Here is a 57671-nt window from a genome sequence, read left to right as displayed (position 1 = left end):
CTCCTGGTCGGTGCCGGGGAGGAAGCCGGGGACGTCCACGAACGTCAGCACCGGGACGTTGAAGGCGTCGCAGGTCCGGACGAACCGCGCCGCCTTCTCCGAGGCGTCGATGTCGAGCGTCCCGGCGAACTGCATCGGCTGGTTCGCGACGACGCCGACCGAGTGGCCCTCGACCCGTCCGAAGCCGGTGATGATGTTCGGCGCGTACAGCTCCTGGACCTCCAGGAACTCGCCGTCGTCCAGGACGCGCTCGATCGCGACGTGCATGTCGTACGGCTGGTTCGGCGAGTCGGGGATGAGGGTGTCGAGCTCCTCGTCCAGTTCGGAGGGGTCGACCTCCGCCGGGAGGACGGGTGCGTCCGACAGGTTGTTGGACGGCAGGTAGGACAGGAGCGCCTTGACGTACTCGATCGCGTCGTCCTCGTCCGAGCCCTGGTAGTGCGCCACGCCGGACTTGGAGTTGTGCGAGTGCGCGCCGCCGAGCTCCTCCATCGTCACCTCCTCGCCGGTGACGGTCTTGATCACGTCCGGCCCGGTGATGAACATGTGGGACGTCTGGTCGACCATGACGATGAAGTCGGTGATCGCGGGCGAGTACACAGCGCCGCCCGCGCACGGCCCCATGACCAGCGAGATCTGCGGGATGACGCCGGACGCGTGCACGTTCCGCTTGAAGATCTCCGCGTACAGGCCGAGCGCGACCACGCCCTCCTGGATCCGCGCGCCGCCGGAGTCGTTGATCCCGATCACCGGGCAGCCGGTGGTGACCGCGTGGTCCATGACCTTGCAGATCTTCTCGCCGAAGACCTCGCCGAGGGAGCCGCCGGAGACGGTGAAGTCCTGGCTGAACACGGCGACGGGACGTCCGTCCACGGTGCCGTGCCCGGTGACGACGCCGTCGCCGTAGGGCCGGTTCCTCTCCATCCCGAAGTTCGTGGACCGGTGCCGCGCCAGCTCGTCGAACTCGACGAACGAGCCCGGGTCGAGCAGGGCGTCGATCCGCTCGCGGGCCGTCATCTTGCCCTTGGCGTGCTGCTTCTCGACGGCGCGGGCCGATCCGGCGTGCACCGCCTCGTACCGGCGGCGCGCCAGGTCCGCGATCTTTCCCGCCGTGGTGTGGACGTCGTACTCAGCGGGGGGTTCAGGGGCTTCCATCGCCATGCGGGCCAGCGTAACCGGACGCCGTTCGGGTCCGGGCGCGCGGGGGCCGCCGACCGCTGACCGGGCCGAACGCGGCGGGACGCGGCTCGTTACGCTGGCCGGGTGGCTACGAAGACGCGCGACACCTTCCGGCAGGACCTGCCCGAGCCGCTCCGCCGCGACGTCCGCCTGCTCGGCGCGATGCTCGGCGACGGCCTGGTCGAGTACGGCGGCCCCGGCCTCCTGGACGACGTCGAGCGGCTGCGGCGCGCGGTGATCGCGGCCCGCCGCGGCGAGGCGTCCGGGGCGGAGGCCGCGTCCCTCGTCGCCGGGTGGACGCTGGAACGCGCCGAGCAGGTCGCCCGCGCGTTCACCGTGTACTTCCACCTGACGAACCTCGCCGAGGAGCACCACCGCATCCGGACGCTGCGGGAACGTGACACCGGCGACACCGTCCCCGGGTCGGTGGCGGCGGCCGTGGAGGAGATCCGCGCGACCGGCGAGGACCGGCTCGACGCGCTGGTCGAGGGCCTTGAGTTCCGGCCCGTCTTCACCGCGCACCCGACCGAGGCGCGCCGCCGCGCCGTCGTCACCGCCATCCAGCGGATCAGCGACCTGATGACGCGGCTCGACGCCGGGCCCGGCTGGACGGAGCGCGAGGAGATCGAGCGCGCCCTCCGCGAGGAGATCGACCTCCTCTGGCGGACGGCCCTGCGCCGCGAGGCGCAGATGGACCCGCTCGACGAGGTCCGCACCGCGATGGCCGCGTTCGACGAGACGATCTTCCGCGTGGTGCCGCACGTCTACCGGACGCTCGACCGCGCGCTCGACGGCGGCGACACCGGCGCCCGCCCGCCGAAGGCCCGCCCGTACCTGCGGTTCGGGAGCTGGATCGGCGGCGACCGGGACGGCAACCCCTACGTCACCGCGCAGGTCACCCGGGACGCCGTCATGATCCAGGCCGACCACGTGCTGCGCGCCCTGGAGGCGGCGTGCGGGCGGATCGGGCGGGAGCTGACCGTCAACGAGGGCACCACGCCCGCGTCGCCGGAGCTGCTGGGCGCCCTCGCCGCCGCCCGCACCGCGCATCCGGAGCGCCTCCGCGAGATCGCCAAGCGGTCGCCGGGCGAGCCGCACCGCCAGCTCCTGCTGCACGCCGCGTCCCGGATCGCCGCGACCCGGGAACGGGACGCCGACCTCGCCTACCCGTCCCCGGACGAGCTGCTCGCCGACCTGCGGACCGTACAGGGGTCGCTGGCCGGGGCGGGCGCGCCGCGGCAGGCGTACGGGCGCGTCCAGCACCTGATCTGGCAGGTCGAGACGTTCGGCTTCCACCTCGCCGAGCTGGAGATCCGGCAGCACTCCGAGCTGCATGAGAAGGCGCTGGAGGAGGTCCGCGCGGGCGGCGAGCGGTCGGAGATGACCGAGGAGATCCTGGAGACGCTCCGCGTCGTCGCCTGGATTCAGCGGCGGTTCGGCGTCCGCGCCTGCCACCGGTACATCGTGTCGTTCACCCGCTCGGCCGCCGACATCGCGAACGTGCACGAGCTGGCCGCCTCGCTCGGCGACGGCGCGCCCGTCCTGGACGTGATCCCGCTGTTCGAGACCGGCGAGGACCTGGAGCGCGCCCCGTCCGTCCTGGACGGGATGCTGGAGATCCCCGCCGTCCGGCGCCGCCTGGACGACACCGGCCGCCGCCTTGAGGTCATGCTCGGCTACTCCGACTCGGCCAAGCAGCTCGGCCCGGCGAGCGCGACCCTGCGCCTCTACGACACGCAGGAGGCGCTCGCCGCGTGGGCCGCGCGCAACGACGTCACGCTCACGCTGTTCCACGGCCGGGGCGGCTCGCTCGGCCGCGGCGGCGGGCCCGCGAACCGGGCGATCCTCGCGCAGGCGCCCGGCTCGGTCGCGGGCCGCTTCAAGGTCACCGAGCAGGGCGAGGTGATCTTCGCCAGGTACGGGCACGGCGAGATCGCGAAGCGCCACGTCGAGCAGGTGACCAGCGCCGTCCTGCTGGCCTCGACGGACGCCGTGCAGGAGCACGCCCGCGCGGCCGCCGACCGCTTCCGCCCGCTCGCCGACCGGCTCGGCGAGGCGGCGCGGGCCGCGTTCCGGGCGCTGATCGAGACCGACGGGTTCGCCGCCTGGTTCGCCCGCGTCAGCCCGCTGGAGGAGATCGCCGAGCTGCGCATCGGGTCGCGTCCGGCGCGCCGCAAGGCCGCCCGCGGCCTGGAGGACCTGCGCGCCATCCCGTGGGTGTTCGCCTGGACGCAGACCCGCGTCAACCTCCCCGGCTGGTACGGCCTCGGCAGCGGCCTCGCCGCCGTCTCCGCCGACGGCGCCGACCTCGCCGGGCTCCGCGACGCCTACGAGACGTGGCCGCTGTTCAACACCCTGCTCGACAACGCCGAGATGAGCCTCGCCAAGTCCGACCGCGCGATCGCCGAACGCTACCTGGCCCTCGGCGAGCGTCCCGAGCTGACCGAGACCGTCCTCGCCGAGTACGACCGCACCCGCCGACTCGTCCTCGCGGTGACGGGCCACGAACGGCTGCTGGAGAACCGGCGCGTCCTGTCCCGCGCCGTGGAGCTGCGCAACCCGTACGTGGACGCCCTCTCCCACCTCCAGCTCCGCGCCCTACAGGCCCTCCGCGCGGGCGTCGCCAACGACGACGAGCGCGCCCACCTGGAGAACCTGCTCCTCCTCTCCGTCAACGGCGTGGCCGCGGGCCTCCAGAACACGGGATGACGCTGATGGCCTCCCCCCGGATCAGACCCGCCACGCAGGACGACCGCGCCCGGATCGAGGAGATCGTCGAGGCCGCCTACACGCCCTGGGCCGAGCTCATCGGGGCCCGTCCCCTCCCCATGGACGCCGACTACACGGCCCTGATCGACGCGGGCCATGTGTTCGTGACCGGCGACGGGCCGCACGGCGTGATCGTGCTCATCCCCGAGGACGGCGCCCTCCTTGTGGAGAACGTCGCCGTCGCCCCCGACCGCCACGGCCGGGGCCTCGGCGGCGCCCTCCTCGCCTTCGCCGAAGACCACGCCCGCGCACTGGGCCTACCTGGCCTGCGGCTTTACACGAACGAGCTGATGACGTCCAACATCGCCCGCTACGAACGACTCGGCTACCGCGAGACCGGCCGCCAGGACATAGGCGGCCGCTACGTCATCCACATGTCCAAGCCTCTCGGCTAGGACGGCCAGTTCGGGGTGCGCTTCTCGTTGAAGGCGGCTATGCCCTCGCGGCGGTCGGGGGAGAAGGCGGCGGTGCGCCAGGCGTTGTCCTCAAGGTCGAGGCCCGCTTCCAGGGCGGAGCCGATGCCGAGGCGGAGGGCGCGCTTCGCGGCGCGGACGGCGACCGGCGAGTTGCCCGCGATCACGCGGGCGATGGAGAGGGCCTCCTCGCGGGCCGCGCCCGCGGCGACCTCGCGGTCGGCGAGGCCGTAGGCGACGGCCTCGCCCGCGCGCAGGCGGCGGCCGGTGAGGACCAGCTCGGCGGCCCTGCCGGGGCCGAGCCGGTGCAGCGCGAGCTGCGTCCCGCCGCCGCCCGGGACGAGTCCCACGGTCACCTCGGGCAGCCCGAACACGGCGGTCTCGTCCGCGACGATCATGTCGGTGGAGAGGGCGAACTCGCAGCCGCCGCCGAGCGCGTAGCCGTGCACGGCCGCGATCACGGGCTGCGGCAGGTTCAGCACGCCGCCGAACGCCGCCCGGAAGATCGGCCGCTGCGCGAGGATCTCCTCGTCCGTCATCGCGTTGCGCTCCTTGAGGTCGGCGCCCACGCAGAACGCCTTCTCCCCGGCCGCGCTCAGCACCACGGCGCGGACGGACGCGTCCGCCGCCACCTCGGCGCACACCGCGGCGAGCCGCCGCGCCATCGCCGTGGACAGGGCGTTCAGGGCCTCGGGCCGGTCGAGCACGATCTCCGCGACGTGACCGTCGCGCCGCAGCGTCACACCATCCATGGGAGGCACCCTAACCACGGCCCTCCGACCACGGGCGTCCGGGACACTCGACGCCTGCCCTCATGATCGGGCCGCGCGTGATGTTGGATGGACGCGTGAGCGACTCACCGTACGGAGACCTCGACCGGCCGCCGCTGCACGAGGCGGCGCTGCACCGCGCGCTCGTCCGGGACGGCGGGCTCTGGCGGGAGGTGCGGGTCGTCCCGGAGACGGGGTCGACCAACGCCGACCTCGCCGAACGGTCCCGGGACGGCGCCCCGGAGGGCACCGTGCTGATCACCGAGGTGCAGACCGCCGGGCGCGGGCGGCTCGGCCGGACGTGGACCGCCCCCGCGCGGTCGGCCCTGACGTTCTCGATGCTGCTGCGCCCGAAGGTGCCGGTGCGGACGCTCGGCTGGGCGTCGCTGCTGACCGGCGTCGCGGTCGCGATGACCGTCCGCCGGATGACGGCGTGGTCGGAGGCCGGGGAGGGGTTCCTCGGCGCGGACGCGGGCCCGGCGGGCGACGCGGCCGTGGACGCCCGCCTCAAGTGGCCGAACGACCTGCTCGTCGGCGACCGCAAGCTCGCCGGGATCCTCGTCGAGAAGGTCGACGACGGGATCGTCGTCGGCGTCGGCCTGAACGTCGGCCTGCGCGAGGACGAGCTGCCCGTCCCGACCGCGACGTCCCTCGCCATCGAGGGCGCGCCGCTGAGCGACCGGGCGCCGCTGCTCCGCGCGATCCTCCGCGAGTTCTCCACCTGGTACCGGGAGTGGACGGCCCTCGACGGCGACCCTGAAACCAGCGGCCTGCGCACCGCGTACAAGGAGCTGTGCGTGACGCTGGGCCGCCAGGTGCGGGTGGAGTTGCCGGGCGGGGAGTTCCTGCCCGGGACGGCGACGGACGTCGACGAGGCCGGGCGCCTCGTGGTCGCCGGTCCGGGCGGGGAGCGCGCGATCAGCGCGGGCGACGTCGTGCACGTCCGATGAGGGGTGCAGGTCCGATGACGGATGGACGTCCGAAGAGGGGTGCACGTCCGATGAACGGATGGCGTCCGGTCCGGGTCCCGGCGGTGAAAGCGCGGTTGATCTGCAACGATATGTCCCGATACCGAGTCGGGACGCCGCCGCCACGGCCGTGGGCGGCGGACTGAGGGGCGGAGGATGAAGGCCGGCATGCCGGACCCGAAGGAGATCGAAGAGCTGCTGCTCGGCGGCGAGCTGCGGTACAACCGCGTCGACGCCGTGCGGCTCGCCGGCGTCTCCCGCGAGTTCTCCGGCCGGGTGTGGCGCGCGTTCGGCTACCCCTCGATGCCGGACGACGCGGTCGCCTACACCGAGGGCGACGTCGCCGCGCTGGACCGCATGCGCCGCCTGGTGGACGACGGCGTCCTCGACGAGGACGGCGTGATCCGGCTGGTCAGGGCGTTCGGCCAGACCATGACCCGGCTCGCCGAATGGCAGGTCAGCCTGCTGCGCGACATGCTCGCCCAGGAGGCCCGCGACGCCGCGTCCCCCGAGGCCGTGCAGACGATCGTGGACGTCGCGGAGAAGCACATCGGCGAGTTCGAGCCGCTCGTCGTGCACGCCTGGCGGCGCCAGCTCGCCGCCGCCGGGACGCGCGCCCTCGCCGCCGCCGCGACCCGCGAGAACGGCGACCCGGCGGGCCGCCCGCTCACCACCGTCGGGTTCGCGGACATGGTGTCGTTCACCCAGGTCAGCCGCGAGCTGGAGGAGATCGAACTCGCCCGGATCGTGGAGTGGTTCGAGGAGACCGCCGCGGACATCATCGCGTCCTGCGGCGGCCGCCTCGTGAAGACGCTCGGCGACGAGGTGCTGTTCAGCGCGGAGACGCCGGAGATCGGCGCGGAGATCGCGCTGACCGTGGCGGCGGCCATCCAGGACGAGACGGAGGTCCCGGACGTGCGGGTCGGCGTCGCGCACGGGCCGGTCCTGCCGCTGATGGGCGACCTGTTCGGGACCACGGTGAACCTCGCGGCCCGGCTGACGTCGCTGGCCCGGCCCGGCTCGGTCGTGATCGACGGGGAGCTGGCCGGGGCGCTGGAGGCGAGCACCGAGTTCGAGGTGACGCGGATCGTGCGGCGCCCGGTCCGCGGGCTCGGCATCATCCAGCCGTACGTGCTGCGCCGCCGCCGTCCGGGCGCGGCCGCCGTGGCCCCGGCGCCCGCGGAACCGGAGGCGTCATGACCGGAGCGAAGCGAGGATCATGACGCCGACCCTTCGGGGGTCTGGGGGTCGCCCCCCAGAAAGGCAGGGCGTCGTGACCGTCGTCAGACGGGCTTGATGCTGTCCTCGCCGGGAGCGTCGGTGAGGCGCTGGAGGTAGTTCTGCTCGCCGAGCGCCTGGACGAGGCTCAGCTCGGTCTCCAGGTAGTCGATGTGCTCCTCCTCGTCGGCGAGGATGTCCTCGAAGATCCGCGCGGACGTGATGTCGCCGCGCGAGCGCATCAGCTCGATGCCGGGACGCAGCCGGGCAACGGCCTCCATCTCGACCGCGAGGTCCGCTTCGAGCTGCTCGAAGACGGTCTGGCCGATCCGCAGCGTGCCGAGCTTCTGGTAGTTCGGCAGCCCCTCCAGGAACAGGATCCGGTCGGTGAGCCGCTCCGCGTGCTTCATCTCGTCGAACGACTCGTCGCGGGTGTGCTCGGCGATGCGCGTGTATCCCCAGTTCGCCTGCATCTTGGAGTGCAGGAAGTACTGGTTGATCGCGGTGAGCTCCGCGGTGAGCTGGTCGTTCAGCAGCGCGATGATGTCCTTGTCGCCTTCCATGGCCCCCATGCTTCCACGGCGGGCTGGTTCGGGACAGCACTAACCCCCGCAGGAGCGTGTCCGCCCTGGTGGCGGGCCGCTGCGGGGGCGGAGGCTCAGGCGGCGGTCGGCGGGGCGGCTCCTTCTCCGGCGGCCTCGGCGAGCACCGGCTCGGCGGCGACCGGCTCGCCGATCGCGGGCTCGGAGATCGCGGGTTCGGAGAGGCCGGGCTCCGGGACGGCGGTGAGCGCGGCGGGCCCGCCGGTGAGGGCGTCGGCCAGTTCGCTCGCCGTCCTGTACTCGCTGACCATGCGGTAGATGCGCTTGGTGCAGGATCCGCATCCGGGCTTGAAGCCGCAGGCCGCCTTGACCTCCCTGGCGGAGGCGCAACCGCTGGCCATGCAGCCGTTGACGTCGTCCTCCGTGATGGCGTTGCAGATGCAGACGTACATCGGCAGGCGGACCTTCCGTGCGGCTCGTGTCCCGGACAAATGCCCCACCAGGGGTTCTTAGGTGACCCTCATTAAGGTAAGGCTCCCCTAAGGTAGCTCAGAGATGTCCGTTCTGACCAGAGGGCTCCCAATCGGTGTGATCCACCCCTCAGCGGGAAGGGCTTTCACCGCGTGCGCGCCCCGCGTGTCGCAGCGACGAGAGGCGGGACATTGGCTCAGGTCTGGCCGGGCGACGCATACCCCCTCGGCGCCCGGTTCGACGGCGCGGGCACGAACTTCGCCGTGTTCTCCGAGGCCGCCGAACACGTGGAGCTGTGCCTCTTCGACGGCCCGGCGGGCGACGGCGCCGAGACCCGGATCCCGCTCCCGGAGGTGGACGCGTTCGTCTGGCACGCCTACCTGCCGGGGATCATGCCGGGTCACCGCTACGGGTTCCGGGTGCACGGCCCCTACGACCTGCGCCGGGGGCAGCGCTGCAACCCGGCGAAACTGCTGCTCGACCCGTACGCGCAGGCCGTCGAGGGGGCCATGGACTGGGACGAGTCCTGCTTCGGCTACCGGTTCGGCGACCCGTGGTCGCGCAACGACGCCGACTCGGCGTCCCACACGATGCGGTCGGTGGTGGTCAGCCCCTACTTCGACTGGGGGGACGACCGTCCGCCGCGCATCCCGTACCACGAGACGGTGATCTACGAGGCGCACGTCCGGGGCCTCACCGCGCGGCATCCGGACGTCCCGCGCGCGCTGCGCGGCACCTACGCGGGCCTCGGCCACCCGGCGGTCATCGATCATCTGCGCTCGCTCGGGGTGACGGCGGTGGAGCTGATGCCCGTCCACCAGTTCGTCCAGGACGACATCCTGGAGCGGCGCGGGCTGCGCAACTACTGGGGCTACAACACCATCGGGTTCTTCGCGCCGCACAACGAGTACTCGTCGTCCGGGCAGCGGGGCGAGCAGGTGCTGGAGTTCAAGGCGATGGTGAAGGCGCTGCACGAGGCCGGGATCGAGGTGATCCTGGACGTCGTCTACAACCACACCGCCGAAGGCGACCACCGCGGTCCGACCCTGTCGTTCCGGGGCATCGACAACGCCTCCTACTACCGGCTCGCCGACGACGATCCCCGCTACTACACCGACACGACGGGCACCGGGAACAGCCTGCTGATGCGCGGGCCGCACGTGCTTCAGATGATCATGGATTCGCTGCGGTACTGGGTGACCGAGATGCACGTGGACGGGTTCCGCTTCGACCTGGCCGCGACGCTCGCCCGCGAGCTGCACGAGGTGGACCGGCTGTCGGCGTTCTTCGACCTCGTCCAGCAGGATCCGGTGGTGTCGCAGGTGAAGCTGATCGCCGAGCCGTGGGACGTGGGCGAGGGCGGCTACCAGGTCGGCAACTTCCCGCCCCTGTGGACGGAGTGGAATGGCAAGTACCGCGACACGATGCGCGACTACTGGCGCGGGGAGCCGGGCGCGATGCCGGAGTTCGCGTCCCGGCTGACCGGGTCGTCCGACCTGTACGCCGACGACGGGCGGCGGCCGATCGCCTCGATCAACTTCGTGACCTGCCACGACGGGTTCACGCTGCACGACCTCGTCTCGTACGACCACAAGCACAACGACGCCAACGGCGAGGGCGGCCGGGACGGCACCGACGACAACCGCTCCTGGAACTGCGGCCACGAGGGCCCGACCGACGATCCCGGCATCCTCGAACTGCGCGCCAGGCAGAAACGCAATCTGCTGACGACGCTGTTCCTTTCGCAGGGCGTCCCGATGCTGCTGCACGGCGACGAGATCAGCCGCACGCAACGCGGGAACAACAACGGCTACTGCCAGGACAACGAATTGTCCTGGGTCGACTGGACGGGCCTGGAGGACGGCGATTTCCCCGACGAGCGCGGGACGCTCCTCGACTTCGTCCGGCGGCTGTCCCGGTTGCGGACCAGGCACCCGGTGTTCCGGCGCAGGCGCTTCTTCCTCGGCGACCAGCGGCCGAAGAAGGCCCGCGCGAACGGCCGTCCGGAGGAACTCCCCGACCTCGTCTGGTTCACCCCCGGCGGCGCGGAAATGGCCGGAACCGACTGGACGGCCGGATTCAACAAGGCCCTGGGCGTCTTCCTGAACGGCGACGCGATAGGCGAGCCCGACCGGCGCGGCAGGCAGGTCACCGACGACTCGTTCCTGCTCCTGTTCAACGCGGACGACGGCGACCTCACGTTCACGCTCCCGCCCGCCTCCTACGGAGGGACGTGGACGCCCGTCCTCGACACCGCCGACCCGCTGCCCGGCCCGGACGAGACCGTGAAGGCCCGCGAGACCGTCGCGGTCGCCGCCCGGTCGATCCAGGTCCTGCGCCGGGACTGAGCCGTGACCTCCGCCTTCACCGACGACCCGCACGACCTGCACGACCTGCCCGACCCGCACGACACGTACGCCGAACCCGCTCCCGACGAGCCGCTCCCCGGCGAACCCCCTGGTGAGGAGACCGTGTCCGAGGACCACCTGGACGAAGAGCACCTGACCGCCAAGAGCAGAACCGGCAGGCACAGCATCGGCAAGCACGGAGGCGTCCCCGCGGAAGACGAGGCCGCCGCGCCGCCGTCCGGCACCTACCGGCTCCAGCTGCGCGGCACGCCGGAGGGCCGCTTCGGCTTCGCCGAGGCCGCCGCGCTCGCCCCCTACCTGGCCTCCCTCGGCGTGTCGCACGTCTACCTGTCGCCGATCCTGCAAGCCGCGCCCGACTCCACGCACGGCTACGACGTGATCGACCACTCCCGGCTCTCGGCGGAGCTCGGCGGGTCGGAGGCGTTCGGCGCGATGGCGGCCCGGTTCCGCGCGCACGGGCTGAGACTGCTGGTGGACGTCGTCCCGAACCACATGGCGATCCCGTCGCCGCCCGATCTGAACCTGCCGTTCGCCGCCGTCCTCGCGGACGGGCCGTCCTCGCCGTTCGCGAAGTGGTTCGACGTGGACTGGACGGCCGGGGGCGGACGGATCGTCCCACCCGGCGAGGGCGAGCCCAACTACCGCCGCTTCTTCGACATCTCCGGCCTGATCGGGCTCCGCCAGGAGGACCCGGAGGTCTTCGAGCGCACGCACGCCCTGCTGCTGAACCTGGTCGAGGAGGGCCACGTGGACGGCCTGCGCGTCGACCACCCGGACGGCCTCGCCGACCCGCGCGGCTACCTGCGGCGGCTGTCGGAGAAGGCGCAGGGCGCGTGGCTGCTGGTCGAGAAGATCACGGCGGGGGAGGAGCGGCTGCCGCCCGACTGGCCGTGCGCGGGCACCACCGGCTACGACGCGCTCGGCATGGTCGGCGGGCTGTTCGTCGACCCGGCCGGGGAGAGGCCGCTCACCGACTACTACGTCGCGCTGACGGGCGGCCCGCACGACTTCGCGGACGTGGAGTACGAGTCACGCCGGTACGTCGCGACGCATGGATTGAAGCCGGAGATAGAGCGGCTTCAGGGCGTCCTCCAGAGAGTGGTGGGTGAACGCCGTCCTGGTCTGGAGCGGGCTTTGGTCGAGTTGCTCGTCGCCATGCCCGTTTACCGCGCGTACGTCGTCCCTGGACAGGACCCGTCGCAATCGGCCATCGACGTCCTGGACGAGGCGGCAGGCCGTGCCCGCGCGCATCTGCCAGAGGAAATGCACGCGGATCTCGAATTCGTCGTGGAACTGGCCCTCGGACGTGGCGAGCGCACCGATGCCGAGTTCATCGTCCGGTTCCAGCAGACGTCCGCGCCCCTGGCGGCCAAGGGCGTCGAGGACACGGCGTTCTACCGGTGGAACCGCATGGCCGCGCTGAACGAGGTGGGCGGCGACCCGGAGCGCTTCTCGGTCAGCCCCGAGAATTTCCACGCGTTCTGTATAAGGACGGCGAGGGACTGGCCGTCCACGATGACCACGCTGTCCACGCACGACACCAAACGGGAAGAGGACGTACGGGCGTGGCTGTCCGTGCTGTCCGAACTTCCCGTCGAATGGACGGAGGCCGTCGAACGGTGGCGGAACTGGGGTCCGAGCCCATCTCCTCTGGAGCCTGATCTCGAATACCTGCTCTGGCAGACGCTCGTCGGCGCTTGGCCCCTCACCATCGGACGCCTGGAGGAATTCCTCACCAAGGCGATGCGCGAGGCCAAGACACGCACGTCGTGGACAGACCACGACCCCGCGTACGAGCGTGCCGTCCTCGAATACGCGCGGGGCGTCCTGGCCGACCCCGACCTCATCACCGACATGACCTCGTTCGTGCGCAGACTCGCCCCCTACGCGCGGTACAACACGCTGGGGCAGAAGCTCGTCCAACTGGCGATGCCGGGCGTCCCGGACGTCTACCAGGGCTGCGAGCTGACCGGGCTCGCGCTGGTCGATCCCGACAACCGGCGGCCGGTCGACTACGGGCGGCGCCGCGAGCACCTCCTGCGGCTCGACACCGGACGCCAGCCGAAGGAGGTCGACGACGAGAAGCTCCTCGTCACGTCGCGGACGCTGCGGCTGCGCCGGGCCCATCCCGAGTGGTTCGGGCCCGGCTCCCGGCACGAGCCGATCACCTCGCGCGGGCCCGCCGCCGAGCACGTCGTCGGGTTCGCCCGCGGCGAGGCCGTCGCGCTGGCGACGCGCCTGCCGGTCGGCCTGGAACGCAAGGGCGGCTGGTCCGGGACGAGGGTCGACGTCGCCCACCAGGGCTGGCGGGACGTCCTCACCGGCTGCACCCACATGGGCCCGATCCTGGACGCCGGACGGCTGTTCGAGACGCTGCCCGTCGCGCTGCTCGTCCCCCGGGAGATCGATCGGTGAGCACGCGGTTCGAGGTGTGGGCGCCGTCTGCCGGGCGTGTGGAGGTCGAGGCAGACGGCGTCCGGCATTCCATGGACGCATCACCGTCCGGCTGGTGGGAAGTGGATGTCGCGGGCACCGCGCCTGGCACCGACTACGGGTTCGTCTTGGACGACGCGGACGAAGTGCTGCCCGACCCCCGCTCGCCATGGCAGCCGCAGGGCGTCCATGGGTTGAGCCGCGTCTACGACCACGACCAGTTCGCTTGGACGGACCAGCACTGGCACGGACGTCCCCTCCCCGGAAGCGTCCTGTACGAGATGCACGTAGGCACGTTCACGCCCGAGGGGACGTTCGACGCAGCCACCGAACGACTCGACCATCTCGTCGCGCTCGGGGTAGACGCGGTGGAGATCCTGCCCGTCGCGTCCTTTCCCGGAAAACACGGATGGGGATATGACGGTGTTCACCTGTGGGCGCCGCACGAGCCGTACGGCGGCCCGGATGCGCTCAAGCGTTTCGTCGACGCCGCCCACGCGCGCGGGCTCGCGGTGATCCTCGACGTCGTCTACAACCACCTTGGCCCGGACGGAAACCGCCTCGCCGGATATGGCCCGTATTTCACCAGCACACACCCGACACCATGGGGCGACGCGGTCAACTTCGACCAGGAAGGCTCGGAGGAAGTGCGCGCCTTCGTCGTGCAGAACGCGTTGATGTGGCTGCGCGACTACCACTTCGACGGGCTGCGGCTCGACGCCGTCCACGCCATCACCGACCTCGGGGCGGTGCACGTCCTCGAAGAACTCGCGGGCGCGGTGGCGGGCCTTTCGGCGCATCTCGGACGCGAACTGTTCCTCATCGCCGAATCCGACCTGAACGACCCGCGCCTGGTGACGTCCAGGGAGGCGGGCGGATACGGCCTCGACGCGCAATGGAGCGACGACTTCCACCACGCCCTGCACGCCGCGCTCACCGGCGAGAGGCAGGGCTACTACTGCGATTTCGGCGCCTTGGAAACCCTCAAGAAGGCGCTGACGAACGTGTTCGTCCACGACGGGACCTGGTCGACCTACAGGGGCCGTCGCCACGGGCGTCCGGTGGACGTCCTGAAAACGCCCGCGCACCGGTTCGTCGGCTTCCTCCAGAACCACGACCAGATCGGCAACCGGGCGACCGGCGACCGGCTCGGCGCCGTCCTGGCCGACGCTGACGCGGGTGCGCCGCCCGGCCTGCTCAAGGTCGGCGCGGCGCTGCTCCTGCTCGCGCCTTTCACGCCCATGCTCTTCATGGGCGAGGAATGGGGCGCGTCCACGCCGTGGTGCTATTTCACCGACCATCAGGACCCCGAACTGGGGCGCGCCGTCAGCGAGGGACGCCGCCGCGAGTTCGCGCGGCACGGCTGGACGGGCGACGTCCCCGATCCACAGGCTGTGGATACTTTCCGGCGGTCCGTCCTCGACTGGACCGAGCCCGATCTGCCGCACCACCAAGACCTGCTGGAATGGCACCGGGCGCTGATCGCGCTCCGCCGCTCCCGCCCCGAGTTGAACGATCCGCGCCTCACGGAGACGACCGTCGAGACCGGCGACGACGGGGCCCGCTGGTTGATCATGCGGCGCGGTCCGATCCGCGTCGCGGCGAACGTCGGCGACGTGCCCCTCGTGCTCCCGGCGTCCGATCCCGGCGCGCCGCCGCCCCGCCTCCTGCTCGCGTCAGACCCGGCAATCCGCCTGGACGCGGACATGATCGGCGATTCCGGAACCGCCGCGCTCGAACTTCCGGCCGCCTCCGCGGCCATCGTCGGCTGACCGGCGGCTGATCGTCGGCTGACCGGCGGCGACGGGCCCCAGGCGGGATGTGGACTGCATCCCGATTCCGCCTGAAAAGCGGTGTTCGAGGATGTACTACGAGTGGCAAACCGCAGGTCAAGAGCGCGGCGGCAGCCGGGCAATGTTCAAGAATGGTCATACGATCGGTTCATGACCTCAGTACTGCTCGCCGAGGACGACACGTCCATCTCCGAGCCTCTCGCCCGCGCGCTGCGGCGCGAGGGGTACACCGTCGAAGTCAGCCCGGACGGCCCGCAGGCGCTGGAGCGGGCGCTCGGCGGCGGGGTGGACCTGATCGTCCTGGACCTCGGCCTACCCGAGCTGGACGGCCTTGAGGTGGCCCGCCGGGTGCGGGCCGAAGGGCACGGCGTGCCCATCCTGATCCTGACCGCGCGTGCCGACGAGGTCGACACCGTCGTCGGGCTGGACGCGGGCGCCGACGACTACGTGACCAAGCCGTTCCGGCTGGCCGAGCTGCTGGCCCGGGTGCGGGCGCTGCTGCGCCGCGGCAGCACCGAGACCCCGATCGTCCAGGGGGTCCGGATCGACGCCGAGTCGCGCCGCGCCTGGATGGGCGACCAGGAGCTCCAACTCACGACCAAGGAGTTCGACCTGCTGCGGGTCCTCGTCCGCGACGCGGGCAAGGTCGTCACCCGCGAACAGATCATGCGCGAAGTGTGGGACACCAACTGGTGGGGTTCCACGAAGACGCTCGACATGCACATCTCCTGGCTGCGCCGCAAGCTCGGCGACGACGCCGGCAGCCCCCGCTACATCACGACGGTGCGGGGCGTCGGCTTCCGGTTCGAGCGCGGCGACTAGGGCACGCCCTACCGGCCGCCACGGTCGCGCGGGTCGTCCCGGCGCCTTCCCGAGAGGCGCCGGGTCCCTGCCGCGCGGTCCGTGGCCCCACCCCTGAAGGAGCCCTGATGAGGCGCCGACTCCTCCTGTCGACGCTCGCGGTGGCGGTGGTCGCGATCCTGTCGCTCGGCATACCCCTCACCTACTTCGCCCACAGACTCTCCTACGAGAAGGAGAGCCGGTCGCTCGACCGGGAGGCGTCGTCCATCGCCGTCGGCGTCGGCTTCAGCCTGGAGTCGAACCGTCCCGTCACCGGCGCGATGATCGCGCGGGAGTACCCGGGGCGGCACGTGTCGATCGTCATGCCGGACGGCCGGACGCTCACCGCCGGGCCGCGGCGCCGCGGGCCCGTGCTGTCCGCGGACCGGTCGAACGGCGCGGTGCGCGTGCGGGTGTCCCGGCCGGAGGCGGAGATCCGCGACGACGCGATGCGGCGGATGCTGTTCATCGGCAGCCTCGCGCTGCTCGGCGTCGCGCTGACCGTCGGCCTCGCGATGGTGCAGGCCCGCAAGCTGACCGTCCCGCTCGTCGACCTCGCCGAGACCGCCGACCGGCTCGGCAGCGGCAACGCCAGGCCGCGCCGCCGCCGCTACGGCATCCCCGAGGTCGACCGGGTCGCCGAGGTGCTGGACCGCAGCGCCGTCCGGATCGCCGACTTACTCGCCGCGAGCCGCGAGTTCGCCTCCGACGCGAGCCACCAGCTCCGCACGCCGCTGACCGCGCTGTCCATGCGGCTGGAGGAGATGATCGACGCCGCCGACTACCCGGACGTCGTCCGGGAGGAGGGCGCCGCGGCCGTCGCGCAGGCCGAGCGGCTCGTCGCGGTCGTCGAGCAGCTGCTCGCCCGCGCCCGGCACGACCGGACCGGCGCCGCGATCGCCTCGCCCATCGACGAGATCATCGCCCAGCAGGTGGAGGAGTGGCGGCCCATCTTCCGGCGGGACGGCCGGGACGTGCGGATCGTCGGCGAGCAGGGCCTCGTCGGCATGACCAACCCCGAGGGCCTCTCCCAGATCGTCGCGACGCTGCTCGACAACTCGCTGATGCACGGCGCGGGCACCGTGACCATCCACACCAAGCCGGGCGTCAGCTCGGTGGTCGTCGAGGTCGGCGACGAGGGCGCCGGGATACCGGCCGAGCTGGAGCCGCGGATCTTCGAGCGCAGCGTCAGCGGCGGCCGGGGCACCGGCCTCGGGCTCTACCTGGCCCGCTCCCTCGCGATGGTGGACGGCGGGCGGCTGGAGCTGATCCAGTCGCGTCCGGCCGTGTTCGGGGTGTTCCTGCGCCAGACCGAGCAGGCCCGGCTGGCGGAGGAGCGCGTCGTGATGGGCCCCGCGTGAGCGGGCTCCGCTAGCTCAGCGGCGGGTGAACTGGGCGTAGTCCTCGGCGTGGCGCGCGTCGAGCGGGTGGCCGAGCCGCGGGGCCGGGCCCTGCTGTCCGTGCGGCTGTCCGTTCGGCTGCGCGCGGTGCGCGCCGGGCGCGGCCGGGGCCTCCGGCAGCCCGGACGCCGGGTCGACCTGCGGCGCGCTGGACGGCAGGAACACCCACTTCTTGTACGACCAGAAGCGGAACAGGGTGGCGAAGCCCGTCCCGATGACCAGGGCGGCGTTGTAGTAGACCGCGCCGCTCAGCCCGAGGACGTAGTGCGAGAACCCGATGAACAGCTCGGTGATGACCAGCCCGACGCCGTTCAGCGCGAAGAACAGGACGTACTCGCGGCCGAGGCCGGTGCGGTCGCGGTGCCGGAACGTCCAGTACCGGTTCGCCAGGTAGGCGAACGTCGTGGCGACCACGGTGGCGATGCCGTTGGACGTCAGCGGGCCCATCCCGAGGCCGGTGTGCAGGCCGTTGCCGATCCCGAAGGTGATGACGAACGCGATCGCGCCCACGCTGCCGAACTTGGCCAGCTCCCGCACGAGGTGCGCGAACTGCCGATGGATCTTGGCGACCAGGCTCACGAAGGGGAACCGTCCTTCCGGACTTCGTCTCTGCGCCGCGGCGGACAGGCCGCGGCGCCTGCGGAGGCATCACGAGGATAGACGCCCGCGCGCGCCAGGACGTCGGAACATGAACGTTTCACGTCGTCCGTGCGTTCCTTGCCCATTGTCGCGATCCCCACACACCAGGGTTCGACGCGGGGTCCGGCGGGTTCGTTCACGCCGGTCGGCCGATACGCTGCACAGGTGACGTATCCGGCTGACACACCCGTCGTGGGGATGGCGGGCGGGGGCCAGCTCGCCCGGATGACCCAGCAGGCGGCGATCGCCCTCGGCGTGTCGCTCCGCGTCCTCGCGGGCGCGGCGGACGACTCGGCCGCCAAGGCCGTCTCCGACGTGCGGGTGGGCGACGACCGCTCCCTCGACGACCTGCTGTCCTTCGCCAAGGGCTGCGACGTCGTGACGTTCGACCACGAGCACGTCCCAGGGCCGCACATCCGGGAGCTTGAGGCTTCGGGCGTGCCGTGCCGTCCGGGCGCCGCCGCCCTCGCCCACGCCCAGGACAAGCTGGTCATGCGCGAGCGGCTCAGCGGGATGGGCGTCCCGTGCCCGGCGTACGCGCACATCCCGGCCGCCGGCGCGCTGGACATCCTCGAAGCGTTCGCCGCCGAGCACGGCTGGCCGGTGGTGCTGAAGGCGACGCGCGGCGGCTACGACGGCAAGGGCGTCTGGATCGCCGCCGACTCCGGCGAGGCCGCCGACCTCGTGCCGCGGCTGCTGGCCGAGGGCGTCGACCTGATGGCGGAGCTGCACGTCCCGTTCCGGCGGGAGCTGGCCGCGCTCGTCGCCCGCTCCCCGTACGGGCAGGGCGCCGCGTACCCGATCGTGGAGACCGTCCAGGAGGGCGGGATCTGCACCGAGGTGATCGCGCCCGCGCCCGGCCTGTCCGGCGACCTCGCCGCCGAGGCGCAGCGGCTCGCGCTCGCCGTCGCCGACGGGCTCGGCGTCACCGGGCTGCTCGCCGTCGAGCTGTTCGAGACCGACGCCGGGCTGCTGGTGAACGAGCTGGCGATGCGCCCGCACAACTCCGGCCACTGGACGATCGAGGGCGCCCGCACGTCGCAGTTCGAGCAGCACCTGCGCGCCGTCCTCGACCTGCCGCTCGGCTCCACCGAGCCCACCGCCCGCTACACGGTGATGGCGAACGTGCTCGGCGGCGACGACCCGGACGTCCACTCCCGCTACTTCCACGTGATGGCCCACGACCCGGGCGTCAAGGTGCACATGTACGGCAAGGAGTCGCGTCCCGGACGCAAGATCGGCCATGTGACGGTGCTCGGCGACGACCTCGCCGACCTGCGCGAGCGCGCCCGGCACGCGGCGGGCTTCCTGCGCTGGGGCAAGGCGCTCGCGGAGCGGGAGGGACGGCGATGACCGACGGCCGGGCGCCGCTGGTCGGCGTGGTCATGGGCAGCGACTCCGACTGGCCCGTCATGGAGGACGCGGCACGCGCGCTCGCGGAGTTCGACGTCCCCCACGAGGCCGACGTCGTGTCCGCGCACCGGATGCCGCACGACATGATCGCCTACGGCGAGGACGCGGCGGCCCGCGGGCTGCGCGTGATCATCGCGGGCGCGGGCGGCGCGGCGCACCTGCCGGGGATGCTGGCGTCGGTGACGCCGCTGCCGGTGATCGGCGTGCCCGTCCCGCTGAAGTACCTCGACGGGATGGACTCGCTGCTCTCGATCGTCCAGATGCCCGCCGGGGTCCCGGTCGCGACGGTCGCGGTCGGCGCGGCGCGCAACGCGGGGCTGCTGGCCGTCCGCATCCTGGCCGCGTCGGACGAGGCGCTGCGCGCCAGGATGAAGGACTTCCAGCGCGACCTCTACGGCCAGGCCAAGGCGAAGGGCGAGCGGCTCCGAGAGCGGCTCTGAGCGTCGCCCTCCGCCGTCACCGGCGGAGGGCCCATTCGACGGCGGGGCAGCGGTTCATGACGACGTCGAGCCCGGCGTCCTTCGCGCGCTTCGCCGCCGCCTCGTCGATCACCTGGAGCGGCAGCCAGACGGCCTTCGCGCCCGCCGCGATCGCCTCGTCCACGGCCTCCCCGGCGTGCTCGGCGCGGCGGTAGACGCCCACGACGTCGATCCCGGACGCGTCCGGCACGTCGGCGAGGGAGGCGTAGCCCTTCTCCCCGAGGACGTCCGCCGCCTTCGGATGGACGGGGATGATCCGCTTCCCGCGCTTCTGCAGCAGCCCGGCCTGGGTGTACACCTCGCGGTCGGGGTTGTCGCCGAGGCCGACGAACGCCCACGTCCTGGACTCGTGCAGCAGCCGCCGGATCACGGCGAGCTCGGCGTAGGGGTCGGCGGACGGGTCGGCCGGAGGGGTGGCGAGAGAATCCGTCATGTCCGCGTCAACAGCGCCCGCCGTCCGTTTAGTTCCGTTTTCAAGGACGTCCGAGGGCCCGGTAGTTCCAGCCCGCGGCCCGCCACCGCTCGGGGTCGAGGGCGTTGCGGCCGTCCACGATGTTGCGCTCCGCGACCGCCTCGGCCAGCGCGGACGGCTCCATGTCGCGGAACTCGGCCCACTCGGTCAGCAGCAGGACGACGTGCGCGTCGCGCGCGGCCGACAGCGCCGAGTCGCCGTAGGCCAGGGACGGCTGCGCGACCCGCGCGTTCGGCATCGCCTGCGGGTCGTACACCGTCACCCTGCCGCCCTGCGCGCGGATGGACGCGGCGACGTCCAGCGCGGGCGAGTCGCGGACGTCGTCGGAGTTCGGCTTGAACGCGGCGCCGAGGACGCCGACCGTCCGTCCGGCGAACGAGCCGCCGAGCAGCTCGCGGGCGAGGTCCACCATCCGGATCCGGCGCCGGATGTTGATCTCGTCGACCTCGCGCAGGAAGGTGAGCGCCTGGTCGGCGCCGAGCTCGCCCGCGCGGGCCATGAACGCGCGGATGTCCTTCGGCAGGCAGCCGCCGCCGAAGCCGAGCCCCGGGCCGAGGAACTTGCCGCCGATCCGGTCGTCGTGCGACAGCGCCTCGGAGAGCTTCGTCACGTCGGCGTGCGCGGCCTCGCACACCTCCGCCATCGCGTTGATGAACGAGATCTTGGTGGCGAGGAACGCGTTGGCCGACACCTTGACCAGCTCGGCGGTCGGGTAGTCGGTGGTGATGAACGGGGTGCCCGCGCCGAGCATCGTCCGGTAGACCTCGCGCAGCGCCTTCTCGGCGTGCTCGGCCGCGCCCTGCTCGGCGGGCAGCCCGGCGACGATCCGGTCCGGGTGCAGGGTGTCCTGGACGGCGAACCCCTCGCGCAGGAACTCGGGGTTCCAGGCGAGGACGGCGTCGCCGCCCGCGGGCGCGGTGTCGGCCAGGATCTCGGCGAGCCGGGCGGCCGTCCCGACCGGCACCGTGGACTTGCCGACGATCAGGCAGGGCCGGTCGAGCAGCGGCGCGAGGGTGGTGACGGCGGCGTCCACGTAGCGGAGGTCGGCCGCGTACTCCCCGGCCTTCTGCGGCGTCCCGACGCACAGGAAGTGGACGTCGCCGAACTCCGCCGCCTCTTCGTAGGACGTGGTGAAGCGCAGCCGCCCGCTCTCCAGCCCGCGGCGGAGCACCGGCTCCAGGCCGGGCTCGTAGAACGGCAGGTCGCCCGCCGCGAGCCGGGCGATGCGCGGCCCGTCCACGTCCAGGCCGAGCACCTCGAAGCCCAGGTCGGCCATGCAGGCCGCGTGGGTGGTCCCGAGGTACCCGGTTCCGATGACCGTCAGCCGGTAGGACACGGCCCGCTCCTTTCGATTCGCTGTCGCCGACTCGCGGCCTCAATTGTCACGTGCCCGCCACAGGTCGTCGTCTCCGCCGTCCGAGCATGTCTACTCGCCGGTAGCATCGGCGCCATGACTTCTGATTTTCCCGCGTACGCGCCGTCGGACGAGCACGAGTTGCTGCGGGGGACGGTGCGTGAGTTGGCCGATGCCAAGATCGCTCCTTTCGCGGCGGTGGTGGACGAGGAGTCGCGGTTCCCGGCCGAGGCGCTTGGGGCGCTGGTGGCGGCCGGGTTGCATGCGGTGCACGTGCCCGAAGCCTACGGCGGTGCGGGGGCGGACGCGCTGGCCACGGTGATCGTGATCGAGGAGGTGGCGCGTGCGTGCGCGTCGTCGTCGTTGATCCCGGCGGTGAACAAGCTGGGCACGGTGCCGGTCCTGTTGTCGGGGTCGGAGGAGTTGAAGCGGCGGTATCTGGGGCCGGTGGCGCGTGGTGAGGCGATGTTCTCCTATGCCCTGTCGGAGGCTGAGGCGGGGTCGGACGCGGCGGGGATGAAGACCCGCGCGGTGCGTGACGGTGATTCCTGGGTGCTGAACGGCACGAAGATGTGGATCACCAATGCGGGGGAGTCGGAGTATTACACGGTGATGGCCGTGACCGATCCGGGTGCGGGTGCGCGGGGGATTTCGGCGTTCGTGGTGGAGAAGGGCGATGCGGGTGTGTCGTTCGGGCCCAAGGAGCGCAAGCTCGGCATCAAGGGCTCCCCGACCCGCCAGGTGATCTTGGAGGATGTGCGGATCCCGGCCGATCGGATCATCGGGGCGGAGGGGACCGGGTTCAAGACGGCGCTGGCGACCTTGGACCATACCCGGATCACCATTGCCGCGCAGGCGCTGGGGATCGCGCAGGGGGCGTTGGATTTCGCGCTGGGGTATGTGAAGGAGCGCCGCCAGTTCGGCAAGCCGATCGCTGATTTCCAGGGTGTGCAGTTCATGCTGGCCGATATGGCGATGCGGTTGGAGGGTGCGCGGCAGCTGACCTATCACGCGGCGATCAAGTCCGAGCGGGCGATGCTGGGTGAGAGGGTTCGGGACCTGACGTTGGTGTCGTCGGCGTGCAAGGCGCTGGCCTCGGATGTGGCGATGGACGTCACGGTCGACGCGGTGCAGTTGCTGGGCGGGTTCGGGTATACGCGGGAGTTCCCGGTGGAGCGGATGATGCGCGACGCCAAGATCACCCAGATCTACGAGGGCACCAACCAGATCCAGCGCATGGTCATCGCCCGCCAACTCCTCAAGTAGCCGGGTCGCACAGTCGAAGGCCCCCACCCGTCGCGCGGGCAGGGACCTTCGGCGTTCAACCCTCGCGCTAGTCGCGCGAGATGGTGAGGATCACGCTGCCGTCCGGCGCCATGCGCGGGCGGAGCGTCACGCCGTTGTACGACGCGGCCGAGTTCGGCGACGAGGCGTCGATCGACGCGGTGTTCCTGGAGTTCCCGTTCTGGGCGGTGAAGGTCACCTGGTGACCGCGCACCCCGACATGGACCGGAGCCATCCCGTACTTCTTGTCGAACGCGATGCTCTGGCCGTCGCGGACCTGCACCTCGCAGTTGGCGTCCAGACAGGCCGCCAGGTTGGTGCCGTCCTTCGCGGGCGGCTGGGCGGCGGGCCGCCCCTGCTGCTGCTCGGACCCGGGCTGCGCGGCGTTCTGCTGCGCGGCCTGCTGGACGGCCTGCTGCGCGGCGGCCTGCTGTGCGGCAGGCTGCTGCTCGGCGCCGGGCTGCTGGTTGGCCGCGGCCTGCTGGTCCGCCGCGGGCTGCTGGTTGGCGGCCGCCTGCTGGTCGGCGGCGGGCTGCGCCGCCTCCTGGCCGGACTGCTGGCCGTTCTGCTGGCCGGGCTGCTGGTCGGCGGCGGGCTGGGCGGCCTGCTGGCCGTTCTGCTGCGCCGCCTGCTGCTGGTCCTGCGGGTTCTGCTGGTTCTGCTGGTCCTGCGGAGCGGCTTCCTGACCGGCGTCCGGGCTGGCCTGCTGCCCGTTCTGCTGTCCGGCCTGCGGGTCCTGCTGCGCGGCCTCCTGGCCCGGCTGCTGGCCCGCTTCCTGTCCGGTCTCCTGGCCGGGCTGCGCGGGCTGCTGCCCGGCTTCCTGGCCGTTCTGCTGGCTCTGCTGTCCCGTGTCCTGGCCGGGCTGCTGGCCCGCCTCCGGTGCGTCCGCCGCCGCCGGGTCCGAGCCCGGCGCGGCGCCGGGCGCGGACTCCGCGCCGGGCGGTGCGGGCGGCGGCTCCGCGAAGGCGGTGCCCCCCATGGAGGCGCTGATCGCCAGCGCCGCGGTGGTCGCGGTGAGCAGGCCGAGAATCCTTGTCGACATCCTTTGGACTCCTGACGAGTGATCTCTCTCTGTCACGGTCTTGCTACCCAGAGTAATCGATCAAGATTCAAGAGTCATGGAGGGGGGCCGTGTCGGAGGGTCAGGCGGGTGGGCGCTCGTCCACGAGCATCGTCTGCAGCGCCCGGCCGAACTCGCCGGAGGCGTCCGCGAGCGTCGCCTGGCACAGCGCGCTGCCGCCGGGGCTCGCGTCCAGCGAGGCGGCCATGCACAGCCACTCGCCGACCGGGTCGCGGTGCAGCGCGACCGTCACGTCCGTGTTGATGATCAGCCATTTGGCCAGGTCGAGCTGGCTGCCGACGCCGGACGCGCTGTCGGCCAGGGTGAGCGCCCGCACCAGCGGCGTGTCGGCCTCGCCCGCGACCAGCGGCACCCGCGGCCGCGCCCAGATCGTCCCCGGGCCCGGCCGGGTGAAGTGCCCCTCGACCGGACGCCACTCCATCGCGGCGACGTAGCCGCCGACGTGCAGGTCCGCCCAGTCGCCGAACGGGGGAGTCGAGCCGGGCAGCGGCGGCGGGCCGGGCGCGTGCACGACGGGCTCCAGCCGCTCCGGCGCGGCGAGGATCCGCCAGGCGGTGGCGCGGACGACCGTCCGCCCCTCGTGCCGGATCTCCCCTTCGAGGTGCGCGACCCGCCGACCGGGCCGGACGACGCGGACGGCGACGTCCAGCACCGCCACCGGGACCGGGCTCAGGATCTCGACCGTCACCCGCGCGATCCGCGTGCCGGGGACGGGGTCGTGCCGCTCGAACGCCCGTCCGACCAGGCCGGACACCGGTCCGCCGTGCTGCAGGCCGGGCGACCACGGGCCCGCCGTCGCCGGGGTGGAGGCGAACCGGCCGCCGCCGAGCGGCTCGTAGAACGCCGGGGCGGGCGGCGCGTCGTCGCTCATGGGGCTCCTTCCCGTCTAGAACGCCACTCTAGATCAGGCCGGAGCCGGGTCGGGTGGGTCGGCCGGGTCAGCCGCAGAGCTTCTGGGTGGCGGTGCCCGTCTCGATGCCCGGCTTCGGCGACTGCGTGCCGGTCGGGGAGCCGCCCTTGACCTCGACGCGGCGCGTGCCGTCCCAGTTCGCGCCGACCAGGACCTGGACGCGCGTCCCGAGCGAGGGGATCTCCTTCAGCCGGGCGCCCGGGATCGCGGCGGCCAGCGTCTTGGCGGAGTCGGCCTTGCCCGGCCCGTACTGGATCTGCGTCGTCTGGAGCCCCCGCCGCGCCACGCCCGGGACGACCGTCACCCCGAACCCGAGCCTGCGGAGCTGCCCGCCCGCCTTCGTCGCGAGGCCCGGCGTCCCGATCGCGTTCAGGACGCGGACGGAGATGTTCTCCGGCCGGACGGTGAGCTGGTCGCCGGGCTTCTCCGCCGGGTTCGTCGGTTTCGCGGACGGCTTCTCCGGCTCCTCCGCGACCGCCTGGTCGCGCCGGATCCGGGTGAACAGGTCGCGCGCCCTGCCCTCGTCCCACTGGACGACCGACTGCGCGGTCGGCGCGTTCCACATGACGACGTTCGCCCCCGGGTTCGACAGCGGGATCTTCGCGAACGTCAGGTTGTCGGTGGACAGGTTCTTCATCTGGTCGGCGAGCTTCGGCAGGTTGTCGGCGAGCTTCGGGTCGACGCGCAGCGACTTGAGCGCCGCGTTCAGGAACTTCGTCGACTTGACCGGGTCGCCGAGCGTCTTCGTCGACAGCGCCTGCTTCATCATCGACGCCATGAACTGCTGCTGCCGGTCGATGCGGCCGAGGTCGCTGCCGTCGGCCAGCGTGTAGCGGGCGCGGGAGTAGGCGAGCGCCTTCAGCCCGTCCACGTGCGACTTGCCCGGCGGGAGTTGGAGCCCGCTCTTCGGGTCGTTGACGGCCTGCTCGGTGCACACGTCCACGCCGCCGAGCGCGTCCACCATGCGGACGAAGCCGTAGAAGTTCACCTCGACGTAGTGGTCGATGGACACGCCCGTCGCCCGCTTGATCGTGTTGACCGTGAGGTCGGGCCCGCCGAACTGGTACGCCCACGTGAGCTTGCCGGGACGCGACGGGATCTGCGCCCCCTTCGCCCCCTCCGACCCGTTCGACTTGTGCGCCGGGATGGTGACGTAGGAGTCGCGCGGCAGGTTCACGATCGACACCTTGTCGTGGTCGCGCGACACGTGGACCAGCATCATCGTGTCGGACCGCTCGCCCGGCTGGTGCCCGAGCTTCGCCGCGCGCTGCTGCTCGCGCGTCAGCCCGTCGCGGCGGTCGACCCCGGCGACGAGGATCGTCATCGCGCCCTTCGGCGCGTCCTTGCCGCGGCCGAGGCCGTTCACCGACACCTTGTCGAGCATGCCGGTGACGTAGTTCTGGAACGCCCACGCCCCGCCCGAGGTGAGCAGGACGAACACCGACGCCGCCCCGGTCAGGGTGAGGAAGCGCTTCTGCCGCCGGGCGCTCATCGCGGCGCGCGGGCTCAGCCCCCGGCCGGGGCGGCGCGGCCCGCGCGGACCCTCCACCGGCACCCGCGGCGCGGGCATGCCCTCGATGGTCACGCCCTCGATGTCGTCGCCGTCGCCCGCCGGCGCCCGGCCGCCGGGACGCGGCCGGAAGTACCGCTCCAGCGGGTCGCCGTCCGGTGGGTCGGTCGCGCCGCGACCTGAGTCGTGCCCGTCTGCCATACCGGCCGCCCGCCTCCCGAAGACGTCGTCCTGCCGCGAGTCCACTCCACCTGCCTTCCGCGCAGGGTGCTCCCACCCTTTCAGGGCTGGGGTGAATGCGCGCTCCGGCTTAGCGTGGCAGGGACAGACGAATCGCCTTCAGGGCCATTCGCCGTCCCCCGCGGTGGTGAGGGCGGCCTCAAGTAGATCAGGATCTCAGAGTTGGGACCGCCAGTCATCTTCCGCCTGGGCGGCCAGGCGGGCGTGGATGTCTTCCGAGGTTTCCGAACCTCGCCAATATTACGCCGTGTGTCGTTACGATGACGGCGTGTCGCGATTCCGGTTGTACCCGACGCCCGCGCAGGCCCAGCGGATGCTGGAGCACTGCGCGCACGCCCGGTACGCCTGGAACCTCGCCGTCGAGCAGTACTCCCACTGGAGGCACGGCCGGAAGATGGCGCCGGGGTTCGCCGAGCAGTGCCGCCAGCTCACCGAGGCCAGGCGGGACAATGAGTGGCTGGCCTCCGGAAACGCCGATGTGCAGCAGCAGGCTTTGAAGGATTTCGCCAAGGCCAAGAACGCGAAGTTCACGGCCGGGTTCGGTGAGCCGACCTGGCGCAAGAACGAGTCTGCGGTGCAGTGCCTGCGGATGGATCGAGAAGAAGTCGCGCAAGAGCCAAGCCGACTTCGAATGCGTATCCTGCGGGTTCACCTGCAACGCCGACCACAACGCGAGCATCAACATCGCGGCAGGACAGGGCGGGACCCCGCCCCCGGCCACCGGCCGGTGCCGGAGGGGCGACAACGGCCACCCGCCGTCCGAGCGTCCGTGAACCACAACCCACACGGGTTGAAATCCCCCTCTCCCAAGAGGGGGAGGATGTCAATCTAAAGTGGGCGACACCCGTCCGTTCGCTACCTGGACCTCGTGTCCTTGCAGTAACGTGGCGCCGTCTTGACCACACCCCGGCGGCCCGCACGCAAACTGGGTGGCGTGGGCTGCGTCAGACAAGCGAGCACAGAGAGAGGAAGGGACGCTTCCCTCCGGTCTCCGGCGGGGGCGCGTCCGCGAGCCCAAATGAATCCGTCTCCCCATGCCCAGCGCGCCATGAAACAACAAACCCAGCAGACTCAGCGAGGCGAGCGGTCACGCGCCGACTCCGCCGAGACCGACACCCGCGAGACCGGCGCCGCCGAGCGCACCTGGCCCGCCGTGTCGGTGGTGATGCCGGTGCTGAACGAGCAGCGGCATCTGACCGAGGCCGTCCGCGGCATCCTCACCCAGGACTATCCCGGCGAGCTCGAACTGGTGCTCGCGATCGGGCCGTCCCGCGACCGGACCGAGGAGATCGCCCGCGGGCTCGCGGCCGAGGACCCGCGGGTCCTCGTCGTCGCCAACCCGACCGGGCGCACCCCGCAGGGCCTGAACATCGCGATCAAGGCGTCGCAGTACTCGATCATCGTCCGGGTGGACGGGCACTCGCTGCTCCCGGCGGACTACGTCCGCGCCGCCGTCGAGACGATGGAGGAGACCGGCGCCGACAACGTCGGCGGGATCATGGCGGCCGAGGGCGTCACCCCGTTCGAGAAGGCCGTCGCGCGGGCGATGACGTCCAAGATCGGCGTCGGCAACGCGCGGTTCCACACCGGCGGCGAGGCGGGCGAGGTCGAGACCGTCTACCTCGGGACGTTCCGGCGCAGCGCCCTCGACCGGGTCGGCGGCTACGACGAGACGTTCACCCGCGCCCAGGACTGGGAGATGAACCACCGCATCCGGCAGACCGGCGGGCGGATCTTCTTCACGCCGCGGATGCGGGTCACCTACCGTCCGCGGCCGAACCTGCGGGCGCTCGCCAAGCAGTACTTCCACACCGGGCGCTGGCGCCGCGTCGTCGGACGCGAGCACCAGGGCACCCTGAACCTCCGCTACCTCGCCCCGCCGATCGCCGTCGTCGCGATGACGGCGGGCGCGGTCGCCGGGGTGTTCGGGTTCTGGCCCGGCTGGATCGTGCCCGGCGGGTACGCGGCCGCGATGATCGTGGGCGCGGCGGTGGAGGGACGCGGGCTGCCGGTGTCCGCCTGGATCCGGCTGCCGCTGGTGTACGCGACCATGCATGTGACCTGGGGAATCGGGTTCCTGACCAGCCCGCCGAGGCTGGGCCAGCCGACCCCGATGAAACCGGGCGAGTCCGTCCACTAGCGGGCAAAATACAAGTCCACCCTCGAACCCTCGTGCCCTGCCGGACGTCTCAGGGTTAGGTTTGGGCGGGATCCTGCCCGGACCCCGGTTTGGAGGGTGTCGATGTCCAACGGAGCACGCCACGGGCTCGGCGTGGTGATCGGACTGGTCGTCACGCCGATCATCGCCGCCTGCATGACCTACGGCACGGTGCGGCTCGGGCAGTTCGCGCGGATCTTCGCCTACCAGGGCTCGGACCGCTGGATCGGCGGGGGGCTGATCCTGCTCGCGGCCGTCCTGATCGGCCTCGTGGCGGGGTCGCGGGTGTCGCCGCTCGCGTCGCTGATCCCCGGCTTCGTGTACACGGTCGTCGGGCTCCTGTGGGTCTTCGCGCCGCGCTGGGCGTTCCGGCACGCGGGCCGCGACTTCATCCCCTACCGGCTCGGCAACGGGTACCTGACGCTCTCCTCCCTCGGGGTGTTCCTGCTGCTCGGCGTCGCCTTGGTGGTGGCGTCCGTGGCGCCGTCGCGGTGGCAGGCGCGGACCGGCGTCGCGCGCGGCGCCGGGCCCCGGTTCGGCGGGCCGCCGCCCGCGCCGATGGGCCCGCCGATGCACCAGCAGCCCATGCACCAGCCGATGCACTCACCCATGCAGGCGCCGATGCAGGGGGCGCCGATGCAGCAGGCGCCGATGCACGGGGCTCCGCCGCAGTTGGGCGCGCCGCAGCCGCCGCCGGGGGCCGGGTCGCCGGGGGCGAGCACGCCGCCCTGGCAGGGCGTGCCGCAGTACGGTCAGCCGCCCGCCCAGCCCTCCGCGCCGCCTTCCACGCCGAACCCGCCGCCGCTGCCGTCCGCGTCGCCGCCGCCTCCGGCCGACGACAAGCCGCCCTCCGGCGGCCCGTCGGCGTCCGACGACGACGAGCCCGGCGAGTGGACGCGCATGTACGGCGGGAACCGCTAGGAGCCGGACGGTCCGAGCGCCGCGAGCACGCCGGGGACGTCGTTGACCACCATCGCGTCGAACCCGGCGGCCGCGTAGCGCGGCGCCGCCTCGGCGGCCGGGCACCAGACGACCGTCTCAAGGCCCGCCTTGTGCGCGACCTCCACGCAGTGCTCCAGCGGGCGCAGCCGCGTGTCGGGATGGTCGGTGCCGCACGAGCCGGTGTGCACGGCGACGGCGTCCAGCCCGAGACCGGCGGCGGCCGGGACGGCGTGCCACAGCGGGAACCGCAGCCACGTCAGCAGGCCCAGCGGGACGCCGGGCAGTTCGTCCCGCAGGAACACCAGCAGGGACGGGTCGAACGACGTCACGAGCAGCCTGCGCCGCCGCGCCTCCCGCCGCAGCACCGGGAGCAGGAGCGCGCCGGTGCGGCGGGACGGGTCGTCCACGGCGTCGTCCAGGACGGTCTTGACGTCGACGTCCACCGCGACGTCCGGGGGCAGCGCGTCGAAGACGTCGACCAGGCGCGGCAGCCCGCTGGCCGCCGCCGGGAGGTCGACCACGTGCGCGCCGTCCGGGACGGTCGGGTCGTGCCGCAGGACGAGGTCGTCGTCGGCGGTGCGCGTCACGTCGATCTCGACCCACGACAGGCCGCCCTCGACGGCCGCGAGCAGCGACGGCAGCGTGTTCTCCGCGACCGGCGCCGCCGCCCCCGGCGGGACGACGTCGCCCGAGCCGTGGCCGCGGTGCCCGATCAGCGTGGGCGTCCGGTCGAAGATCAAATGGGTTCCCCGGTGGCGAGATGCTCGGCGACGACCGCGTCGAGCGGCTGGGTGACCTTGAGGTTGCGCTCGCTGCCCGCGACGACGCGGATCGGGACGTCCGGCAGGTAGCGGTGCACGATCCCGCAGTCGTCGGTGGCGCGCAGCGCCGGGTCGGCGAGGGCCAGCTCGTACGCCTTGCGGACGGTGCCGAGCCGGAAGCCCTGCGGGGTCTGGAACCGGCTCATCGTCTCGCGCGGCGGCATGGACGCGACGAGGCCGTCCTCGACCACCACGATCGTGTCGGACGACGGCACGCCCACGGCGACGGCGTCGTGGTCGTCCAGCGCGGCGAGGACGCGGTCGATGACCGGCGCGTCCACGAACGGGCGGGCCGCGTCGTGGAACAGGACGCGGACGTCGCCCGGACGTCCGTCGAGCCGCCGCAGCGCCGCGACCGTGGACGCGGTCCGGGTGTCGCCGCCCTCGACGACCCCGGTCGTCTTGCGGAACGGCGCGGCGATCGCCGCCGCCTCCCGCAGGTGCCCGGCCGCCATCACGACCAGCACCTCGCCGATGCCGGGGTGCGCGTCGAACGCGTCGATCGCGCGCGCGAGGATCGGGCGGCCGCCCACCTCGACCAGCTGTTTGGGGCGTCCGGCGCCCATCCGCGCGCCGACCCCGCCCGCGAGCACCACCGCAACCGTCGTCGCCATCTCTCCTCGGTTTCCCCACGACTCCCGGTCACCGGATCGTTACGCTGTGCGCCTACAGACACTCCCCGACCGGCCGGAGGCATCCGATGGAGCAGGCGCCGCCGCGCGCTCGGCCGGTGCACCTCAACGTACCGGACCACCAGGCCGGAGACCCGGCGGACGGCCTTCTCGGCGGCTATGCGGCGCGCCCGTGCGCGCGGGTCGCGGCGGAGTGGGCCGCGCGGCGCGGGCTCGGCCCGGACGCCCTCGCGGCGACCTCGTTCGCCGCCGCCGGGCTCGCGGCGGTGTGGTTCTCCGCCGGGACGCGCGGCGGCCTGCTCACGGGCGGGCTGCTGCTGTGCGCGTCCGTCGTCCTCGGCGCCGCGCCAGGTGCGGGTCACGAAATTTTGGACGCGGGCAAGGAGCTCGCCGTCTACGCGGGCCTCGCGGCGGGCGGGGCCGCGTCGGGGGAGCACGTGTGGTGGGCGGCGACGGGGGCGGCCGCGCTGCTGTCCGTCCGGACGACGCTGGACGCGACGTCCCCGCCGCGTCCGTCCCGCCGGGGCGGCCTGGCGCGGCGGGCCGCGGCCACCCTGCGGCTGCCGGTCGCCGAGCGCTCCGCGCTGCTCGCGGCGGCCACCGCGGTCGCGGACGTGCGGACGGCGTTCACCCTGCTCACCGCATGGGGAACGGTCGTCGCGCTGGGCACTCTCGCGGTGCGCGCGCTGACCGTCCCGGCGCACGCCGCCGCCGTGCGCGCGCACCGCGACGACGGGCCCGCGTCCCTGATGCTGGGCCTCGCGGCGCGGGGACGGCTCGCGCCGCTGCCCGGCGCCGTCCTCGCCGCCGCCGCGACCGGCGTCCTGCTCGCCGCGCGCCCGGACGGCGGCCCGGCCCCCGCCCTCTTCGCTCCCGCCGTCGCGCTGATGCTCGTCGGACCCTCCGCCGCGCACCCGCACGACGGACGTCTGGACCGGCTCGTACCGCCCATAACGCGCGGGATCGAGTATGGTTACCTCGCCGTACTGGGGTTCGCGCAGGCCGTCCCGGCACCGCTCGTGTACGTGTCGATCACGGTCCTGGCGCTGCACCACCACGACATCGTGCGTCGCGTCCGCCGGGGGCGCCCGCCGCAGGAGTGGGTCCCGCGCGCCGGGCTCGGCTGGGAGGGCCGGCTGCTGGTCGCGGCCGTCGCAGCCCTCGCCGGTCCGCTCACGTTCGCGTACGCCGCGCTGGCCGCCTACCTTGGCGTCCTGTTCGGCGGCGAGGCCGCGGTCGCGTGGACGCGGAGCAGGCGGACGCGGTGCGGGTCAACGCGGACCAGGCGGCACGACGACGGCGTGACGGTCGACCGAGAGGAAGAGAGAGCATGATCGGCATGGTGCTGGCGGCGGGCGCGGGCCGGAGGCTGCGGCCCTACACCGACACGCTGCCCAAGGCCCTTGTCCCGGTGGACGGTGAGACCACCATCCTGGACATCGCGCTCGGCAACCTCGCTGAGGTCGGCCTTACCGACGTCGTCATCGTCGTCGGTTACCGCGCGAACGCGGTGGAGGAACGCAAGGCCGCCCTTGAGGAGCGGTACGGCGTGTCCATCACGCTCGTGCACAATGACAAAGCCGAGGAGTGGAACAACGCCTACTCCATGTGGCTGGCTCGGGAGCACTTCTCCAAGGGCGTCCTCATGGTCAACGGCGACACGGTCCATCCCGTGAGCGTCGAGAAGACGCTACTCGCGAGCCGCGGACCTGACATCCTCCTCGCCGTGGACGATGTGAAAACTCTCGCCGACGAGGAGATGAAGATCACCCTCGACGAGGCGGGCCGCCTGCGGACCATCACGAAGCTGATGGACCCCTCCACCGCGAACGGCGAGTACATCGGCGCCACGCTCATCGAGCCCGCCGCCGCCGAGCCGCTGGCCGACGCACTCAAGGCCACCTGGGAGCGCGACCCCGACCTCTACTACGAGGACGGCTACCAGGAGCTCGTGAACCGGGGCGGCCGCATCGGCGTCGCGCCGATCGGCGACGTCGAGTGGGTCGAGGTCGACAACCACGACGACCTGGAGAAGGCCCGCCGGATCGCCAAGGGCTACTGACCGACCGGAAGCGCGCGACCCCGAGCGAGGAGGCCCATGCCCCTGCTGACGCGGATGCTGAACGCGCCGCTCTCCATCGACGTGCGGCGCGGCGCCGTCGCCGCCCTCGGCGACCTGCTCGCCGACAAGCGGATCGCCACCGAGGGGCGGGTCGCGATCGCGGTCGGCCGCGGGCAGGGCGACCAGATCGCCGAGCACGTCCGGCCGTCCCTCGCCGAATGCGACGTGTTCCAGGTCGACGGCGGCACCGTGGACGCGGCCGTCGACCTCGGCACGAAGCTGCGCGGCGGATCGTACGAGGCCGTCGTCGGGATCGGCGGCGGCCGGACGATCGACGCCACCAAGTACGCGGCCACGCTGTCCGGCATCCCCATGGTGTCGGTCGCGACGAACCTCTCGCACGACGGCATCTGCTCGCCGGTCGCGTCGCTCGTCCACGACAAGGGCAAGGGCTCGTTCGGCGTGGTGATGCCGCTGGCGATGGTCGTCGACCTCGACTACGTGCACGCCGCGCCGCCCCGGCTCGTCCGCGCCGGGATCGGGGACGTGGTCAGCAACTTCTCCGCCGTGGACGACTGGCTGCTCGCCGCCGAGGAGTGCGGCGAGCGCGTCGACCGGATGGCGCTCACCGTGGCGCGCACCGCGGCGGAGGCGCTGCTGCACCAGCCCGGCTCGATCGACTCGGACCGGTTCCTCACCGTCCTCGCGGAGGGGCTCGTCCTGTCCGGGATGGCGATGTCGTTCGCGGGCGACTCCCGTCCGGCGAGCGGCGGCGACCACGAGATCCTGCACGCCATCGACCAGCTCTACCCGGACGCCGCGAACCACGGCGAGCTGGCCGGGCTCGGCGCCGCGTTCTGCTACCACCTGCGCGCCACCCACCTCGGGCAGGGCGCCGAGCGGCTCGCCGAGATCCTCGCCTGCCTCGGTCGGCACGGCCTGCCCCGCTTCCCGGCCGACATCGGGCTCTCGACCGACCAGTTCGCGGACGCCGTGCTGTTCGCCCCCCGGACCCGGCCCGGCCGCTTTACGATCTTGGAATACCTCGGCCTCGACAAGGGCGCGACCCTCAAGGCGGTGGAAGAGTATGTCCAGGCCCATGGAGGCTGAGAGCCCCGGGCGGAGCGGCTCCCCGGAACCCCCCGGCGAGGCCCCCGGTGACGACCGGCCGCACCGCAAGGGCGCGTCCGTCGCCGACATCCGCCGGTACGGGCAGCCGCCCGGCCTGAAGGACCGGCGGAACGAGGAGCACTGGGCCGGGCGCCTCTACATGCGCGACCTGTCCCCGTACTTCGCGTGGATCGCGCTGCGCCTCGGGTTCAGCCCCAACCAGCTCACCTACCTGATGATGGCGAGCGGCGTCGTGGCGGGGCTCGTGGTGTCGCTGCCGGTCGACCCGCTGTGGACGGCGATCGGCGGCGCCGTGCTGATCCAGGTGTACCTGCTGCTCGACTGCGTGGACGGCGAGGTCGCCCGCTACCTGCGCCGGACGTCGGTCGCCGGGGTGTTCCTCGACCGGATCGGCCACTACCTGTCCGAGGTGTCGCTGCTCGTCGGGCTCGGGTTCATGGCGCAGGGCGGCTGGCGCAACGGCGGCTGGGCCGAGCTCGGCCTCGTCGCCGCGCTCGGCGCCGCGCTGATCAAGGCCGAGACCGACAACGTCGTCGTCGCGCGGGCGAAGTCGGGCCTGCCCGCCGACCCGTCCGGCGGCGACCGGGCGCTGCGGCCCCGCTCCACCGGCATCGCGCTGGCCCGGCAGGCGGCGTCCATGCTGCGCTTCCACCGGATCATCGGCGCGGTCGAGCTGTCGCTGCTGATCGTCGCCGCCGCCGCGATCGACGCGCTGACCGGTGCGGACGACCCGGTCGCGGTCCGGGTGCTGATGGTCGCCGTCGCGGCGGTCGCCGTCGTGCAGACGCTGCTGCACCTGGTCAGCATCCTCGCCTCGCGGAGGCTGAAGTGAAGCTGAGCGTGGTCGTGCTCACCATGGGCAACCGTCCGGACGAGCTGGCCCGCGCCGTCCGGAGCGCCCTGGAGCAGGAGCACGTGGAGGTCGAGGTCGTCCTCGTCGGCAACGGCGCCGACCCCGTCGGCGACCGCGCGGACGCGGCGCCGTTCGACGACGAGCGCGTCAAGACCCTGTCCCTGCCGAAGAACGTCGGCATCCCGGCCGGACGCAACCGCGGCGTGGCGGCGTCCTGCGGCGACGTGATCCTGTTCCTGGACGACGACGGCTGGTACCGCTCCACCCGGCTCGGCGCCCACCTGCGCGACCGGTTCTCCGCCGAGCCCGACCTCGGCGCCGTGTCGTTCCGCGTCCGCGACCCCGAGGGCGGGCGCGGCGAGCGCAGGCACGTTCCGAGGCTGCGCGCCGGCGACCCGGAGCGCTCGTCGCCGGTCACCACCTTCCTCGGCGGCGCGTGCGCGATCCGGCGCGCCGCCTACGAGGAGGGCGGCGGCCTCCCCGAGGACTTCTTCTACGCCCACGAGGAGACCGACCTCGCCTGGCAGATCCTCAACGCGGGCTACCGCATCGTGTACGACGCCTCGGCGGTGATGTTCCACCCGTCCGTGCTGCCGACGCGGCACGACATGTTCTACCGCTACAACGCGCGCAACCGCGTGTGGCTCGCGCGCCGCAACCTGCCCTGGCCGCTCGCCTTCACTTACCTGACGGTGTGGATCGGCATGACGGTCCTGCGGGAACGCCGTCCGAGCGCGCTCAAGCCGTGGTTCAAGGGCTTCCTGGAAGGCTGGCGCAAGCCGGCGGGCCCGCGCCGTCCGATCTCCTACGGAACCGCCTGGCGCATGACGAGAACAGGCCGCCCACCCATCATCTAGTCGGCCTGGGTGAGCACGGCGAAGATGAGGCGGGTCAGTTCGGCGGTGACGTCGTTCAGGGGGATGTCCTGGTCGCGGGCGGACCAGTGGTGGACGAGGTTGTTCACCGCGCCGATCACGGCGATCATGGTGAGGCGGTAGTCGCGGTCGACCGCCTCGCCCCGGTCGACGGCCTCGCGGGTCATCGCGAGGAGGGCGTCCTCCCACCGGCCGCGCCAGGTCTGGCGGTGCCGTTCGAGCCCGGCGCTCACCCCGATGACCTCGACGAACGCGATGCGCGCCCAGCGCGGGTCGCTGGCGGTGACGGTGATGAACGCGCGGACGGCGTGCTCCACCCGCGTCGCGAGGTCGGAGCCCGCCGCGTCGGCGTACGCGCCGGTCAGGGCCTCGGCGGCGCGCTCGTTGATGTCGCGGTGCAGCGCCGTGAGCAGCTCCTCGCGACCGGAGAACTCCTCGTAGAAGTTGCGGGTGGACACGCTCGCCGTCGCGCACAGCCGTTCGATGGACGTGGCGGCGTAGCCGCGGGTGCCGAACAGTTCCAGGCCGGCGGCCAGCAGGCGCTCCCGCCGCTCGGCACGGCGCTCCTCGGCCGAACGGCCGCCGTAGCTGCGCCTGGGCGCGGGATTCCGGCCGCTCATCGATCTCCGTCCGTCAAAAGGGACGATGTCCGTTAACGGGACGACGTCAGAGTAACCCGGCCGGACGGGATCTCATCCCCCGGCTCGGGCCGCCGTCCGCAGCCGAGCGGAGGCGTCCCCGGTGACGGGCTCGCCGTGGCCGAAGCAGGCGATGTCGGCGTCCAGCGCGGCGAGCCGGACGAACGTCTCCGCCGCGAGCGGAGGATCGCAGTTGAAGACGCCGAGGATGACCCGGCCGTCCTCCAGCCGGGCGACGGTGTCGCCGGTGAACAGGACGCGCTCGTCCGGGACGTGGACCGCGACACTGCCCGGCGTGTGGCCGGGCGCGGCCACCGCGACGGCGTGCGTGCCGCCGCCGAGGTCGATCAGGTCGCCGTCGTCCAGTTCGCGGTCGACGCGGACGGGCTCCGGCTGAGGCGTCCCGGCGAGGCCCGCCTGCACCTGGTCGAAGATGGGACGCTCCCAGTCGAGCAGCTTCGGCGGCGGGCCCGGCTCGTCGCCGCGGATGAACGGGGCGTCCGCGCGGTGCGCGAGGACCTCGACGTCGCCCCAGGCGGCGACGGCGGCGGCGGAGCCGACGTGGTCCTCGTGGAAGTGGGTGAGGACGAGCCGCCGCACCTCGGACGTGTCGCGTCCGAGGCCGCGGACGGCGTTCGCGATGTCCGGGGCGGAGCCGGGGAGGCCGCTGTCGATCAGGGTCAGTCCGTCCGGGGTGTCCCAGAGGTAGGCGTGGCCGACGGCGAAGCGGAGGTGGTGGAGGCGCGGGTGCAGCTTGGTGACGTCCATGAGGCGACGGTAGGGACGGGCTTCCCGCCGTCCCAGACAAATCTGCCGTCGGCGGATCCGCTGAGGGCGTAGCTCAGTTCCTGCTCAGTCCTCCAGGAGGGTGCCGCTCCACTTCGGGTCGGCGGTGAGGACGGTCAGCCGCTGCGTCGCCCGCGACACCGCCACGTACAGCACGCGCAGCCCGCGCGGCGACTGCGCGGCCACCGTCTCCGGCGCGACGATCACGGCCGCGTCGAACTCCAGGCCCTTCGCCTCCAGGACGTTCAGCACCTGCACGCGCTCCGGCAGCCCGGCGCCGATCCGGGCGAGGGCGGCCTGCGTCCACGCGGCGCCGGGCTCGGCGGGCGCGGGCGCGTCGAACAGGCTCGGCTGCCCGCCCGACTCCTCGGGCGGCAGCGGGACGATCACCCCGATCGTGCCCTCCACCTGCCCGACCAGCTCCTCGGCCGCCGCCCGCGCCGCGTCCGCGAGGTCGCGCTCGGGGACGACCCGGACGACCGGCTCGATGCCCGACGTCCGGACGGCCCGCGCCGGGCGCGCCTCGGGCAGCGCCAGCGCCAGCACCCGCGCGGACACGGCCGCGATCTCCGTCGAGTTGCGGTAGTTCGTCGTCAGCTCGTAGTCGTGCCGGGCGCGGGGGGCCGGCTTGGCCGGCCTGCGCCCGCCGCCGCGCCGCCGCCGGGACTTCGACGACGGGCGCTCCCCGCCGAGTGCCGCCTCCATCGCCCGGCGGGCGGCGGCGAGGTCCTCCCAGGCGCTCTGGGCCGGGTCCTCGACGATCGTCCAGCTGGCCTGGCGGCCCCGGCGGCCGAGCATCCGCCACTGCATGGGGGAGAGGTCCTGCGCCTCGTCGACGACGATGTGCGCGTACTCGGGACGCTCCTCGACCACGCCGTCGTCCACCCGCCGGGACCGTTCGAGCCGCTCCATGGACGTGGTGAGCTCCTGCATCTCGGGCTCCCACGTGTCGTCGGCGACCTCCTCGCCGGTGATGATGTTGACGCCGTCCACGACGAACGGGTCGTCCTCGGCGGCGGCGCGGCGGCGCGCGGACGGCCGCGGCGGCGACCCGAGCAGCGCGTCGAGCTCGTCGAGGAGGGCGACGTCCTGGTAGCTGAGCGGGGCGTCCGCGGCCCAGGACGCGGCGAGCGCGTCGACGTCGGCGCGGTCGAGGTCGCGGCCGGCGGCGCGGCGCAGCCGGGCCGGGTCGGCGAGCGAGCGCAGCACGTCCAGCGGGCGGCGCAGCGGCCACCAGGCGACCAGGAAGTCGGTGAACGCGCGCTGCTCGCGGACGCGGGCGTCGAACTGCTCGCGCTTCGGGTCGCCGCCCCCGCCGCCGGTGCGCGTCGGCTCCTCGTCGAGCGCGGCGAGGCCGTCGGCGGCGAGGATCGCGTTCCACAGGCCCGCCTCGGCGCCCTCCGCCGCCTCGGCCGCCTCCGGGCCGCCGACGTCGGTGAAGCGCCGCCAGAGGGCGTCCAGGAGCATCGTGGCGGCCCGGCCGCGGGCGGCGTTGACGCTGCCCCGGCTCCGCCGGTGGACCTCGTTCCTGATCCGGTCGAGGCGGGGCCGGTCGAGCCGGACGACGACGCCCTTGAACACGACGCGCAGCTCGTCCGGCGCGCCCGGCGCGTGGTCGGCCACGGCGCGCCGCAGCACCGTCGCCATCGCCTCCGCGCCCTTGGCGCGGGCGAGCCGCGGCGGGTCGTGGACGGCCGCCGTCGCGCCCTCCACCAGGTCGCCGAGCGAGCGCAGCGCCGCCGAGCCCTCGCCGAGGGACGGCAGCACCCGCTCGATGTAGGCGGTGAAGCGCGGGTTCGGGCCGACGACCAGCACGCCCCGCGAGCCGAACCGGCGGCGGTGCCGGAACAGCAGGTAGGCGACGCGGTGCAGCGCCACGGCCGTCTTGCCGGTGCCGGGCGCGCCGCGGACGAGGACCGTCCCGTCGACGGGGGCGCGGATCACCTCGTCCTGCTCGCGCTGGATCGTCGCGACGATGTCGCGCATCGCGCCCTCGCGGGCGCGGGCGAGGGAGGCGAGGAACGCGCCGTCGCCGACGATCGTCATGCCGTCGGCGGCGTCCGGGTCGAGGAGGTCGTCCTCCAGGTCGACGACGGTGTGCCCGCGCGAGTGCAGGACGCGGCGGCGGACGACGCCGCGCGGGTCCTCCGGGGTGGCGCGGTAGAAGTCCTCGGCGGCGGGCGCCCGCCAGTCGATCACGAGCGAGTCGTGCTCGCTGGTGCGCACGCCGATCCGGCCGATGTAGCGGGTCTCGCCGGTCCCGAGTTCGCCGGGCGCGAGGTCGAGGCGGCCGAACACGAGGCCGTCGTCGGCGACGTCCAGCGCCTGGGCGCGCAGCGCCGCCTGGTGGACCATGGCGTCCCGGTCGACCAGGGAGCCCTTGGTGCCGGCGAGCGACTGCCGGTAGCCCTCGCGGATCATGGCCTGGGCGTCCGCGCGCATCTCCTCGAGCCGGGCGTAGGCCGTGTCGACGTAGCGCTGCTCGGCGGCGATCTCGCGATCCTTCACCGTGCCGCCTGGACCGGTCGGCCGACCGTTGACCTGGGACGACATGCAGGCTGCTCCTCGCGCGTGTGCGTGGCCGGAGAACGTCCCCGGCACCCCGAAGGGGCGAAGGAGACAGCTTATTCGGTCCGCCTGACGTTCACGGCGGCGCCGACGTCGACGCAGGTCAGGCCCGTTCGATCGCCGCCCTGATCCGGTCGAGGGTGGCGCGCATGCCCGCCCGGTTCACCGCCGCGCGCCGCTCCGCCGGGACGCCGGTGAACACCTTGCCGAGCAGCGACGCGAACGCCGCGCCCCGGCCGCCGCGCCGCAGGTCCTCCCAGTACTCGGTGAGCCGCGTGCGGGGCACGGACGGGTCGTCCGCGATGTCCTCGATCCGGTAGCCCCAGATCGCCGTCGGTATCCCGAAGACGGTCACGCGGAACGCGAACGCCTCTCCGGGCACCGCGACCGTCACCTGGCAGGTGGTGAACCACACCCGCCAGGAGATCCGGTTGAAGCCGACGAACCTCGTCCCGGGCCTGATCGCCCGCCCGCGCACCCAGGCGGCGAAGACCTCGGGGCTCCACTCGCCCATCCGGCGCGGATCGGCGACCGCCGCGTACACGGTCCGCGCGTCCGTCCCGATGGGGACGCTCTCCTCGACCACCCACTCCCTGTCCATGGCACCGCATCCTCCCACTCCATGACCAATCGGTCACTTCAGGTGGGTGAAACTCCGCCGCCATTCCGCGTACCAGTCCGCGAACCAGGGCTCGGCCTCCGCCAGCGGGACGATGTACGTCACCGTCTCGGCGTAGTAGCGGCGCTGGAAGTCCGGCGGCATCCGGTCGAGGGTCTGCACGTTGCTGACGCGGTCGGCGAGCTTGACGAGCACGGCATCGCGGGGCGCGTCGCGGAGGCGGCGCAGGTAGGCGGCCTTCGCGGCGCGCCTGGCCTGGCGCCCGGCCCCGCCCGCGGGCGGCTTGGTGACCCAGTCGACCAGCTCGGTCACCACCGGGCCGAACTCCGCCTCCACGTCCGCGAGGGTCGCGGACGTGTCCTCGACGACGTCGTGCAGCAGCGCGGCCGACAGCACCGCCGTGTCGGTCACGCGAGGGCCGCTGACCAGCACCTCGAGCGCTTCGAGCAGGTGCTCGAGGTAGGGCGCGCCGGTCGGCCGCCGCTGGTCGCCGTGCCACCGCTCCGCCGCCTCCGCGGCGCGGCCGACCGCCTCCAGGTCGATCTCCGTCCCGACCAGGGCGGCGCGGGCCTCGTCCCAGGTTCGCCAGTGTGTGAAGACCTCCACGGTTCCTCCGTTCAGTCGCGCGGACGTCCCGCACAGGGCATGGTGGGTGTCGCGTCTGACAGGCACGGTACGCGGAAGGAGGGGCGCGGTCGTGGTCGCGAGCCGGCACCGGCCCGGTGGCCGGCCGGAGTCCGTGGGCGGTGTCCGCGTGGCCCTCGGCCTGGTCTCCGGGGCGGTCGCCATCGCGGTGTGCGCCGTCCTCGTCGACCGGTTCGTGCTCGGCGCGGAGTGGTGGCAGGTCCGGCACACCGTGACCGCCGAGCCGGTCACGCCGCAGCGCGAGGTCGGTCCGCCGCCCGGCCCCCTCGCGGTGAGCTGGGAGCGGACGACCCGCACGCACCACGGCTCCGTCCCCGGCTTCGACGGCGTCGCCTACGCGGTCGCGCAGGGGCAGCTCGTCACGGCGTCCGGGCGCGGGCTCGACGTCCGCGACGCGCGCACCGGCGGGCCCCGCTGGAGCTACCGCCGGTCCGGCTGGACGCTGCTCGGCTGGGCGTCCACCCGGTCCCGGCTCGTCGCCTACTTCGAGCGGGACGGCGACCGCTCCGACCGGCTGCTCGTCGCGTTCGACGCGCTGTCGGGCGGCCTGCTGTGGCGGCGGGAGGGCACCCGGCCCGCCGCCGTCTCCCGGACGACGCTGCGCTGGCCCGCCGGGTCGGACGTGCTGCTCACCACCGACGAGCCGCGCCGGACGCTGTTCGGCGTCTCCGCCGTCACCGGGCGCCAGGTCTGGCGGCTGCCGCTGCCGCGCGGCTGCCGCCTCGCCGAGGGCGGCGCGCGGCCCTCCGACGGGCGGGAGACGCTCACCGCGCTCGCGCTGGAGTGCGCGGGCGGCGACCGGCGCGGGCGGCTGCTCGCGGTCGACCCGGCGAAGGGCGACGTCCGCTGGGACCGGCGGCTCGGCTCCGAGGAGTCCCCGGACGTGTCCATGCTGGACGGCGTCACCCTCGCCTCCGACGGCACGGCGCTGCGCGCGTTCGGCGACGACGGCGAGCAGTTCGCCGCCTGGGCGGGCGACGTGTGCGGCGACGCGATGTGCCCCGGCGTCCTCGCCGCCGGGCGGCTCGTGGTCGTCTACCACCCGAAGGGCGCGAAGCGCGGCGCCACCCGGATGGAGGCGGTGCGGGTGCCGTCCGGGCGGGTGGAGTGGCGGCGGGACGTCCCCGCGTACGCGGCGCTGACGCAGGCGGGCGGGGAGGTGTTCGCGCTGCGTCCCCGGCTGTCGGAGCGGCTGCTCCCGGCGGGCGTCGACATCGTCGAGCCGCTCGACGGGCGCACCGCGACCGCGCCCGCGCCGTTCGCCATGAACCCCGACCTGCCGGGCGCGCGGCCGTGGCTCGCGGCGACGGGCGGGCTGCTGTACGCGGCCGTCCCGCAGGCGGCGCCGCGGCCGGACGGCGCGACCCGGCTCGTCGTGCTCCGCGGCGGGCTCCTCGGCCCGGGACCGGCGGAGCTGGACGGCGTCCCGGCGGCCGACTGGCCGGACGCCTGCGCGCTGCTGAAGAAGCCCGACCTCGCTGCCGCGCGGATGCCCGGCCACCGCTCCGCGCCCGCCTACGCGAGCGCCGGGGGCGTCCGGCTGCCGCACCCGGTGTCCTGCGCCTACGAGCCGCGCCACCGCGATTCGGGCGGCGCGGCCGACCGCCCGCCGCTGGCCGACCACCGGGAGCGGCGGACGCGGGATCCGTCCGCGAGCCCGTCCGGGACGGCCTCGCCGTCGAACCGTCCCACCGGCCCCGGCCACGAGGAGGGCGCGGCGGGCGGCTTCACGGTCAGCGTCCGCTGGACGGCGCGCACCGACCAGGCCGCGTCGCGGATGCTGGACGCCCTCCAGGCCACCCAGGCGCAGTCGCGGCGGCGGCGCGACATCGGGGCCGACGAGGCGTACGAGATCGGCCCCACCGCCGGGATGATCGCGCTGCGCGTCGCCCGCTGCGTCGTGGTCGTGGAGGCCGACCGCCCGCCGGGCGCGGCCGCGCGGCTCGCGCGGTCGGTCGCCTACCGGCTGCGGGCGCCGTCCTGACGCCGTCCTGACGCCGCGGGGCGGGGGGCGGATGAGGGCTCAGAACTCGGGAACCGGCTCCGGCTCGGGCCCCGGGCCGGGCTCGGGCTCCCTGACCCGGCTGAGGGAGGAGCGACCCGCCCACGCTTCGAGCTGGGCGACGAAGCGCTCGGCGTGGACGGGCCAGTGGAACCGCTCGCGGGCCGTCCGGTAGCCGCGCTCGCCCATGGCGGCGCGCAGGTCCGGGTCGTCGCGCAGCCGCAGCACGGCCTTCGCCGCCGACTCCGGGTCGTCGAACGGGACGACCAGCCCGCAGTCGGCGGGCTCGACGATGTCCACGGCGGGCGGGTTCGGCGTCGTGATCACCGGGACGCCGCGGGCCATGTACTCGACGACCTTGGTCGGCATGGAGTGCCGGTAGTTCGGCTCGTCGTGCAGCAGCGCGAGCCCGGCCATGGCGCCCTCGGCGATGCGCAGCGCCCGGTCGTTCGGGACGAACCCGTACCAGCGCAGGATCCCCTCGCGCTGGGCCGCCCGCAGCGCGTCCCGGACGTCGATGTCCGCGGCGCCGATCAGCTCGACCAGCACGTCCTCGGCGGCCAGCGACCGGGCCATCTCGATCATGTCGAGCGCGCCGCGCGCCCGGGACAGCTGCCCGACGTACACGGCGCGGCGGCCGTCCGGCTCCGGCGGCCGCCGGTCGGACACGTAGGTGGTGTTCGGCACGACCGGGTGCTCGCGGCCGAACCGCTCCCGGTAGCCCTCCTCGGCGAGCAGCAGCCGGTGCCTCCGCTCGGTGCGCTTCTCCAGCCGGTGCACGGCCGGGCGCAGCAGCGGGCGCGCCGGGCCGGGCAGCCAGCCCTTGGCGCCGAGCGCGGCGGCGGTGTCCTCGTGGACGTCCCAGACGACCGTCCGCCTGCTCACCTCGCGGGGCAGGGACACCAGCAGCTCGGGGTCGTGCAGCAGGATCACGTCGGCGTAGGCGGCGTGCTCGGCCAGCGCGCGGTGCGCGGCGCGCAGGGCGCGGAACCGGCGCCGCCCCGCCGCGCGCGGGATGTCCACCGGGCTGATCTCCCGCCACGGGGTCGCGTTGCAGGCCCGGAATGGAGCGATATATGTGACCTCGTGGCCGGCGTCGAGCAGGGCGCGTATCTGCCGGTGCAGAATGCGCGCGTCTTCGGGATGGTGCACCACGGTGCAGACACAGACCCGCATTCTCACCCACTCCGCATGATTCGGAATCGTCGTCCCCTGCCGCCGAGTCTTGGACCCGGATGGAAATCGCCGATGAATTCCCGTCGTCCATGGCGTGGACGACGCCGGGCGATTGGACCCCCCGTGCTAGGAGGACCGCCGGGAACCGGGGCCGCCACCGGCTAGAGCAACTCGACGGCGTCGGTCTGGGCGTCCCGCGTCCGGCCGCGGGTGTCGAACAGCAGCCGCGCGTGCCGCGTCAGCGTCTCCGGGTCGTAGGCCGCGTGCCCGGCCAGCACGATCGCGAGGTCCGCGGCGGCCAGCGCGGCGGGCAGGTCGGCGCCCGCGTTCCGGACGGCCTCCCCGTCCACGTCCCAGGACGTGACGAACGGGTCGTGGAACGACAGGTCGGCGCCGAGCCTCGCCAGCCGCCGCGCCACCGGACGGGCGGGCGACTCGCGCTGGTCGGCGATGTCGGCCTTGTAGGTGACGCCGAGGAGCAGGACCTTCGCGTCCTTGAGCGCGCGTCCCTCCCGGTTGAGGAGCTGTTGCGCGCGTTCCGCGACGTACCGCGGCATCCGGTCGTTGATCTCCTGGGCCAGCTCCACGAACCGGAACGGGTAGCCCAGCGACCGGACCTTGTACGACAGGTAGTTCGGGTCGATCGGGATGCAGTGCCCGCCGACGCCCGGCCCCGGGCGGAACGCCTGGAACCCGAACGGCTTGGTGGCGGCGCAGTCGATCGCGTCCCACAGGTCGATGCCGAGCTCGTTGCAGAACACGGCCATCTCGTTGACCAGCGCGATGTTGACGTGCCGGTAGGTGTTCTCCAGGAGCTTCGCCATCTCGGCCTCGCGGGTGCCCTTGGCCTCCACGACCCGCTCGACGAACTTGCCGTAGAACGCCGACGCGGCCGACGCGCAGCACGGTTCGAGCCCGCCGACGATCTTCGGCGTGTTGCGCACGCCGTAGACCGGGTTGCCCGGGTCGATCCGCTCCGGCGAGAACGCCAGGTGGAACTCCTCCCCGGCGACCAGCCCGGACGACTCCAGGATCGGCCGGACGACCTCCTCCGTCGTGCCCGGGTAGGTGGTCGACTCCAGCACCACGAGCGTCCCCGGCTCCAGGTGCCGGGCGACCGTCTCGGACGCGCCGCGCACCGCGGTGAGGTCGGGTCCGCCTTCCGGGGACAGCGGCGTCGGCACGCAGATCACCACGGTGCGGGCGCCGTCCAGGACGTCCTCCTGGAGGCTCGGGACGAACCCGGCCTCCAGCATCTCCTCGATCTCGGCGGGCGAGACGTCGTCGATGTGCGACAGTCCGGCCTTGAGCCCGGCGACCACGCGCGCGTCGCGGTCGAGCCCGGCGACCCGAAGGCCCGCCCGGCTCGCCTCGCGCACGAGCGGCAGTCCCACGTAGCCGAGTCCGATGACCACCAGATCCACGCCGGTGGCTCCCTTCGCAGCGATTTATGTGATGGCGTAAGCGGCCCGATATCGCTCCGCGACGGCCCGCCAAGTGCGTTCCGCGCGGACCCATTCCCGGGCCGACCGCCCGATTTTCTGCCTTCTTTCCGGACTGTAAGCCAGGTCTTCCAGACAATTCGCCCATGCTTCCGGGTCTTCCGGAACTGTTAACTCGCCGGTCACGCCCGGTTCCACGATTTCGCGAAGTGCCCTGACATCACTGGCTATGACGGGGATTCCCCCTGCCATCGCCTCGATCGGCTTCAGAGGCGTCACCAGTTGGCACACCCGGTCCGCGCGACGCGGAACCGCGAAAACATCGAGGACGGCGTGGAATCGGCGAACGGACTCCATCGGCACCCGCCCGGTGAACACGGCGTGAACGCCGTGCCCGGCGGCGCGCCGTTCGAGCGCGCCGCGCTCCGGGCCGTCGCCCACGAGCAGCAGGGTTACGGGCGCACCCTTATCGCGCAGCAGCGCCGCGGCGTCGATCAGCGTGTCGATGCCCTCGTAGCCGTAGAACGACGACGTGAGCCCGACGACGGTGGCGTCGTCGCGGATGCCGAGCCGGGCGCGCAGGCCGCCCGGGTCCGGCAGCGGTTCGAGGAACGCCTCGTCCACCCCGTTCGGGACGGTGAAGATCTTCTCCATCGGGACGCCGCGGGACGCGATCTCCGCCCGCATCGCCTCGCCGAGCGTCACGACCGCGTCCGCCTCGGTCATGCGGCGGGTCTCCAGCTCCCGGGTCAGCCGGTAGAAGTCGTCGGACTCGCTGTGCGCCGGGTCGCGGGACAGCCAGGAATCCTCCAGGAAGCCGCGCACCTCGTAGACCACGGGCAGCCCGTGGCGGCGGCCGAGCTCCAGCGCCACCGCCGCGTTCAGGTGGTTGCTGACCGCGTGCAGGACGGACGGCCGCAGCTCCTCGACCAGCGGCCCGGCGAGGTCGGCGCTCTTCGCGACGGCCCGCAGCGGGTCGGCGGCGGGCCACCGCGGCAGCAGCCGGTGGTAGGCGAGCCCGTCGACCTCGACGCGCGGCCGCGCGTCGCCGACGCCCTGGTTCAGCGGATATCCGAGCCGCGTCACCACGTGCGGGTCGAAGCCCATGGCGTGCTGGGCGAGCGCGATCCGGTGGGTCCGGACGGTGTAACCCGCGTTCGTGCAGGGCAGAGCGTTGGTCACGAACTGCAGGACGCCTTCGACGGGCCGCGCCGACGCCCGCTCACGGACCGGGGCGGACGGCGCGTGCTCCAGCAGGCGGCGCAGGTCGGCGGTCTCGCGCCGGACGTCCCGCGGCTTCGGGACGGCGAGCCCGGACGTGCGCAGCCGGCGGCCGAACGGCGCGCGGGCCAGCAGCCGGACGGCCAGTCGGGCGGCTCTGCCGGGATCGTCCCGGAGCTGCCGCCAGGCGAGTCCGGCCAGGTAGACGGGCTTTTTTGTGGGCACGGCGGGCGAGCGTAGGCAACCCCGATGAACAGAAGGGAAATTGTGTTGGGACCCATCGTGCACGTCCTCGGGGCGCGGCCGAACTTCGTCAAGGCGGCGCCGGTGATCGGCGCGCTGCGGGCGGCGGGCGCCGAGCAGGCCGTGGTCCACACCGGCCAGCACTACGACGCCCGGATGTCGGAGATCTTCTTCGACGAGCTGGGCCTGCCGGAGCCGGACGTGAACCTCGGCGTCGGCTCCGGCGGGCACGCCGAGCAGACCGCCGCGCTCATGATCGGCCTTGAGCGGGAGTTCATCGGGCGTTCACCCGCCCTCGTCATCGTGTACGGCGACGTGAACTCGACGATCGCCGCCGCGCTGGTCGCGGCCAAGCTGCACATCCCGGTGGCCCACGTGGAGGCCGGGCTGCGCAGCTTCGACATGACGATGCCCGAGGAGGTCAACCGCCGCCTCACCGACCAGCTCTCCGCGCTCTGCCTCGTCACGAGCCCGGAGGCGGTCGGGCACCTGGCGGACGAGGGCGTCCCGGTGTCGCGCGCGCACTTCGTCGGCAACCCGATGATCGACACGCTGCTCGCGAACCTCGACGCCTTCGACACCGAGCGGGTGCGGGCGGAGCACGGGCTGCCGGAGCGGTACGTCCTCGCGACGATGCACCGTCCGGCGAACGTGGACGAGCCGGACACGGCGGCGGCGCTCGTCCGGCACCTGCACGGCGTGGCCGACCTCGCCGACCTGGTGATCCCGGTGCACCCGCGCGGCAGGGCGAACCTGCTCGCCGCCGGGCTGGACGCGCACGACCGCGTGCACATTCTCGATCCGCTCGGGTACATCGACTTCATCGCGGCCGTGCGGGGCGCGGCGGCGGTCGTCACGGACTCGGGGGGACTCCAGGAGGAGACGACGATCCTCGGCGTGCCGTGCCTGACCGTCCGGCCGAACACCGAGCGGCCCATCACCATCACGCACGGCACGAACCGGCTGGTGACGTTCGAGGAGGTCGTGCCGGAAGTGCGCAAGGTCCTGGAGTCGGGCGCGCGGGCGGGGGAGCGGAAACCGCCGCTGTGGGACGGCCACGCCGGTCCCCGCATCGCAGAAGTGATCATGGAGTACCTGGGTGAGTGAGGACAGCCGGAACGCGAAGGCGTACCAGCAGCTCGGCCGGCTGCGGGCGCGGCTGCGCGAGCGCGAGGAGCGGCTCGCCGAGCTGGAGCGGCGGCTCGCCGCGCTGGAGGCGTCGACCGCCGTGCAGTTCGGGCGCCTCGTCGCGGGCGCGGCGCGCAACCCCAAGCGCGGCAAGCGGCTGCCGAAGGACCTGTACCGGCTCTGGCGCAAGCGGAACGCGCCCGTGTCGGCGCCCGCGTCGGCGGGGAACCAGGGCGTCCCGGTGGACCGCGTCGACCGGCCGGAGAACCGGCTCCTCGTCGCCGGGCCCTGCGACCGGATGATCATCGCGGGCGTGCTCGGCGGCCGGACGGCGGCGCTGCTCGGGGAGCAGGCGAAGGTCGTCCCGCTCTACCCGCACGACGCCGCGATCGCGCTCCAGTCCGCCGACGTGGACATGCTCGTCGTGGACGCGGCGGCCGGGGAGCCCGGCGGGGCGTGGGCGTACCTGGGCGTCCCCGGCATGTACGACCGGGACCTCGCGCTCCACGAGATCCGCCGGATCGCCGCCGCCCGCTCGCTCCCGCTCGTGCTGTGGGCCCCCCGGGAGGGGCCGCCCGCGCCCGCCACGCTCGCCTGCCTGAGCTGGGACGCGACCGTGACGGACCCCGTCACCGCTGCCAGCCGTTTCGCGGGGCTCTTGGAACCCGCTCGTTGAAAGGAAACACCTTGCGACCACGCGCCCTCGTCTACGGCGACGTCGATCTCAACATCATCGACGGCTCCGCGATCTGGGCTCAGGGCATGGTCCAGGCCCTCGCCCGCGCCGGCTGCGAGGTGACCCTGGTCCTCAAGGCGCCGGTCCGGACCGGGCGCCTCGTGGACCCGCTCCGCGCCCTGCCCGGCGTCACCGTCCGCAGCCCGCACGAGGAGGGGCTGTTCGAGGGCGACGCCGCGATGCCCGCGCGGCAGGCCGCCGTCATGCTCACCCGGATCGACGCCGAGGCGGAGCCGTACGACCTCGTCGTGATCCGGGGACGCCGGGTCGCGGGCAACCTTTCGGGCAGCTCGCTCGCCGGACGCCTCTGGACGTACCTCACCGACGTCCCGCAGTCGGCCGCCGAGTTCCCCGCGTCGGCGAAGGCCGAACTGCGGCGGATCGCGGACGCGTCCCGCGTGCTGCTCTGCCAGACCGAGGAGCTGCGCGGGTTCCTGGAGGGCGCGGTGCCCGCGACGGCCGGGAAGAGCGTCCTGTTCCCGCCGGTCGTGGTGCTCCCGGACGGTCTCGAACCCCGTCCGGACGGCCCGCCCGACCGCCGTGAGCTGCGGCTCGCCTACAGCGGCAAGTTCGCGCCGCGCTGGAACACCTACGAGATGACGTCGCTGCCGCGGCTGCTGTCCATCCGCGGGGTGGACGCCGAGCTGCACATGATCGGCGACAAGATCCACAACGATCCGGACGACCCGGCGTTCGCGACCCGGATGCGGACCGCGCTGGAGAGCGGGCAGGGCGTCGTCTGGCACGGCGGGCATCCGCGCGCCGAGGCGATGCGGCTCACCGCCGCCTGCGACGTGGGCCTGTCGTGGCGGGACGCGTCCATGGACGCGAGCCTCGAACTGTCCACGAAGGTGCTGGAGTGCGGGACGCTGGGCGTCCCCGTCGTCCTCAACCGGACGCCCATGCACGAGCGGCTGCTCGGCGCCGACTACCCGCTGTTCGCCGCGACCGAGGACGACGTCCTCGACGCGCTGACGCTCATCGGCAAGAACTCCGACGTGTTCACCCTCGCGGTCGAGCGCTGCCGCGCCGCCGCCGCGGAGTTCACGCTGGAGGCCGCCGCCGGACGCCTCCGCGCCGCTCTCGCGCAGGCATTCCCGGAGCCCTCCCAGCGGGTCCTTTCGGTCAAGGACCGTCCGCTGCGGGTGGGCGTCGCGGGACACGACCTGAAGTTCTTCACGGCGCTGCTCGACTACCTGCGCTCGCGCCCGGACATGGAGGTCCGGGTCGACCATTGGTCGGCGTTGAAGGCGCACGACGAGAGGCGCAGCCAGGAACTGGCCGACTGGGCGGACGTCGTCGTCTGCGAATGGTGCGGGCCGAACGCGCTCTGGTACTCCCAGCGGAAGCGCCCCGGGCAGCGGCTCGTCGTCCGGCTGCACCGCTTCGAGCTCTACGCCGGATGGCCGAAGAGCCTCGACATCGACACCGTCGACGACGTCGTCTGCGTCAGCCCGCACTACAACGAACTGACCCGCGAGATCACCGGGTGGCCCGCGAACAAGGTCGTCACCGTCCCGAACTGGGTGGACGACGCGCAGCTCGACCGCGCGAAGCTCCCCGGCGCCGAGCACCACCTCGGGATGATCGGCATCGCGCCGTCCCGGAAACGGCTCGACCTGGCCCTGGACGTCCTGGAGGAGCTCCGCCGCGACGACCCGCGGTTCACCCTCTTCGTCAAGTCGAAACTGCCCTGGGAATACTGGTGGATCTGGCAGAAGGACGACGAGCGGGCGCACTACGAGAAGGTCTTCCGCCGCATCCGCCGTTCCCCGCTCCTCTCCGGCGGCGTCGTCTTCGACTCCTACGGACGGGACGTGGCCGCGTGGCTGCGCCGCATCGGGTTCGTCCTGTCGACGAGCGACGACGAGAGCTTCCACCTGGCCCCGGCCGAGGGCATGGCGGCGGGCGCGGTGCCCGCGCTGCTGCCCTGGCCGGGCGCCGAGACGATCTACGACGGCCGGTGGATCCACGAGACGCCGTTCGACATGGCGGCGGCGATCGCCGCGACCGTCGCCGAGGGCCGCTGGGAGGACGAGCGGCGGCTCGCCCGCACGCAGGTCACGTCCGCCTACGGCCTCGCCGAGGTCTGCGCCCGCTGGACGGACCTGCTGAGCACAACCTGAGCGCGGGTCAGCCGGTGCTGGTGGCGGCGCCCGTCTGCTGGTACTCGGGGGCGGCGGCGGGCTCGGTGCGGTGGGTGGCGATGCGCGCGTCGAGCTTCGTCATGGTGCGGCTGTAGTCGCGGGTGGACAGCCAGAACTTGTAGATGATGATCAGCTCGAAGGCGAGCATCCCGGCGGCGCTCAGGATCACGACCGGGATGATCGCCCCGGAGATGATCGCGGCGGCGATCGGCGCGACGATGAACACGCCCATCTGGAACTCGATCCCGCTGATCAGGTGCGGGCGGACGCGGGTCGCGGTGAGGAACGGGCGGATCCGCGCGTACCAGGGGAACCGCTCGTTGAAGCCCTGCTGGAGGGCGGCGTTGGCGGGGTCGTCGCCGACGACGCGGTTCTCCATGTCGGCCTCGGGGTCGTCGGCGATGGCGCCGGCGGCGGACAGGAGGTCCTCGTCGACGGCCTCGCCGTTGGCGCGCTGCGCGGCGAGCTCCAGCGAGTCGGCCTCGTGCCGGGCGGCCTGGAGGGTGGCGCGCATCTGCGAGCGCACCTTGTAGATCTCCAGGGCGTCCATGTAGCGGAGCATGTCGAGGAAGACGACGGCGAGCGCCGTCCAGATGTAGGCCGTGTTGTGGGTGGCGTGGTACTGGCCGCCCATCAGCGCGATCGCGCAGGCGAGGACGCGGACGCGGTCGAAGATGTAGTCGAGCCACGCGCCGAACACCGAGCCGGTGCCCTTCAACCGGGCGATCTTGCCGTCCATGCAGTCGAGGGTGAACGACAGGTGGTACAGCAGCGCGCCCGCGAGCAGCCACGGCCAGGACGCCACCGCGAAGCAGCCGCCCGCCGCGAGCCCGAGGATCAGCGCGCCGACGGTGAGCTGGTTCGGCGTGATCCGCGTCCGGTTGGCGGTGAACCTCACCAGCCGGGACGCGAGCGGGTCCACGAGGAGGACGGTCCACCAGGCGTCACGCGCCTTGTACGTCCGTTGCCGAACGTCGTCGAGCGTGAAATTCGCCATGGATGGTCCTCTCGTCGGTCGGAAGCGGTCCCGATGGTATCGGCTGTCCGGAACATGATCCGGGCATTGTCTCCGACTCGTGACCGTGCCTTCAGACGGGGTTGGGCGGGGGGTGCTAGCGGCGTCCGCTGTCGCGGCGGGGCCGTCGCCGCAGCTGGGCGATCATGCGCTCCCACTGCTCCGCCACCCCGCCGATGCCGAACCGCTCCGCGGACGCGCGGGCGTTCGCGGCCATCCGGTGCCGCAGCTCCTCGTCGTCGATCACCCGGATCAGCGTCTCGGCGAGCGCGTCGACGTCCTCCGCCGGGACGAGCATCCCGTCGTGGCCCTCGGTGACGATCTCGCGGGGGCCGCGCGGGCAGTCGAACCCGACGACCGGCAGCCCGCACGCGAACGCCTCGATGATCGTCATGCCGAACGGCTCGGCCCGCGACGACATCGCGAGGATCGACGCCTTCGCCAGCTCGCCCTCCATGTCGTCGGTCGGCTCCATCAGCAGGACGTTGTTGTGCAGCCCGAGCCGGGTCGCCTTGCGGAGCAGCTCGTCGTGCCGGACGCCCTGCCCGTAGATCCGCAGCCGCCACTCCGGGTGCTTCTCCACGACCTTCGCGAACGCGCCGATCAGCAGGTCGTAGCCCTTGATCCAGACCATCCGCCCGGCGGCGACGACGAGCCTGTTGTCCTGCCGGGACAGCGGGTAGAGCCTGCGGGGTAGACCGTTCCCGATCGTGTAGACGGGGCAGGTCCCGTCCGGGAGCAGGGCCTCGTAGTCGGCGCGGTCGGCGTTGGTGAGGCTGGTGAGGGCGTCGAGCTTCGGGTACCACTCCTCGATCTCCGCGCGGATCCCGTCCGCGTGGATGCCGAGCTGGAGGTGCTCCTGCCCGATCACGGTGACCCGGCGCGGGACGGACCGCGCCGCCGCGATGTTCAGCCCCGCGCGGGTGGTGACCAGCACGTCCGTGTGCGGACGGCGCAGGAACCGGGTGATCCGGTCGTCCGTCCACGCGGAGAACTTGTCGTAGCAGCGCTCCTCCGGGTGGACGAGCGCGGACGGCTCCGGCATCAGCCGCTCGGCGCGCGCCGTGTTCGGCCATGAAACCTTCGCGTCCGGGCGCAGGTCGACCAGGGAGCGCAGCTCGACCCGGTCGGACAGCGGGAACACCGGACGGTCCCCGTCCCGCAGGACGCTGACGATGTCGACGTCGTGGCGGAGGGACAGCTCGTCCGCGAGGGTGAAGGTGCTGCGCACCGTGCCGTCGATCGTGAAGGCGTCGAGCAGCAGGAAGGTGATCCTCACTGGGCGCCGTCCCCTGTCGGGCGGCAGGCGACCGACAGGTTGTCCCACGGCGTGTAGTACGGCCGGACGGCCAGCTCCCGTTCACCGGACACCACGAGCTGCCGGGGATAGGACAGCTTGCCGCGCTTGCCGGTCGCGTCATCGAGCCGGGACGCCAGCCGGGCGTGCACGTCGGGCGCGTCCCCTGTGCCGGCGCCCACCGCACCGACGTCGAGCCAGAGGTCCCAGAGCGCGGGCTCCCGCGCGGCGAGGTCGTCCACCGGGAGGGCGGCGCGGTAGTCGATGCCGTCGAGCCGCGCGTCCCAGGTCAGCGTGACCTCGGTGTCGCGGGCGACGGCGACGAGCCGGGCGTCCGCGCCGGGGCGCGGGCCCGCGTAGGCGAGCCGTCCCTCGAACCTGATCTCGCCGTCGCGCGGGTCGACGATCTCGACCTCGGCGTGCGGGGTGACCTCGCGGACGACGAGGCGGACGACCCCGTCCGCCGCGCGGACGACCCGGACCGTCCGGTCGCGGGCGCCGGCGGCGTAGTCGCGCAGCTCGTCGAAGGAGAAGCCGGGGTCGTCCGTCAGCAGCGGGCGGTCGATGCCGCGCGACTCGACCCGGACCTCCCACTTGCCGGGCGCGAGCCCGGCGAGCGGCAGCCTCACCGAGCGCCGGTCGCCGCGGACGGTCTCCACCCGGGTGCCGGGGGACGCGCCCTTCCGCAGGACGACGCGGTCACCGTCGGTTACCGGAGCCTGCCAGCGGATGTGCAGGTGGTCGTCGACGCCGACCCTGCAATGGTTCGCCACCGCGTCCAAGGGACCGTGCCTTTCCCCCAAAAACCACGCATTCCAGGCGCAAAGTTTATCAACGGCACCACACCGCTCGGGTGCCGTAACCGCCCCGGTGGCCTCAGTCGGCCGGGAGGTTTCGGCGCCCGCGCGGCGCGGCTCTGCTCGCTCGGACGGACCGCTCGGACGGACGGACCGCTCAGACGGACGGGCCGAAGACGCGGTCGACGGTGCGGGCCGCGGCGTGGCCGTCGTCCAGCGGGCAGAACCGGTCCACGAACCCGGCGTAGCGGTCCTTGTGCCCGGCGGTCGCGTCCTCGACGTTTCGGATCGCCTCGATCAGCTCGTCGGACGTCTCCACCAGCGGCCCCGGCGCCTCGGCCTCGAAGTCGAAGTAGAAGCCGCGCAGCCGGTCCCGGTAGTCGGCGAGGTCGTAGGTGAAGAACAGCATCGGCCGCCGCGTGTTCGCGTAGTCGAACATCACGGACGAGTAGTCGCTCACCATGAGGTCGGAGATCAGGTAGAGCTCGGTGATGTCCGGGTACAGCGACAGGTCGCGGACGAAGCCGTCCGGGTCCTCGGGGACGCCGTCCACCACGTTGCTGTGCAGCCGGACCAGCAGCACGTGGTCGTCGCCCAGCGCGTCCCGCGCGCGGTCGAGGTCGAGGCGCATGTCGTGCTTGTAGCGGCCCCGGCTGTAGTACTGGTCGTCCCGCCAGGTCGGCGCGTACAGGATGACCCGCTTGCCCTCCGGGATGCCGAGCCGCCGCCGCACCGACCGGGCCACCTCGTCGGCGTCCGGGCTGTGCAGCAGGTCGTTGCGCGGGTACCCGACCTCCAGCATCTCGCCCTTGAACGCGAACGCGCGGCGGAAGATCTCCGTGCTGAACGGGTTCGGCGACAGCAGGTGGCTCCACTCCGGCACCGCCGGGCCGGTCGGCTTGTCCTTGCTCTGGAGCGCGGACTTCATCCCCGGCGCGTACGCGAAGTGGACCTCCTTGACGTCCCGGCCGATCTTCTTCAGCGGCGTGCCGTGCCACGTCTGGAGGACGACCTGGTCGGGGTTCCGCTGGAACCAGTCGCCGAGCCGGTGGTTCGTGACGATGTACTTCGACGTCGTCACCGCCTCCTGCCACTCCTTGCCGTTCAGCCGGACGGCGTTCAGCGTGTCCGGCAGCTCGGCCTGCGCGTCGTTGACGACCCAGAGCTGTTCGAGGTCGGCGCCGCGGCGCAGCAGCTCCTCGTGGATCGCCTTCGGGCTGTCGGAGAACTGCCGCCCGTTGAAGCAGGAGAACAGGACCGCGTCGCGGAGCCCGTCGCGGGCGACCCGGCGGCGCGCCTCCTCCCGGTACTTCGCGCCCGCGCTCTTCTCCTCGCTCGACACGTCCCCGGTGACGGAGACGACGAGCCGCCCGTCCTTGGCCTCCAGCTCGTAGCCGCGCCGGGCCACCTCGAGCGGGCCGGGCAGCGCGCGCTGCGCCGCCTCGGTCAGCCGGACGGTCAGCGCCCGCTCGCCCTCGCCGGGCGGCCGGAACAGCAGGTCCCAGCGGCCGGGACGCAGCGGCAGCACGCCCGCGACGCCCGGCACCGCCGCCGCCGGGACGTCCGCCCGCAGCGTGCCGGAGTCGTCCTGGACGAGGTCGAACGCGTACTCCTTGCGGCGGCCCCGGCTGCGCACCACGATCTGCCCGGCCGAGTGCGCCGGGTGCGTCGCCGACAGCGACAGCGTCCCGTCCGGACGCCACACGCAGCTCTCCACCGACAGGCGCGTCGTCGTCCGCCGCACCCGCACGTACCCGCTCGGGTCGCGGCCGGTGCTGACCTCCAGCGCGCCGAACGTGCGGCGCGCCTCCTCGACGCCCTCGGCGAGGACGAGCTGCCTGCCGTCCGCGGACAGCGTCCAGTCGCGGGTGTCGTCGATCGAGTCGGGGTTGATCTCCGCGTCGAGCGCGGCCGGGTCGACGCGGGCCGTCCAGCCGCCGGACCGGGCCGTCACGGGCACCGGAACCCGCGCGTCGCCGAGCGTCAGCTCGACCTCCGCGGGCGGCTTGTCGGACGACTCGACCTCCACGAGCAGGGTGTCGTCGTCCCAGGTCAGCGCCGTCGCCTTCGCTTTGACGCGCTCCACCTCGACGACCAGGCGCTCGTCCACGACCTTCGGGACGATCCGCACGTCGTCGGCCACGTACCGGTACGGCGGGTGCGCGCCCGTGCCGGAGCCGCCGCCGCGGACCGGGCCCTGCCGGAACACGCCCGAGTTGAGCACCGAGGCGTGCACCTCCCAGACGCCCTCGGCCCAGCCGCCGCGCTCCTTGAGCTTGGCCGCCTCCAAGGCGAACTCGAAGCCCGTCCAGCCGCCGGACGACTTGCCCGGCTTCGGCGTCTGCCGCGCCTTGGTGACGATCTTGCGGCGGCCGTTGCGCAGCGTCACCGTCTTGATCGACGTCCAGCGGCGGCGCGAGCTGACCGAGTTGATGTAGGCCTCGCCGGTGACGACGAGGCGGTCGCCGTCCCAGCGCACCGCATGCGCCCGGCCGCGCATCTTGACCTCGTCGCGCGCCCGGTACACCTCGCGCGGAACGTCGAGCTTGCTGTCCTTCCAGTACGGGTAGACGACGTAGCGGCGCACCGGGTCGCGGACGATCGACGGCGACGACTTGCCCCGCTCGTACCGGACGACCTTCACCAGCTCCATCGTGTGGCCCGACTCCGCCAGGTGCCACTTCAGCCGGGTCAGCGCGGCCGTCTCCCCGAACACCTTCGGCGACACGCCCTTGGCGTACGCGGCGGCCTGCGCGACGACCTGCTCCCGCTCCTCGCCGGACAGGTCGGGCAGGACGTCCAGGAACATCCGCAGCTCGGTCGAGACGAGCGCGAGCTGCAACCGCCGCAGCTCCTTCACGTCGCCGCGCTCGGCGACCCACGTCGTCACGAGGTTCGCGGCGCCGAAGCCGTCCGCGATCTCCTGGAGCTCGCTCGTCAGCGGCCAGCGCGCGGCGCGGCGGTGCAGGACGACGTCCGGCACCACGTCCACGGCCTTCGCGAGGTGCAGCGCCCGCACCTTCACCGGGAGGTCGTCGTAGTGGTTGACGTCGGGGAACTCCAGCGCGGCCGCGTCCCAGAACGAGCGGCGCAGCAGCGCCCCGCCGATCCGGCGGTCGTTCAGCAGTTCGGGGGCGCGGCGCAGGTCGGTGCCCGCCGCCGGGGCGGGGGCGGTGCCGCGCGGCTTCCA

At 73.0% G+C, this 57671-nt stretch carries 48 protein-coding genes (2 of these 48 cut by a window edge); 24 read left to right on the top strand and 24 right to left on the bottom strand.

Translation table 11 applies throughout. The features are described 5' to 3' along the window. Positions 1-1161, bottom strand: the 5' portion of a protein-coding gene (locus FXF65_RS34510) for an acyl-CoA carboxylase subunit beta (RefSeq protein WP_148354266.1). The gene continues 432 nt to the left of window position 1, outside the view; 1161 of the gene's 1593 nt are visible here — the first part of the coding sequence; its start codon is at positions 1159-1161; the stop codon falls past the left edge of the window. A gap of 102 nt (positions 1162-1263) precedes the next feature. Between FXF65_RS34510 and FXF65_RS34505 the strand changes: the two genes are divergently transcribed. Then, positions 1264-3888: a phosphoenolpyruvate carboxylase gene (locus FXF65_RS34505; protein WP_148354265.1), complete on the top strand. Its 2625-nt coding sequence runs from the start codon at positions 1264-1266 to the stop codon at positions 3886-3888. A gap of 5 nt (positions 3889-3893) precedes the next feature. Continuing rightward, the gene (locus FXF65_RS34500) at positions 3894-4343 is read left to right on the top strand and encodes a GNAT family N-acetyltransferase (protein ID WP_148354264.1); all 450 of its coding nucleotides are present in this window, start codon (positions 3894-3896) and stop codon (positions 4341-4343) included. On the opposite strand, the gene FXF65_RS34495 is transcribed toward FXF65_RS34500, so the two are convergent. Beyond that, complete coding sequence (locus FXF65_RS34495) at positions 4340-5113, bottom strand: enoyl-CoA hydratase/isomerase family protein (protein ID WP_148354263.1); 774 nt, start codon at positions 5111-5113, stop codon at positions 4340-4342. The two genes, FXF65_RS34500 and FXF65_RS34495, sit on opposite strands and share 4 nt — an antisense overlap. A gap of 95 nt (positions 5114-5208) precedes the next feature. On the opposite strand from FXF65_RS34495, the gene FXF65_RS34490 reads away from it, so the two are divergent. Together FXF65_RS34490 and FXF65_RS34485 are read left to right on the top strand one after the other, a co-directional pair. Further along, positions 5209-6081, top strand: a complete 873-nt coding sequence (locus FXF65_RS34490) for a biotin--[acetyl-CoA-carboxylase] ligase (protein WP_222868883.1) — start codon at positions 5209-5211, stop codon at positions 6079-6081. Between the two features lie 186 nt (positions 6082-6267). Further along, on the top strand, positions 6268-7299 hold the full coding sequence (locus tag FXF65_RS34485) for an adenylate/guanylate cyclase domain-containing protein (protein ID WP_148354261.1): 1032 nt from the start codon (positions 6268-6270) through the stop codon (positions 7297-7299). 83 nt (positions 7300-7382) lie between these two features. Here the strand turns inward: FXF65_RS34485 and bfr are convergent, their stop codons facing one another. Both bfr and FXF65_RS44900 read right to left on the bottom strand, forming a co-directional pair. Further along, positions 7383-7880 carry a bacterioferritin gene (bfr, locus tag FXF65_RS34480; protein ID WP_148354260.1) on the bottom strand — a complete coding sequence of 166 codons (498 nt, stop codon included), beginning with the start codon at positions 7878-7880 and terminating at the stop codon, positions 7383-7385. 95 nt (positions 7881-7975) lie between these two features. Beyond that, positions 7976-8311: a (2Fe-2S)-binding protein gene (locus FXF65_RS44900; protein WP_222868882.1), complete on the bottom strand. Its 336-nt coding sequence runs from the start codon at positions 8309-8311 to the stop codon at positions 7976-7978. Positions 8312-8521: 210 nt separating this feature from the next. Between FXF65_RS44900 and glgX the strand changes: the two genes are divergently transcribed. From glgX to FXF65_RS34445, 5 genes are all read left to right on the top strand, one after another. Beyond that, entirely contained in the window at positions 8522-10678 is a 2157-nt protein-coding gene (gene glgX / locus FXF65_RS34465) for a glycogen debranching protein GlgX (protein ID WP_148354259.1), read from the top strand. Between the two features lie 3 nt (positions 10679-10681). Further along, complete coding sequence (treY, locus tag FXF65_RS34460) at positions 10682-13114, top strand: malto-oligosyltrehalose synthase (protein ID WP_222868881.1); 2433 nt, start codon at positions 10682-10684, stop codon at positions 13112-13114. Continuing rightward, positions 13111-14904 (top strand): malto-oligosyltrehalose trehalohydrolase, encoded by a 1794-nt coding sequence (gene treZ, locus FXF65_RS34455; protein WP_148354258.1) that lies wholly within the window; start codon positions 13111-13113, stop codon positions 14902-14904. Before treY ends, treZ begins: the two co-directional genes overlap by 4 nt. A 171-nt stretch (positions 14905-15075) precedes the next feature. After that, positions 15076-15747: a response regulator transcription factor gene (locus FXF65_RS34450; RefSeq protein ID WP_019629095.1), complete on the top strand. Its 672-nt coding sequence runs from the start codon at positions 15076-15078 to the stop codon at positions 15745-15747. Between the two features lie 107 nt (positions 15748-15854). After that, positions 15855-17126, top strand: a complete 1272-nt coding sequence (locus tag FXF65_RS34445; RefSeq protein WP_148354257.1) for an ATP-binding protein — start codon at positions 15855-15857, stop codon at positions 17124-17126. 15 nt (positions 17127-17141) lie between these two features. On the opposite strand, the gene FXF65_RS34440 is transcribed toward FXF65_RS34445, so the two are convergent. Next, positions 17142-17744, bottom strand: a complete 603-nt coding sequence (locus FXF65_RS34440) for a GtrA family protein (RefSeq protein ID WP_148354256.1) — start codon at positions 17742-17744, stop codon at positions 17142-17144. 225 nt (positions 17745-17969) lie between these two features. Here FXF65_RS34440 and FXF65_RS34435 point away from each other — a divergent pair, with 225 nt between their 5' ends. Together FXF65_RS34435 and purE are read left to right on the top strand one after the other, a co-directional pair. After that, the gene (locus FXF65_RS34435; RefSeq protein ID WP_281288979.1) at positions 17970-19157 is read left to right on the top strand and encodes a 5-(carboxyamino)imidazole ribonucleotide synthase; all 1188 of its coding nucleotides are present in this window, start codon (positions 17970-17972) and stop codon (positions 19155-19157) included. Further along, positions 19154-19657 carry a 5-(carboxyamino)imidazole ribonucleotide mutase gene (purE, locus tag FXF65_RS34430; RefSeq protein ID WP_148354255.1) on the top strand — a complete coding sequence of 168 codons (504 nt, stop codon included), beginning with the start codon at positions 19154-19156 and terminating at the stop codon, positions 19655-19657. The genes FXF65_RS34435 and purE overlap by 4 nt, the downstream gene beginning before the upstream one ends. A 16-nt stretch (positions 19658-19673) precedes the next feature. On the opposite strand, the gene FXF65_RS34425 is transcribed toward purE, so the two are convergent. Together FXF65_RS34425 and FXF65_RS34420 are read right to left on the bottom strand one after the other, a co-directional pair. Then, positions 19674-20129 (bottom strand): CoA-binding protein, encoded by a 456-nt coding sequence (locus FXF65_RS34425; RefSeq protein WP_148354254.1) that lies wholly within the window; start codon positions 20127-20129, stop codon positions 19674-19676. 40 nt (positions 20130-20169) lie between these two features. Continuing rightward, positions 20170-21504, bottom strand: a complete 1335-nt coding sequence (locus tag FXF65_RS34420) for a UDP-glucose dehydrogenase family protein (protein ID WP_148354253.1) — start codon at positions 21502-21504, stop codon at positions 20170-20172. A 114-nt stretch (positions 21505-21618) separates the two neighbouring features. Here FXF65_RS34420 and FXF65_RS34415 point away from each other — a divergent pair, with 114 nt between their 5' ends. Next, complete coding sequence (locus FXF65_RS34415; RefSeq protein ID WP_148354252.1) at positions 21619-22788, top strand: acyl-CoA dehydrogenase family protein; 1170 nt, start codon at positions 21619-21621, stop codon at positions 22786-22788. A 67-nt stretch (positions 22789-22855) separates the two neighbouring features. Here the strand turns inward: FXF65_RS34415 and FXF65_RS34410 are convergent, their stop codons facing one another. The 3 genes from FXF65_RS34410 to FXF65_RS34400 all read right to left on the bottom strand — a co-directional run bounded on the left by FXF65_RS34410 (position 22856) and on the right by FXF65_RS34400 (position 26553). Beyond that, positions 22856-23848 (bottom strand): hypothetical protein, encoded by a 993-nt coding sequence (locus tag FXF65_RS34410; RefSeq protein ID WP_148354251.1) that lies wholly within the window; start codon positions 23846-23848, stop codon positions 22856-22858. Between the two features lie 100 nt (positions 23849-23948). After that, on the bottom strand, positions 23949-24758 hold the full coding sequence (locus FXF65_RS34405) for a thioesterase family protein (protein WP_148354250.1): 810 nt from the start codon (positions 24756-24758) through the stop codon (positions 23949-23951). A gap of 67 nt (positions 24759-24825) precedes the next feature. Beyond that, positions 24826-26553: an LCP family protein gene (locus FXF65_RS34400; protein ID WP_246199302.1), complete on the bottom strand. Its 1728-nt coding sequence runs from the start codon at positions 26551-26553 to the stop codon at positions 24826-24828. A gap of 262 nt (positions 26554-26815) precedes the next feature. On the opposite strand from FXF65_RS34400, the gene FXF65_RS46330 reads away from it, so the two are divergent. The 3 genes from FXF65_RS46330 (at position 26816) to FXF65_RS44120 (ending at position 29626) form a co-directional block, all read left to right on the top strand. Then, a complete protein-coding gene (locus FXF65_RS46330; RefSeq protein ID WP_222868880.1) occupies positions 26816-27379 on the top strand; it encodes a helix-turn-helix domain-containing protein in 564 nt (187 codons plus the stop codon). A gap of 216 nt (positions 27380-27595) precedes the next feature. Further along, positions 27596-28687, top strand: a complete 1092-nt coding sequence (locus FXF65_RS34390; protein WP_148354249.1) for a glycosyltransferase family 2 protein — start codon at positions 27596-27598, stop codon at positions 28685-28687. Between the two features lie 102 nt (positions 28688-28789). Next, a complete protein-coding gene (locus tag FXF65_RS44120) occupies positions 28790-29626 on the top strand; it encodes a hypothetical protein (protein ID WP_187412659.1) in 837 nt (278 codons plus the stop codon). Here FXF65_RS44120 and FXF65_RS34370 read toward each other — a convergent pair. Then, on the bottom strand, positions 29623-30387 hold the full coding sequence (locus FXF65_RS34370) for a glycerophosphodiester phosphodiesterase (RefSeq protein WP_148354245.1): 765 nt from the start codon (positions 30385-30387) through the stop codon (positions 29623-29625). The genes FXF65_RS44120 and FXF65_RS34370 overlap by 4 nt on opposite strands. Continuing rightward, positions 30384-31082, bottom strand: coding sequence for a 2-C-methyl-D-erythritol 4-phosphate cytidylyltransferase (ispD, locus tag FXF65_RS34365; protein WP_148354244.1), 699 nt, complete (start codon positions 31080-31082; stop codon positions 30384-30386). The genes FXF65_RS34370 and ispD overlap by 4 nt, the downstream gene beginning before the upstream one ends. An 86-nt stretch (positions 31083-31168) precedes the next feature. Between ispD and FXF65_RS44115 the strand changes: the two genes are divergently transcribed. From FXF65_RS44115 to FXF65_RS34340, 5 genes are read left to right on the top strand one after another with little or no spacing between them, the layout of a single operon-like run. Next, a complete protein-coding gene (locus tag FXF65_RS44115; protein ID WP_187412658.1) occupies positions 31169-32434 on the top strand; it encodes a DUF5941 domain-containing protein in 1266 nt (421 codons plus the stop codon). Further along, on the top strand, positions 32431-33162 hold the full coding sequence (locus FXF65_RS34355; protein WP_148354243.1) for a phosphocholine cytidylyltransferase family protein: 732 nt from the start codon (positions 32431-32433) through the stop codon (positions 33160-33162). Before FXF65_RS44115 ends, FXF65_RS34355 begins: the two co-directional genes overlap by 4 nt. A 54-nt stretch (positions 33163-33216) precedes the next feature. Beyond that, positions 33217-34272 (top strand): iron-containing alcohol dehydrogenase family protein, encoded by a 1056-nt coding sequence (locus FXF65_RS34350; RefSeq protein WP_187412675.1) that lies wholly within the window; start codon positions 33217-33219, stop codon positions 34270-34272. Next, positions 34262-35125, top strand: a complete 864-nt coding sequence (locus FXF65_RS34345) for a CDP-alcohol phosphatidyltransferase family protein (protein ID WP_148354241.1) — start codon at positions 34262-34264, stop codon at positions 35123-35125. Before FXF65_RS34350 ends, FXF65_RS34345 begins: the two co-directional genes overlap by 11 nt. A 23-nt stretch (positions 35126-35148) precedes the next feature. Further along, positions 35149-36003, top strand: coding sequence for a glycosyltransferase family 2 protein (locus FXF65_RS34340; protein WP_148354444.1), 855 nt, complete (start codon positions 35149-35151; stop codon positions 36001-36003). Here FXF65_RS34340 and FXF65_RS34335 read toward each other — a convergent pair. The 5 genes from FXF65_RS34335 to FXF65_RS34315 all read right to left on the bottom strand — a co-directional run bounded on the left by FXF65_RS34335 (position 36000) and on the right by FXF65_RS34315 (position 41238). After that, a complete protein-coding gene (locus tag FXF65_RS34335; protein ID WP_148354240.1) occupies positions 36000-36641 on the bottom strand; it encodes a TetR/AcrR family transcriptional regulator in 642 nt (213 codons plus the stop codon). The two genes, FXF65_RS34340 and FXF65_RS34335, sit on opposite strands and share 4 nt — an antisense overlap. 72 nt (positions 36642-36713) lie before the next feature. Beyond that, positions 36714-37427 (bottom strand): MBL fold metallo-hydrolase, encoded by a 714-nt coding sequence (locus FXF65_RS34330; protein WP_148354239.1) that lies wholly within the window; start codon positions 37425-37427, stop codon positions 36714-36716. A gap of 84 nt (positions 37428-37511) precedes the next feature. Then, positions 37512-39998: a HelD family protein gene (locus FXF65_RS34325; protein WP_148354238.1), complete on the bottom strand. Its 2487-nt coding sequence runs from the start codon at positions 39996-39998 to the stop codon at positions 37512-37514. A 118-nt stretch (positions 39999-40116) separates the two neighbouring features. After that, entirely contained in the window at positions 40117-40614 is a 498-nt protein-coding gene (locus FXF65_RS34320; protein ID WP_148354237.1) for an SRPBCC family protein, read from the bottom strand. A gap of 33 nt (positions 40615-40647) precedes the next feature. After that, a complete protein-coding gene (locus FXF65_RS34315) occupies positions 40648-41238 on the bottom strand; it encodes an HD domain-containing protein (RefSeq protein ID WP_187412656.1) in 591 nt (196 codons plus the stop codon). A 148-nt stretch (positions 41239-41386) separates the two neighbouring features. Here FXF65_RS34315 and FXF65_RS34310 point away from each other — a divergent pair, with 148 nt between their 5' ends. Further along, entirely contained in the window at positions 41387-43261 is a 1875-nt protein-coding gene (locus FXF65_RS34310; protein WP_222868879.1) for an outer membrane protein assembly factor BamB family protein, read from the top strand. A gap of 39 nt (positions 43262-43300) precedes the next feature. Here FXF65_RS34310 and FXF65_RS34305 read toward each other — a convergent pair whose 3' ends face one another. From FXF65_RS34305 to FXF65_RS34295, 3 genes are all read right to left on the bottom strand, one after another. Next, complete coding sequence (locus tag FXF65_RS34305) at positions 43301-44455, bottom strand: glycosyltransferase family 4 protein (protein WP_148354234.1); 1155 nt, start codon at positions 44453-44455, stop codon at positions 43301-43303. Between the two features lie 161 nt (positions 44456-44616). Further along, positions 44617-45879, bottom strand: coding sequence for a nucleotide sugar dehydrogenase (locus FXF65_RS34300; RefSeq protein WP_148354233.1), 1263 nt, complete (start codon positions 45877-45879; stop codon positions 44617-44619). 24 nt (positions 45880-45903) lie between these two features. Then, positions 45904-47343, bottom strand: a complete 1440-nt coding sequence (locus tag FXF65_RS34295; protein WP_148354232.1) for a glycosyltransferase family 4 protein — start codon at positions 47341-47343, stop codon at positions 45904-45906. A 24-nt stretch (positions 47344-47367) separates the two neighbouring features. On the opposite strand from FXF65_RS34295, the gene wecB reads away from it, so the two are divergent. The 3 genes from wecB (at position 47368) to FXF65_RS34280 (ending at position 51351) form a co-directional block, all read left to right on the top strand. Beyond that, on the top strand, positions 47368-48468 hold the full coding sequence (wecB, locus tag FXF65_RS34290; RefSeq protein ID WP_148354231.1) for a non-hydrolyzing UDP-N-acetylglucosamine 2-epimerase: 1101 nt from the start codon (positions 47368-47370) through the stop codon (positions 48466-48468). Next, positions 48461-49165, top strand: coding sequence for a hypothetical protein (locus tag FXF65_RS34285; RefSeq protein ID WP_148354230.1), 705 nt, complete (start codon positions 48461-48463; stop codon positions 49163-49165). The genes wecB and FXF65_RS34285 overlap by 8 nt, the downstream gene beginning before the upstream one ends. Positions 49166-49251: 86 nt before the next feature. Next, positions 49252-51351 (top strand): glycosyltransferase family protein, encoded by a 2100-nt coding sequence (locus tag FXF65_RS34280; RefSeq protein ID WP_246199324.1) that lies wholly within the window; start codon positions 49252-49254, stop codon positions 51349-51351. 7 nt (positions 51352-51358) lie between these two features. Here the strand turns inward: FXF65_RS34280 and FXF65_RS34275 are convergent, their stop codons facing one another. The 4 genes from FXF65_RS34275 to FXF65_RS34260 all read right to left on the bottom strand — a co-directional run. Continuing rightward, complete coding sequence (locus FXF65_RS34275) at positions 51359-52369, bottom strand: CDP-alcohol phosphatidyltransferase family protein (protein ID WP_148354228.1); 1011 nt, start codon at positions 52367-52369, stop codon at positions 51359-51361. A 115-nt stretch (positions 52370-52484) separates the two neighbouring features. Further along, complete coding sequence (locus FXF65_RS34270; protein ID WP_148354227.1) at positions 52485-53666, bottom strand: glycosyltransferase family 4 protein; 1182 nt, start codon at positions 53664-53666, stop codon at positions 52485-52487. Beyond that, positions 53663-54466, bottom strand: a complete 804-nt coding sequence (locus FXF65_RS34265; protein WP_148354226.1) for a hypothetical protein — start codon at positions 54464-54466, stop codon at positions 53663-53665. Before FXF65_RS34265 ends, FXF65_RS34270 begins: the two co-directional genes overlap by 4 nt. Positions 54467-54638: 172 nt before the next feature. After that, positions 54639-57671, bottom strand: partial view of a bifunctional glycosyltransferase/CDP-glycerol:glycerophosphate glycerophosphotransferase gene (locus tag FXF65_RS34260; RefSeq protein ID WP_148354225.1) — the 3' portion only. The gene runs 378 nt beyond the window's last position; the window shows 3033 of its 3411 coding nt (coding positions 379-3411); the start codon falls outside the window, past its right edge — the gene reads right to left on this strand; its stop codon occupies positions 54639-54641.

The sequence above is a fragment of the Actinomadura syzygii genome, from assembly GCF_008085905.1.
Classification (GTDB): domain Bacteria; phylum Actinomycetota; class Actinomycetes; order Streptosporangiales; family Streptosporangiaceae; genus Spirillospora; species Spirillospora syzygii.
This window is presented reverse-complemented; position numbering and strand designations above follow the sequence as displayed.

Coding starts and splice junctions, on each gene's coding strand:
- FXF65_RS34325 (WP_148354238.1), bottom strand. CDS start 39,998: ATGTCGTCCCAGGTCAACGGTCGGCCGACCGGTCCAGGCGGCACGGTG.
- wecB (WP_148354231.1), top strand. CDS start 47,368: ATGAACAGAAGGGAAATTGTGTTGGGACCCATCGTGCACGTCCTCGGG.
- purE (WP_148354255.1), top strand. CDS start 19,154: ATGACCGACGGCCGGGCGCCGCTGGTCGGCGTGGTCATGGGCAGCGAC.
- FXF65_RS34450 (WP_019629095.1), top strand. CDS start 15,076: ATGACCTCAGTACTGCTCGCCGAGGACGACACGTCCATCTCCGAGCCT.
- FXF65_RS44115 (WP_187412658.1), top strand. CDS start 31,169: ATGGAGCAGGCGCCGCCGCGCGCTCGGCCGGTGCACCTCAACGTACCG.
- FXF65_RS34275 (WP_148354228.1), bottom strand. CDS start 52,369: ATGGCGAATTTCACGCTCGACGACGTTCGGCAACGGACGTACAAGGCG.
- FXF65_RS34495 (WP_148354263.1), bottom strand. CDS start 5,113: ATGGATGGTGTGACGCTGCGGCGCGACGGTCACGTCGCGGAGATCGTG.
- FXF65_RS34305 (WP_148354234.1), bottom strand. CDS start 44,455: ATGCGGGTCTGTGTCTGCACCGTGGTGCACCATCCCGAAGACGCGCGC.
- bfr (WP_148354260.1), bottom strand. CDS start 7,880: ATGGAAGGCGACAAGGACATCATCGCGCTGCTGAACGACCAGCTCACC.
- FXF65_RS34335 (WP_148354240.1), bottom strand. CDS start 36,641: ATGAGCGGCCGGAATCCCGCGCCCAGGCGCAGCTACGGCGGCCGTTCG.
- FXF65_RS34485 (WP_148354261.1), top strand. CDS start 6,268: ATGCCGGACCCGAAGGAGATCGAAGAGCTGCTGCTCGGCGGCGAGCTG.
- FXF65_RS34405 (WP_148354250.1), bottom strand. CDS start 24,758: ATGAGCGACGACGCGCCGCCCGCCCCGGCGTTCTACGAGCCGCTCGGC.
- FXF65_RS34410 (WP_148354251.1), bottom strand. CDS start 23,848: ATGTCGACAAGGATTCTCGGCCTGCTCACCGCGACCACCGCGGCGCTG.
- FXF65_RS34390 (WP_148354249.1), top strand. CDS start 27,596: ATGAAACAACAAACCCAGCAGACTCAGCGAGGCGAGCGGTCACGCGCC.
- ispD (WP_148354244.1), bottom strand. CDS start 31,082: ATGGCGACGACGGTTGCGGTGGTGCTCGCGGGCGGGGTCGGCGCGCGG.
- FXF65_RS34330 (WP_148354239.1), bottom strand. CDS start 37,427: ATGGACGTCACCAAGCTGCACCCGCGCCTCCACCACCTCCGCTTCGCC.
- FXF65_RS34345 (WP_148354241.1), top strand. CDS start 34,262: ATGGAGGCTGAGAGCCCCGGGCGGAGCGGCTCCCCGGAACCCCCCGGC.
- FXF65_RS34340 (WP_148354444.1), top strand. CDS start 35,149: ATGGGCAACCGTCCGGACGAGCTGGCCCGCGCCGTCCGGAGCGCCCTG.
- FXF65_RS44120 (WP_187412659.1), top strand. CDS start 28,790: ATGTCCAACGGAGCACGCCACGGGCTCGGCGTGGTGATCGGACTGGTC.
- FXF65_RS34500 (WP_148354264.1), top strand. CDS start 3,894: ATGGCCTCCCCCCGGATCAGACCCGCCACGCAGGACGACCGCGCCCGG.
- FXF65_RS34425 (WP_148354254.1), bottom strand. CDS start 20,129: ATGACGGATTCTCTCGCCACCCCTCCGGCCGACCCGTCCGCCGACCCC.
- FXF65_RS34415 (WP_148354252.1), top strand. CDS start 21,619: ATGACTTCTGATTTTCCCGCGTACGCGCCGTCGGACGAGCACGAGTTG.
- FXF65_RS34355 (WP_148354243.1), top strand. CDS start 32,431: ATGATCGGCATGGTGCTGGCGGCGGGCGCGGGCCGGAGGCTGCGGCCC.
- FXF65_RS34445 (WP_148354257.1), top strand. CDS start 15,855: ATGAGGCGCCGACTCCTCCTGTCGACGCTCGCGGTGGCGGTGGTCGCG.
- FXF65_RS34280 (WP_246199324.1), top strand. CDS start 49,252: ATGGTCCAGGCCCTCGCCCGCGCCGGCTGCGAGGTGACCCTGGTCCTC.
- FXF65_RS34350 (WP_187412675.1), top strand. CDS start 33,217: ATGCTGAACGCGCCGCTCTCCATCGACGTGCGGCGCGGCGCCGTCGCC.
- FXF65_RS34320 (WP_148354237.1), bottom strand. CDS start 40,614: ATGGACAGGGAGTGGGTGGTCGAGGAGAGCGTCCCCATCGGGACGGAC.
- FXF65_RS44900 (WP_222868882.1), bottom strand. CDS start 8,311: ATGTACGTCTGCATCTGCAACGCCATCACGGAGGACGACGTCAACGGC.